A 56,732-nucleotide genomic window follows, 5' to 3' on the forward strand; every position below is an offset into this window, starting at 1 on the left:
CGGCGATCCGGGCCCCTTACCCTTCAGGGTGCCGGTATCAGGTCCAGCATGACACGGGCTGGACACGCGACAAGAGCGCGCAGGCCGATCGGGACATCGGCCATACGAACGCCGAGCAGGACGTTCGGCCGCGACTCCTTGCGTCTGCTGCGGCGGCGAGGTGCGGCGAAGAGGGGAAACGCCATGCCGCCGCGTTTCCCCTCCACTACCAAAACGGTCAGGCTCGGCGTGCCGGACCGATCAAACGTCCCGACCGATCAAACCGGAAGCTGGCGCATCGAGGCCACAGCGGTCATCACGCCGCGGATTTCCGCCAGACCGCGCAGGCGGCCGATCGCCGGGTAGCCGGGATGGGTCTTCTTGCCCACATCGTCCAGCAGCTCGTGGCCGTGGTCGGGGCGGAAGGGGATGCGCCAGTTCGGGTTGCCGGCGTCCTTGCGGCGCTTCTGCTCCTCCAGCAGCGTGGTGACGACCGACACCATGTCGACGTCGCCGCCCAGATGCTCGGCTTCCTGGAAGGAGCCGTCGGGGTCCTTCTTCACGTTGCGCAGATGGGCGAAGGTGACCTTCGGGGCAAAGCGCTTGATCATCGCCGGCACGTCGTTCTTCGCCCCGGCGCCGAGCGAGCCGGTGCAGAAGGTGATGCCGTTGGCCTCGGAATCGATGACGTTGACGATGAAGTCCAGGTCGTCCTCGTTGCTGACGATGCGCGGCAAACCCATCAGCGGACGCGGCGGGTCGTCGGGGTGGATGCACATGCGGATGCCCACCTCTTCCGCGGTCGGAATCACCTCGCGCAGGAAGCGGGCCAGCGTCTCGCGCAGCGCGCCGTGGCTCATGTCCTTGTAGCGGTCGAGCATCTTGCGCAGGCCCGGGATGTCGTAGCGGTCGAAGGCGCCCGGCAGGCCGGCCATGATGTTGGCGAGCAGCTTCTTCTTGTCGGCTTCCGACGCCTTGTCGAACCAAGCGCGGGCGCGGGCCAGCACCTCCGGCGCGTGGTCGTCCTCGGCGCCCGGACGCTCCAGCATGAAGACGTCAAAGGCGGCGTGCTCGAAGGCGTTGAAGCGCAGCGACGTGCCGCCGCCCGGCACCGGCGCGGCGAGGTCGGTGCGGGTCCAGTCGAGGATCGGCATGAAGTTGTAGCAGACCGTCGTCACCCCGCAGGCCGCGAGGTTGCGCAGCGACTGGCGGTAGTTGTCGAACAGCGGGGCCAGATCGCCCTCGCCGATCTTGATGGACTCATGGACCGGCAGGCTTTCCACCACGCTCCAGCGCAGGCCGAGCGAGGGGTCGGCGGCGATCATCGCTTTGCGCTCCTCGATCTCCTCGACCGACCAGACCACGCCGTAGGGGATCTGGTGCAGGGCGGTGACGATGCCGGTGGCGCCGGTCTGACGGATGTGGTTGAGCCGGATCACATCGTCCGGGCCGAACCAACGCCAAGTCTGTTCCATGGTCTGCTCCTTGAAGAAGAGTGCTGTGCCGAGTCCGGCGTGTCGCGATGGGATTTGTGGGACGAGGCGTGTCAGCCCGCCGCCGGCGCGACCGACTGCACGACGGCGCGGGCGCCCTCGGCGTAGAGGCGGCGCAGCGCGTCGGTCACGGCGGCGGTGAAGCGCGGGTCGCGCGGCAGGTCGTCGCCGAAGACGGCGCTCAGCCCGAACAGGGCGCGCGCCAGACGGTCGGCGTCCGGTCCGGCCTCCGCTGCCAGCTCGGCAAGCCGGGCGGCCATGGGGTCGCGCACGTCGATGGGACGGCCGGCCTCGTCGGTGCCGGAGACGTAGCGCATCCAGCCCGCCACCCCCAGCGCCAGCCGGTCGATCGGCGCCCCGGCGGCCAGCCGATCGCGGATGGTGCCGAGCAGCCGCTGCGGCAGCTTCTGCGTGCCGTCCATGGCGATCTGCCAGGTGCGGTGGCGCAGGGCCGGGTTGCGGAAGCGCTCGATCAGCGCGTCCTTGTAATGGCCGAGATCGGCGCCCGGCGGCATATGCAGCGTCGGGCCGGCCTCCTCGTCCATCAGGCCGCGGATCAGCCGGACGAAGGCCGGGTCGGCCATGGTGTCCGACACCGTCTCGTAGCCGGCGAGGTAGCCGAGATAGGCGAGCGTGGAGTGGCTGCCGTTCAGCAGGCGCAGCTTCATCGTCTCGTAGGGATGGACGTCGGGGACCAGCTCCGCCCCCTCCAGCTCCCAGGCCGGGCGCCCGGTGGGGAAGCGGTCCTCGATCACCCACTGGCTGAACGGCTCGGTCACCACCGGCCAGGCGTCGCGCAGGCCCAGCCCGTCCGACACGCGGTCGCGGTCGGCGTCGGTGGTGGCCGGCACGATGCGGTCCACCATGCTGTTCGGGCAGGCGACGTTCCCGGCAAACCAGGCGCCCAGCGTGGGGTCGCGCAGTTCGGCGTAGCGGCGCAGCAGGCCCGCCGCGGTGTCGCCGTTGCTCGGCAGGTTGTCGCAGCTCAGCACCGTGAAGGGCTCCACCCCGGCGGCGCGGCGGCGGATCAGAGCCTCCACCAGGAAGCCGGGCACGCTGCGCGGGCTCTCCGGGTTGGCGAGGTCATGGACGATGTCCGGATGGGCCTCGTTCAGCGCGCCGGTCGCCGGGTCGTGGCAATAGCCCTTTTCCGTGACGGTCAGGGTGACGATGCGGACGGACGGACGGGTCAGGAGATCCAGCACCGCGGCGGGGTCCTCCGGAGCGACCAGCAGCTGGGTGACCGAGCCGACCACCCGCAGCCGCTCGCCGGCGGCGTCGCGCACCGCGACGGTGTAGAGGCCGCCCTGCGGCTCCAGCGCGTCGCGCGTGTCGGGGCTGCGCAGGCTGACCCCGGCGATCCCCCAGGGGCCGAAGGAGCGGGCCAGGGCGGCGTCGGTGTAGACGGCCTGATGGGCGCGGTGGAAGGCGCCGATGCCCAGATGGACGATTCCGGTGGTCAGCGCGGCACGGTCATAGCCGGGACGCTGCACGCCGGGGCGCAGGGAGGGCAGCGTATCGGGGCTCAGGCGCATGGAACACTCCGCATGACGGCTTTCAGGTCTCGAAGAAGTGGCTGTTGGTTCGGGCGATCTCGTCCACCGCCGCGAAGACGGTGCGCAGATGGGCGCGCATGGCCTCCTCCGCGCCGTCGGGGTCGCGGGCGGCGACGCGGTCCACGATGCTCTGGTGCTCGCCGACGATCTTCGCCGCCCAGCCTTCGCTGTGCAGCGACAGGAAACGCACGCGGTCGAGCTGCGCCTTGACGGCGACCAGCAGGTCCCACACCGCCGGACGCCCGGCGATGCGAGCCAGCTCGGCGTGGGTGGCCTCGTCGAGGGCGAAGAACTCGGCGTGGCGGTCGGGCGCCATCACCGCGCGGTGCGAGTCGAGGAGCCGGGTGAGCGAGGCGACGTCCGCCGCCTCCGCCCGCTCGGCGGCCAGACGCACGGTCCGGCATTCCAGGGTCTCGCGGATGAACTGGCTGTCCGACACCGCGCTGAGCTGGATCGGCGCCACAAAGGTGCCGACCTGCGGCACGATGCGCAGGAACCCCTCGTCGGCCAGCCGGCGGAAGGCCTCGCGCACCGGGGTGCGGCTGACGCCGTAGCGGGCGGCCACGCGCGTCTCCGAAATCCCCTCGCCGGGCCGGATCTCCCCCGACAGCACGGCGGCGCGCAGGGCGTCGTACACCCCGTGCAGGCGGGGGCCGCGAATGTCGGTGGGGGCGGACGAGGTCGGCGTGTCGGTCATGGCGTCCATCGCGTCAACTTGCATACTAGTATGCCATTACGAACAGCGCCTGACAAGAGGCAGCGGCGGGGAGTGCGCGGACGAGAGTGGTTCAAGATCAATTATGGTTGGTTTGGCTGATTTTCCGCTAAACGGAATAAAGCGCGCATTCCTCTGACCGCCGGGATGACGCGGGACCTATGGTCATGAGCCCGCGGAGCACAGGCCGTCAAGGCAGCCCGCGGTCGGATCATTCATGGGAGGAATCGATGTCCAAACGCTTTTCCCTGCTGCTCTCCACCGCGGCGGTTCTGGCAACGCTCGGCGCCCTGCCGGCCTACGCCGCCGATCCCGCCCTGGAAGCCAGCGTCCGCAAGACGGTGAGCCCGCAGGTCCAGACCTGGCTGGCCGACCCGGCGGTCGTCGACGCCGTCAAGGCCCAGAACACCGCGCACAAGGGCCTCGACCAGGCCAAGATCGACGCCATGGACAACGACTGGAAGGCCGCGGCCAAGGCCAAGTCCGCCAACCCCACCTACGACACGATCGCCGCGAACGCCGTGACCAAGCGCCTGAAGGAGGTGACGGACAAGAGCAACGGCCGGATCGTGGAAATCCTGCTGATGGACAACCGCGGCCTGAACGTGGCGCAGACCGGCGGCACCTCCGACTATTGGCAGGGCGACGAGCCGAAATGGCAGAAGGTCTACAGCGGCGGCTCCGACCTCTACATGACCGACCCGGAGAAGGACGCCGAGACGAACGCCATGCTGACCGAGGTCAGCGTTCCCGTGCTCGATCCGGCCAACAAGGAAAAGATCGGTGTGGCGATGATCGTGCTCGACACCAACAAGCTCGGCAACTGACGAATCACCGATGCCATTCCCCTTCCCCAGGGGAGGGGGAATGTCCTGTGGCTGCGTTGACCGGACAGGGGCTTCGTCGGCCCGACGGCAGGGCCGACGCTGGGGCAAAGGCGGTGCCGACACCTTTCCGCGGGTGTTCCTCGGAACTTCACGGCATAACGGACGTCCCCGCGACCGCAACGCCAACCGCCATGCCGACACAGCACGACTCGCCCGTGACCGAGACCGAATGGACGATCCGCACCGCGGAGGGCAGCCTCTTTGCAAAGAGCTGGACCCCGGAAACCGGTCGCGCCGCGCCGATCATCCTGTTCCACGACTCCCTCGGCAGCGTGGATCTGTGGCGCGGTTTTCCGCAGCGGCTGGCGGCCGGGACGAACCGCCGCGTCATCGCCTACGACCGGCTCGGCTTCGGACGCTCCGATGCCCATGCGGGCCAACTCGGCCTGGATTTCGTCGCCGCTGAGGCGCGGGACAGCATCCCGCCGCTGTGCGACCAGCTCGGAGTGACCAAATTCATCGCCTGCGGACACAGCGTCGGGGGCGGCATGGCGGTCGAGACGGCGGCGCGTTTCCCGGAGCGCTGCCGCGCCCTCGTCACCATCGCCGCGCAGGCTTTCGTAGAAGAAAGAACCCTCGCCGGAATCCGCGACGCCAAGCGCGACTTCCAGGATCCCGCCAACGTTGCGCGTCTGGCGAAGTATCACGGCGACAAGGCCCGGTGGGTCCTCGACGCCTGGACGGAGACGTGGCTCTCGCCCGGTTTCGCCGGCTGGACGCTGGACCGAGCCCTCGCGGCGGTGCGCTGCCCGGTGCTGGCCCTGCACGGCGACCGCGACGAGTACGGCTCCAGCGCCCACCCCGAGCGCATCGCGGCCGGGCGGGGAGCCGCAAGGCTTCTCCCCGACACCGGCCATGTGCCGCACCGCGAACAGGAAGCGCTCGTCCTCGACGCGATCCGGAGTTTTCTGAGCGGGCTTTGAAGCGTCGGCTCAGGCCGCCAGGGGCGACAGCATCGCACTGTGCGCCAGGATGCCCAGCGTGTGGCTGGCGATCATCCGCTCCTCGTCGGTGGGGATGACGAAGACCGGGACGCGGCTGTCGGCGGCGGAGATGCGCGTGGCCCGGGCGCGGTTCGCCGCCCCGTCGAGATGGACGCCGAGCCAGCCCAGCTTCTCCGCCACCCGCGCCCGCACCGGGGCGGAGTTCTCGCCGACGCCGGCGGTGAAGACCACCGCGTCCAGCCCGCCCATGGAGGCGGCCAGCCCCGCCGCCTGCTTGGCGACCTGGAAGCAGAACAGCTCCACGGCCTCCGCCGCCTGCGGACTCTCGCTGTCCAGCAGGGCGCGCATGTCGTTGGAAACGCCGGACACGCCGAGCAGGCCGGACTTGTGGTAGAGCAGCCGCTCCAGCTCGTCCGGCCCCATGCCCTTCTCGCGCATCAGATAGATCAGCACGCCGGGATCGAGGACGCCGGGGCGCGTGCCCATGGGCAGGCCGTCCAGCGCGGTGAAGCCCATGGTGGTGTCGACGCTGCGGCCCGCGCGCATGCCGCACAGGCTGGAGCCGCTGCCGAGATGGCAGACGACCACGCGCGCCTCGGCCAGCTCCGGCGCGATCTGCGGCAGGCGCTGGGCGATGTACTCGTAGGACAGGCCGTGGAAACCGTAGCGGCGCACGCCCTCGTCGGTCAGCTCGCGCGGCAGGGCGAACATCTGGGCCTGCCAGGGCCGCGTGCTGTGGAAGGCGGTGTCGAAGCAGGCGACCTGCGGCAGCTCCGGATAAACCTCGGCCAGCGCGGTCATCGCCGCGATGTTGTGCGGCTGGTGCAGCGGGGCCAGCGGGACCAGGGCCTCCAGCTCGGCCAGCACCGCCGGGGTCAGCCGGACCGGCGCGTCGAAGCGGGTGCCGCCATGCACGACCCGGTGGCCGGCGGCGACCAGCCGCACGTCCCGCAGCTCGTGCCGCATCCAGGTCAGGAGGAAGCCGAGCAGCCCGGCGCGGTCGCCGGGGCCGACCTCGTCCAGGATGCCGTCGGCCAGGACGTGGCGGGCCGCGTCCTTGGCCTCGAAGCGCGGGGCGGTGCCGATGCCGGAGATCTGGCCGGTCAGGACCGCCTCCAGATCGTGCCTTCCGGCGCCGCAGAAGACAGAGAATTTCAGGCTGGAGGAGCCCGCGTTGATGACGAGACAGGCGTCACGGTGCGACATGGTGTGATCCTCACTCCGCAGCCAGGGGAGCGGCAGCGGCGTTGAGCGCGAGGGAAGGACGGCGCGCGGCGGCCACCAGCGCCGCCACGGCGCAGGAGGCGAGGCGGGTGCGGACGTTGTCGGCGCGGCTGGTCAGGATGACCGGCACCCGCGCACCGAGAACGATGCCCGCCGCGTCGGCGTTGGCGAGGAAGGAGAGCTGCTTGGCCAGCATGTTGCCGGCTTCCAGGTCGGGGACGAGCAGGATGTCGGCCTGTCCGGAGACGGGGGACGTGATGCCCTTGATGCGTGCGGCCTCGGCGCTGATGGCGTTGTCGAAGGCCAGCGGGCCGTCGAGGATGCCGCCGGTGATCTGGCCGCGGTCGGCCATCTTGCACAGCGCGGCCGCCTCCAGCGTGGTGGCGATCTTCGGGTTGAGCGTTTCCACCGCCGACAGGATGGCGACGCGCGGCGTCTCGACGCCCAGCACCTTGGCGAGGTCGATGGCGTTCTGGACGATGTGGACCTTGTCCTCCAGCGTCGGGTAGATGTTGATCGCCGCGTCGGTGATCAGCAACGCCCGCGGGTAGGTCGGCACGTTCATGACGAAGACGTGGCTGATGCGGCGGCTGGTGCGCAGGCCGGTCTCCTTGCGGACGACCTCGGCCATCAGCTCATCGGTGTGCAGGCTGCCCTTCATCACGGCCTCGGCCTCGCCGGTGCGGGCCAGCGCGACGGCGGCCGCGGCGGCGGCGTGGCTGTGCTCCACATCCACCAGACGGTAGCGGGCGATGTCCAGCCCATGGGCGGCGGCCAGCGCGCGGATCTTCGCCGCCGGACCGATCAGGATGGGGTCGATCAGGCCCGCTTCCGCCGCCTCGACCGCGCCCTTCAGCGAGCTTTCGTCGCAGGGATGGGCGACCGCCGTGGCGACCGGCTCCAGCCCGTCGCACTTGCGCAGCAGCGCATCGTGCTTGTCGTGGCGGATCATCTGGATCTGCGGCAGCGCGTGGGCGGCGCGGCGGACCTTGCGCGTCGGCGCCACCACCTCGGCGGTCCCGGTCACCACGACCTCACCGTCCTGATTGGTGCACAGGCAGTCGAAGACGACGATGTTCTTGTCGGCCTGCTTCTCGCGCACGGTGACGGTGGCGGTGATGACGTCGCCCAGCCCGACCGGGCGGCGGAAGCGCAGGTCCTGGCCGGCGTAGACGGTGCCGGCGCCGGGCAGCCGGGTCCCCAGCACGCCGGAAATCAGCGCGCCGGACCACATGCCGTGCCCAATCACCTTTTGAAAGCGGCTGTCGGCGGCGAATTTCGCGTCCAGATGAACCGGATCGATGTTGCCGGAGACGGTGGCGAACAGCTCGACGTCCATCACGGTCAGTTGCCGCGCGATGCTGGCAGACTGCCCGACCACGATCTCGTCGAAGGTGACGTTCTCGATCGGGGCCGCCTCAATCGGGGCCGCAGGGAGGTCGCCGCTGGTTTCACCATTGGCAGTCATTGCAGAACACTCCGGATAAGAGAAATAGGCATGATGCTGCCCGTTTCAGCCGATCCCTCCCGGCGCGCGCCTTGCTGAAAGGGGAAGCGCGTCTTGCCGTCTTCTTGTCTGAGCGTCTTTTGTGTACTGATATATTAGCGGAAAAGGCGGTGCGGCGCAGCAAATCCGGCATCACCGGACACTTTGCCGCAGGCCGCCTTCCGCGGGTCCGTTACGCCTTGAGGATGCCGCGGCCGGCGAAGCGGGATGCTGCGCCAAGCATCTCCTCGATGCGGATCAGCTGGTTGTACTTGGCCAGACGGTCGGAGCGCGACAGCGAGCCGGTCTTGATCTGGCCGCAGTTGGTGGCGACCGCCAGATCGGCGATGGTGCTGTCCTCGGTCTCGCCCGAACGGTGCGACAGCACCGCCGTGTAGCCGGCCTTGTGCGCCATGTCCACGGCCTCCAGCGTCTCCGACAGCGTGCCGATCTGGTTGACCTTGACCAGGATCGAGTTGCCCACGCCCTTCTTGATGCCGTCCGCCAGACGCGCCGGGTTGGTCACGAACAGGTCGTCGCCGACCAGCTGCACCTTGCCGCCGATGGCGTCGGTCAGCGCCTTCCAGCCTTCCCAGTCGTCCTCGGCCATGCCGTCCTCGATCGAGATGATCGGGTAGCGGCCGACCAGATCGGTCCAGTAGGAGACCATCTGCTCCGGCGCCAGCGACTTGCCCTCACCGGCCAGCTCGTACGTGCCGTTCTTGAAGAACTCGGTCGAGGCGGCGTCGATGGCCAGCATGACGTCGTCGCCCGGCTTGTAGCCGGCGGCCTCGATCGCCTTCATCACGAAGCCCAGCGCGTCCTCGGTCGAGGCGAGGTTGGGGGCGAAGCCGCCCTCGTCGCCGACGTTGGTGTTGTGCCCGGCGTCCTTGAGCTTCTTCTTGAGCGCCTGGAAGATCTCCGAGCCCATGCGGATGGCCTCGGCGCCGTTCTCGGCGCCGACCGGCATGACCATGAACTCCTGGATGTCGATCGGGTTGTCGGCGTGGGCGCCGCCGTTGATGATGTTCATCATCGGCACCGGCAGCAGGTTGGCAAAGGCGCCGCCGACGTAGCGGAACAGCGGCAGCGCGGCTTCCTCGGCCGAGGCCTTGGCGACAGCGAGCGAGACGCCGAGGATGGCGTTGGCGCCGAGGCGGCCCTTGTTGGGGGTGCCGTCCAGCTCGATCATGGCGAGGTCGAGGGCGCGCTGGTTGGAGGCGTCGAGGCCGGCGATGGCGTCGAAGATCTCGCCGTTGACCGACTCCACGGCCTTCAGCACGCCCTTGCCGCCGTAGCGGGACTTGTCGCCGTCGCGCAGTTCCACCGCCTCGTGCGCGCCGGTCGAGGCGCCCGACGGGACGGCGGCGCGGCCGAAGGCGCCGGATTCGAGCAGGACGTCCACCTCGACGGTCGGGTTCCCGCGGCTGTCGAGGATCTCGCGGGCGTGGATTTCGGTAATGGCGCTCATGGCGGGGTGTGGACCTTGATTGGAGGGGATAGGGGTTTTGGGGAGGTGGTCGCGGCGGGCCCCCACCCTTCCCACGGCTTCGCCGCGGGCCCCTTCCCTCCCCCGCTTCGCAAGGGAGGGAGCCAATCCCCTCCCCTGCGAAGCGGGGGAGGGTTAGGGAGGGGGCAAAACTCAGCCGATCGACAACGCCTCAATGCGCGCCGTGGAAGGTGCGGCTGATGACGTCCATCTGCTGCTCGCGGGTCAGCTTGATGAAGTTCACCGCGTAGCCCGACACCCGGATGGTCAGCTGCGGGTACAGCTCCGGATGGTCCATGGCGTGCAGCAGCGTCTCGCGGTCGAAGACGTTCACGTTGATGTGGTGGCCGCCCTGGCCGAAATAGCCGTCCAGCATGCCCACCAGATTGGCCACCCGCTCACCCTCGGTCGGGCCCAGCGCGCCGGGCACGATGGTGAAGGTGTAGCTGATGCCGTCCTGAGCGTGGGCGTAGGGCAGCTTGGCCACCGACGCCATCGAGGCGATCGCCCCCTTGCGGTCGCGCCCGTGCATCGGGTTGGCCCCCGGCGCGAAGGGCTGGCCGGCCTTGCGCCCGTCCGGCGTGTTGCCCGTCTTCTTGCCGTAGACCACGTTCGAGGTGATCGTCAGCACCGACTGCGTCGGCACCGCGTCGCGGTAGGCCTTCTGCTTGCGCAGCAGACCCATGAAGGTCTCGACCAGCCACACCGCGATGCCGTCCACCCGGTCGTCGTTGTTGCCGAAGGCCGGGTAGTCGCCCTCGATGACGAAGTCGGTGGCGAGGCCACGCTCGTCGCGCACCACTTTGACCGTGGCGTGCTTGATCGCCGACAGGCTGTCCGCGACGACGCTCAGGCCGGCGATGCCGCAGGCCATGGTGCGCAGCACGTCGCGGTCGTGCAGGGCCATCTCCAGCCGCTCGTACATGTACTTGTCATGCATGAAATGGATGGCGTTGAGCGTGTTCATGTAGGCGCGGGCCAGCCATTCCATCATCGGCAGCAGGCGGGCGACCACCGTGTCGTGGTCGAGCACGTCGCCGGTGATCGGGGCGAAGGCCGGGCCGACCTGCTCGCCCGACACCTCGTCACGGCCGCCGTTGATGGCGTAGAGCAGCGTCTTGGCAAGGTTGGCGCGGGCGCCGAAGAACTGCATCTGCTTGCCGATGCGCATGGCCGAGACGCAGCAGGCGATGCCGTAGTCGTCGCCCCAGTAGGGCCGCATCAGGTCGTCGTTCTCGTACTGCACCGAGCAGGTCTTGATCGACGTCTCCGCGCAGAACTTCTTGAAGCCCTCCGGCAGGCTTTCCGACCACAGCACGGTCAGGTTCGGCTCCGGCGCCGGTCCGAGGTTGTTCAGGGTCTGGAGCATGCGGAAGCTGTTCTTCGTCACCAGCGTGCGCCCGTCGAGCGCCATGCCGCCGATGCATTCCGTGACCCAGGTCGGGTCGCCGGAGAAGAGCTGGTCGTATTCCGGCGTGCGCAGGAAGCGGACGATGCGCAGCTTGGTCACGAACTGGTCGATCAGCTCCTGCGCCTCCTCCTCGCTCAGCAGGCCGTCGCGCAGGTCGCGCTCGACGTAGACGTCGAGGAAGCTGGAGACACGGCCGAGCGACATGGCCGCCCCGTTGGCCTCCTTCACCGCCGCCAGATAAGCCAGATAGGTCCACTGCACCGCCTCGCGGGCGTTGGCCGCCGGGCGCGACACGTCGAAGCCGTAGGACTTGGCCATGGCGGCCAGTTCCTTCAGCGCCTTGATCTGCTCGGTGATCTCCTCGCGCAGGCGCAGCGTGTGCTCGTCGACGCGGTCCAGCTCAAGGCTCTTGTACTGCGCCTTCTTGTCCTCGATCAGGAAGGTCGCGCCGTAGAGGGCCAGCCGGCGGTAGTCGCCGATGATGCGCCCGCGGCCGTAGGCGTCCGGCAGGCCGGTGATGACGCCGGATTTCCGGCAGCGCAGCATCTCCTCGGTGTAGACGTCGAAGACGCCGTCGTTGTGCGACTTGCGCAGGCCGGGGAAGACCTCCTCCAGCTTGGGCGAGGGTTTGAAGCCGTAGGCCTCCAGCCCGTTCTTGACCATCCGCCAGCCGCCGAAGGGCATGATCGCGCGCTTCAGCGGCTTGTCCGTCTGCAGGCCGACGACAAGTTCAAGTTCGCGGTCGATGTAGCCCGGCGCGTGAGCGGTGATCGAGCCGAAGACCTCCGTGTCGGCGTCGAGCACGCCGCCCTTGGCCGCGCGCTCCTCCTTCAGCAGGGCGGTGACCTTGTCCCACAGCGCCCGGGTCCGTCCGGTCGGGCCGGTCAGGAAGCGTGAATCCCCGGCATAGGGATGGACGTTGCGGACGATGAAGTCGCGGACGTTGACCTCTTGCTGCCAGACGCCCGGAACAAAGCGGCGCCAGGGGCGCTCGGCTTGCTGTTCCGGGGTCTCGACGAGTCCGTCTCTCAGCAGAGTGTCCATGATGTCTCCTCACGAAAAGGCGTCTGGGCGGCACGCGCCGCGTTGCTGATCGACCCTGGAGGCCCCCCAGTGGAGGGGTCGGAAAACCGCCGGACCCATTGCGGGGCGGGGGCGGCGAGGCGGCATCGGGCTGTGAAGCCGGCAGGGTCGGAAGTCGTTCTGTAGTTTTGCTACATAAACCGGAACCACGGGGCGCGCAAGGCAAAAGCGGTTGATTTTCCACGTTCTTCGATGAACTTACTGTGACGGAACGCCGCATCGTCGGCGGTCCCGGTATGTGGGACAGCGCAGCCGATAGCACCCTTCTATCAGATCATGTAGTTTTACTATCCGTGCTACAGTGGCGGACGGACGGAACGGGGGAACAGGTCGATGCTGGCGAGGATCATGGCGGTGCGCGACGGGCTCCGTCCTTCGGAACGAAAGCTGGCGGACTGCGTGCTGGCCCAGCCGGGCGAGGTCATCACCCTGTCGATGGCCGACATGGCGGAACGCGCCGGAGTCAGCGAGCCGACCATCGCCCGCTTCTGCGGGGCGCTGGGCTGCAGCGGCTTCCGCGAGTTCAAGATCAAGCTGGCCCAGGACATCGCCGCCGGCATGCCCTTCATCGACCAGGAGGTCAGCCCGGACGACCGCGCGGCGGGCATCGCGGGGAAGGTGTTCGACCGCACCCTGGCGACGCTCATGCAGGTGCGCAACAACCTGTCGGCGGAGGCGGTGGACCGCGCCGCCGACCTGCTGGCCGGAGCGCGGCGGATCGAGTTCTACGGCTCCGGCAACTCCGGCACGGTGGCGCAGGACATCCAGCGCCGCTTTTTCCGGCTGGGCATCCCCACGGTCGCCTACAGCGACGCCCACGTCTATTTCGTGTCGGCCCTGTCGCTCGCCCCCGGCGACGCGGTGGTCGCCGTGTCCAGTTCGGGCGGCACCCGCGACATGCTGGAGGCCGTGCAGAACGCGCTTTCGTCCGGAGCCTCGGTCGTCGCCATTACGCGCTCCGGCTCGCCGCTGGCGCAGCTCGCCACGGTCAGCCTGCTCGCCGACGTCGCCGAAGACTTCGACATCCACTCGCCCATGACGTCGCGCATCAGCCATCTGGTCCTCGGCGACATACTGTCGATTGCCGTGGCGCTGCGCAAAGGCGACGCCCTGCGGGAGCGGCTGGAACGCCACAAGCAGGCGCTCAGCCGCCACCCTCGGGAACAATAAATACTAGTATATTAGTTTGGAGACAAGCCGCTCCGCCCATCCTGTGCCGTTCTGCCGCAGACCCCAAAGCAAAAAGCCCGGCCCCGTTTCCGGGACCGGGCTTTCCACTTGCAGCCGCAGCCGAACCGTCAGTCGCCGGCGTGCACCGGCTCGGTGCCCGGCGGGAGGTGGGCACCGGCACGCTTGCTGCCGAACAGGCGGTAGACCGCGACGAAGAAGACCGGAACGAAGAGGACCGCCAGCACGGTGGCGGAGATCATGCCGCCCATCACACCGACGCCGATGGCGTTCTGGCTTTCCGAGCCGGCACCACTGCTGGTCGCCAGCGGCAGCACGCCCAGCACGAAGGCCAGCGAGGTCATGATGATCGGGCGCAGGCGCTGGCGGCACGCCTCGATGGCGGCGTCCTTCAGCTCCATGCCCTCGTCGTAGAGCGCCTTGGCGAACTCCACGATCAGGATGGCGTTCTTCGCCGACAGGCCGATGGTCGTCAGCAGGCCCACCTGGAAGTAGACGTCGCTCGGCAGACCGCGCAGCGTGGCGGCGAGCACGGCGCCGATGACGCCCAGCGGCACCACCAGGATGACCGACACCGGCACCGACCAGCTCTCGTAGAGCGCGGCCAGGCAGAGGAAGACGATCAGCATGGACAGGGCGTAGAGCGCCGGGGCCTGCGACCCGCTCAACCGCTCCTCGTAGGACAGGCCGGTCCATTCATAGCCGACGCCCGGCGGCAGCTTGGCCATCATCGCCTCCATCTCCTGCATCGCCTCGCCGGAGCTGATGCCCGGCGCCGCGGAGCCCTGGATGTTGAGCGACGACATGCCGTTGTACCGCTCCAGCTTCGGCGACCCGTAGGTCCACTGCGCCGTGGTGAAGGCGGAGAAGGGCACCATCTGTCCCATGGCGTTGCGCACGAACCAGCGGTCGACGTCGCTCGGCTGCATGCGGTAGGGGGCGTCGGCCTGGAGATAGACGCGCTTCACGCGCCCCCGGTCGATGAAGTCGTTGACGTAGGAGGAGCCCCAGGCCGCCGTCAGGGTCGTGTTGATGTCGGTCAGCGACAGGCCGAGCGCGCTGGCCTTCTCACGGTCGACGGTCAGCTTGAACTGCGGCGTGTCCTCCAGCCCGTTCGGGCGGACGCCGACCAGCTTGGGGTTCTGCGCCGCCTGGCCCAGAAGCTGGTTGCGCGCCTGCATCAGCCGGTCGTGCCCGACGCCGCCGCGGTCGACGAGCTGAAGGTCGAAGCCGGTGGCGTTGCCGAGCCCCGGAACCGAGGGCGGCATGAAGGCGAAGACCACCGCGTCCTTGGCCTTCGACAGGGCGCCCATGGCGCGGCCGGCGATGGCCGTCGGCTTGCGGTCGGCGGACTCGCGCTCGCTCCAGTCGCGCAGCCGGACGAAGGCCATGCCGGCGTTCTGGCCGCGGCCCGCGAAGTTGAAGCCGGCGATGGTGAACAGGCCCTCGACGCTGTCCTTCTCCTTCTCCAGGAAATAGGTCTCGACCTGCTTGGTGGTCTCCAGCGTGCGCTCGATGCTGGCGTTCGGCGGGGCCGACCACAGCACGAACATGGTCCCGCGGTCCTCCTGCGGCAGGAAGGACGACGGCATCTGGAGGAACAGGTAGGCCAAGCCGCCGACGATCAGCGCGTAGGCGATGCCGTAGCGCCCGAGCCGCGACACCGCCCCGCGCACGCCGCGCAGATAGACGCGGCTGCTGGCGTCGAAGCCGCGGTTGAACAGCCCGAAGAAGCCGCGCTTGGCGTGGCCGTGGCCCTTCGCCACCGGCTTCAGGATGGTGGCGCAGAGCGCCGGGGTCAGCACCAGGGCGACCAGCACCGACAGCGCCATCGCCGACACGATGGTCAGCGAGAACTGGCGGTAGATGGCGCCCGCCGAGCCGCCGAAGAAGGCCATGGGGACGAACACGGCGGACAGCACCAGCGCGATGCCGATCAGCGCGCCGGTGATCTGCCCCATAGACTTGCGGGTCGCCTCGCGCGGGGGCAGCCCGTCCTCGCTCATCACGCGCTCGACGTTCTCCACCACCACGATGGCGTCGTCCACCAGCAGGCCGATGGCCAGCACCATGCCGAACATGGTCAGCGTGTTGATCGAGAAGCCGAACAGCGACAGCACTCCGAAGGTGCCCAGAAGCACCACGGGAACCGCGATGGTCGGGATCAGCGTCGCCCGGAAGTTCTGCAGGAACAGGTACATCACGACGAAGACGAGGATGATCGCCTCGATCAGCGTCTTGACGACCTCGTGGATCGACAGCTCGACGAAGGGCGTCGTGTCGTAGGGGTAGATGACCTCCAGCCCTTCGGGGAAGAAGGCCGACAGCTCCGCGATGCGCGCCTTCACCGCCGCGGCGGTGTCCAGCGCGTTGGCCCCGGTCGCCAGCTTGACGCCCAGGCCGGCCGCCGGCTTGCCGTTGTAGCGGGCGGTGATCTCGTAGGTTTCCTGCCCGATCTCGATGCGCGCGACGTCGCGCAGCCGCACCTGCCCGCCGTCGGGATTGACGCGCAGCAGGATGGCGCCGAACTCCTCCGGCGTCTGCATGCGCGACTGCGCCATGATGGTGGCGTTGATGCGCTGGCCGGGCAGCGCCGGGGCGCCGCCGAGCTGGCCCGCCGACACCTGCGCGTTCTCCGCCTTGATGGCGTTGGTGACGTCGATGGTGGTCAGCTGGTGGCTGTTCAGCGCGTCGGGATCCAGCCAGATCCGCATGGCGTGCTGGGGACCGAACACGGTGATGTCGCCCACGCCCTCGACGCGGCTGATCGTGTCCTGGAGGTTGGAGGCCACATAGTCGGCGATGTCGCCCTGGGTCAGCCGCCCGTCGCTGGACACGAAGCCGGCGACCATCAGGAAGTCGTTGCCGGCCTTGGAGACCTGGAGGCCGCGCTGCTGCACCTCCTGCGGCAGGAGCGGCACGGCGAGCTGGAGCTTGTTCTGCACCTGGACCTGGGCGATGTCCGGGTTGGCCTCCGGCTCGAAGGTCAGGGTGATGGTGACGTTGCCCGACGAATCGCTGTTCGACGACATGTAGCGGAAGTGGTCGAGCCCGGTCATCTTCTGCTCGATGACCTGGGTGACCGTGTCCTCCAGCGTCTTCGCGGACGCGCCGGGGTAACTGGCGGTGATGGACACCGTCGGCGGGGCGATCTTCGGGTACTGCTCGACGGGCAGGCCCAGGATCGCCAGACCGCCCGCCAGCATGATGACGATGGCGATGACCCAGGCGAAGACGGGCCGGTCGATGAAGAATTTCGACATGGATCGGTCCTCGGTCTCAGCGCGCCTGCGGTCCGGGCAGGGCCGCCACGGCGCTCTGCGCCGCCACCGGCTTGACCTCGCCCCCCGGCTTCACCTTCTGAAGCCCCTCGACCACGATGCGCTCGCCGGCCTTCAGACCGTCGGAGACCAGCCAAGCGTTGTTGATCGCCCGCTCGGTCTTGATGGTGCGCGGGTTGACCTTGTTGTCGTCGCCGACGACCCAGACGCGGGCCGAGCCGTCCGGACCGCGCTGGACCGCCTCCTGCGGCACGGCGAGCGCGTTCACGGCCACCCCCTGCTCGACGCGGGCGCGCACGAACAGGCCGGGCAGCAGTTCCAGGTTCGGGTTCGGGAAGACCGCGCGGAGCTGGACGGAGCTGGTGCCCGGATCGACCGACACGTCGGAGAACTGAAGCTCGCCGCGCTGGGGATAGGGGGCCTCCGCCGCGTGCAGGAACAGCGAGACGGGGATCTTGCCGGGCTCGGCCGGGCGGATGCGCCCGCTCGCCATGTCCTGGCGGAGCTGCATGAGCTGCGAGGCCGTCTGGGTCACGTCCACGTAGATCGGGTCGAGCTGCTGGACGGTGGCGAGCGCCGTCGCCTGGTTGGCGGTGACCAGCGCGCCTTCCGTCACGGCGGACTTGCCGATGCGGCCGGAGATGGGAGCGAAGACCTTGGTGTAGTCCAGGTTGATGCGCGCCAGATTGTGGGCGGCCTTGGCGGCGGCGAGCTGCGCCTCGTTCTGCTTCAGCGAGGCCATGGCGTCGTCGTAGTCCTGCTTGCTGACGACGCTGTTCTTGACGAGGTCGTTGTAGCGGGCCGCCTTGTTGCGGGCAGCCTGCAGGTTGGCCTCCGCCTTCTGGATGTCGGCCTGGGCGACGGCGAGGTTGGCCTCGTAGGTGGCCGGGTCGATCTGGTAGAGCTGGTCGCCCGCCTTGACGTCGCTGCCCTCGGTGAAGAAGCGCTTCAGCACGATGCCGCTGACCTGCGGGCGGATTTCCGCGACGCGGAGAGCCGAGGTCCGGCCCGGCAGTTCGGTGGTGACGGACAGGCTCTGCGGCTGGATGGTGGCGACCGCCACCTCCGCCGGTCCGGGCGCCGGCTGGCCCCCGGCGGCGTGTTTCTTGTCCTGGCAGGCGCCCAGCACCACGGTCAGGGAGGCCGCCACGGCAAGAGACAGAAATGCGTTCCTGTTGAACATCCGTTCCTCGTGAAAACGCCGTGATGCGGCGATGAAATGTCCTAATGAGCCGGGGGTGCCCCGCATTCCGCCCGGCTTTCGCGACCGGCGGAAAAGGCCGGTGCGCGCGGACGGTGCGAAATGACCCCTTTATTCGTACTGTCTCATACAGTACACTGTACCGGACGATACATTCAGAACGACCGTTCGCGCAAGGGGGAACCGCAATGCCCGACAAGGGGGCATCCACACCGTTCCAAGGCGGAATCGCTGGGGGCGGAATTGCCGGGAGCAGCATCGCCGGGAGCGGCATTGCCGGCCTCGGCTCCGGCGTCTTCGACAAGCCCGGCTGCGGCCCGCGCGGCCAAGCGCGTTGCCGGGCGCTGCTCGACGCCGCGGCGGCGCTGTTCGTGGAGAAGGGATTCGCGCTCACCTCGCTGTCCGACATCCTGCGGCAGGCCGGCGGGTCGCGCACCACGCTCTACGAGCATTTCGGCGACAAGGAGGGGCTGTTCCGCGCGGTGATGGAACGCCACTGCGACCGCGTGCTGGAGGAGATGTCGTCCATGCGCGCCGCCGGCCCGGCCGCGATGGCCGAGGAGTTGGAGGAGAATCTCTACCGCGTCGGCCTGCACATCGCCGGCACGCTGACCATGCCGGAGACCACCGCGATCCTGCGCATCCTGGTGTCGGAGGGCGGGCGCATCCCCGACATCGCTCGGGCCTTCTTCCAGGTCGGCCCCGAGAAGACCATCGGCTGGCTCGCCGACTGCTTCCGCGAGTTGTCCGAGGCGGGGCGCCTGCGCGTCGACGATCCGGAGGGGGCCGCCCACGCCTTCATCGGCATGGTGGTCGGCGACCTTCTGACCAAACGGCTGATCCTTCCGGACGAGCCCGTCTCCATGGAGGAATTGGAACGCTACGTCCGCCAGTCCGTCCGGTTGTTCCTTGCGGGGACGCGTCCCTGACCAGGATCGAGAGCGGCGTATTGCCGTCTTGCCAGCGGGGGCGGCAAGGGTTCATAGCTCCCGCAACGATGCGCGCTGGAGGGGGCAGGGGCCGCCAGCGCCTAAGGAAAAAACCGATGGACCGGGGAAACGCCAGGGAATTGATCGACAGGACAACCGACAAGGACTCACCGACGGTCGGCCCGCGCGGCCGGGCGCGCCGGCAGGCCCTGCTCGACGCGGCGGCGGCGCTGTTCGTGGAGAAGGGCTTCGAGAAGACCACGCTGACCGACATCATCGGCCGGGCCGGCGGTTCCCGCGCCACCCTCTATGAGCATTTCGGCGACAAGGAGGGGCTGTTCCGCGCGATGATGGAGGAGAACAGCGCCCGCATCCAGGACGGGCTCGCCGCCATCCAGGCCGACGAGCGGGCCGCGCCGGAAGAGGGGCTGACCCGCTTCGCCCTGCACCTCGTCGCGGCGCTGTTCGACGATCGCACCATGGCCATCGTCCGCGTGCTGGTCTCGGAGGGCGGACGGATTCCCGACATCGCCGAAGCCTTCTTCCGCATCGGGCCGGAAACCGCCCAGCGGCGGCTCGCCGACTATCTGGCCCGGCAGACCGCCGCCGGCGCCCTGACGGTCGCGGAGCCGGAGGCCGCCGCCCGCGGCTTCATCGGCATGATCACCGGCAACATCCTGCTGCGCCGCCTGATCCTGCCGGAACAATCCTTCTCCAGGGAAGAGGTGGAGCATTACGTCGGACGGGCCGTCGCCCTCTTCCTGACGGGCGCCCGCCCGACAGCGGGGCACTGAGGCTTCACCAGGGCGAAGGAAAGCGTTAGGACCGAAGGACAGGCACCGCAACATACTTCGGTATGTTAGGGTTCACACGATCGTTGCATTCATTCCAACGGCCCGTGGGCCGGGACGGTCGATCGTGTCCATGGTCCGCTGGCTTCTGCTGCTCGTTTTCACCCTGGCCCCGCTGATCGGGTACGAGGTCTATTCCCACGCCCGGCTGCGGGCGGAACGGGAGGCCGAGATCGGACAGGAGGCGCTGCGCCTGCTCGACCTGATCCAGACCGAGCAGCAGCGGATCATCGGCGACGTCGAGCACATCCTCGTCACGCTGGCGGAGGCGGACATCGCCGGCCCAACCTGCCAGGAGACCATGGAACGGCTGAGGCTGCGCCTGCCGAGCTACCTGACGCTGGGCTTTGCGAACCGGTCCGGCGCCGTCCTGTGCGCCACCGACCGGCAAAGTCTGGGGACCGGCGTCGGCGACCGCTCCGAGGTTCGGCAAGCCATGTCCACCGGCCTGTTCTCGGTGGGGGAGTATGTCGTCGCGGAGGGGTTGCGCCGCCACGTCCTGCCTTTCGCCCTGCCCTACACACGCAGCGGCCCGGCAGCGGGTGACTCCGCCCCGGCGATCGTCACCGCCCAGCTCGACCTCGACTGGCTGCGGCAGTATCAGGCCCGCAAGCCTCTCCCGCCGAACGCGACGATCCTGCTGGCCGACCGCGCCGGCACCATCATTGTGCGCGTACCGGAAATGCCGGAGCTGATCGGCCAGACGCTCCCCGAACGGTTCGGCCCGCTTCTGAATGGCCGCGAGACGGCAACCGCACTGACCAAGGGAATGGACGGGGTGCTGCGCATCGCCGCCTATTCGCCGCCCAGCGCGAACGGCAGCGGAATCGCCATCGCCGTCGGCATCGACCGCGCCGCCGTGCTGCGCGCCGTCGACCTTGCCGCACTGCGCTCCTGGATTCCCTTCTCCGCCATCCTCCTGCTGTCCCTGATCGCGACCGCCTGGGCGATCGGGCGCCTGACCCGGCTTCGGGAAACCGAACGGTCCCTGCTCAAGGCCGTGCTGGAGCATCTCCCTTCCGGCGTCGTGGTGGCCGAGGCGCCGTCCGGCCGCGTCCTCCTGCACAACAGCGCGGCGGAACGGTTGATCGGCCAGCCATTGGACGGGATCGCCCGCATCGAGGAATACCCCCGCCCCTTCACGCGCATCCCGGACGGCCCGCCTGACAAGTCGCCGGATGGTTCGCCGGAACTTCCGCTGGTCCGCGCCCTGCGCGACGGCACGGTGGTGAAACAGGAGGAACTCCGCCGCGACACCCCCACCGGTCCCGTCACCTGTCTGGCCGATGCCGAGCCGGTGCGCGACCCCGACGGCTGCATCACCCTGGCCGTCGTCACCCTGACCGACATTTCCGAGCGCAAGGCCAGCGAGGAGGCCCTGCGGCGGAGCGAAACCCGCTTTCGCGAACTGGTCGAGAACACCCCGGTGATGATGTGGGTCAACCGCCCCGACGGCGCGCGGGAATTCTACAACGCCGCATGGCGGGCCTACACCGGGCGTGGGATGGAACAGGACGAACGCTGGTCGCATATCCACCCCGCCGATCATCCCATGATGCGCAGCGTCCGCGAGCGCGCCATCGCCGCGGGGGAGTCCTACGGCTTCGACCTGCGGATGCGGCGTCATGACGGGGCCTACCGCTGGCACGTCTGCCAGATCAACCCGATGCGGCAGAACGGTCAGGTCATCGCCTGGGTCGGCACCGCGGTGGACGTGCACGACAGCCGGATGGCCCGCGAGGCGGCGGAGCAGGCCGACCGCTCCAAGAGCCGATTCCTTGCCGCCGCCAGCCATGATCTGCGCCAGCCCATGCAGTCCATGTTCTTCTTCGCCGAGGCGCTGCACAGCCACGTCCATTCCCCGCGCGGGCGCGACGCCCTGGCGATGCTGGAGCGCGGGATGGAGACGCTGAAGGGCCTGCTCGACAGCCTGCTCGACGTCTCGCAGCTCGACGCCGGGGTGATCGAGCCGCGGATCGAGGACATTCCCGTCAAGCCGCTGCTCGACGACATCGGATCCGCCTATGCCCCGGTCGCCGCCGCCAAGGGGCTGGACCTCCAGGTGGTCAACCACCACGACCTGACCGTGCGCAGTGACCGCAACCTGCTGGGGCGCATGGTCCGCAATCTGGTGGAAAACGCCATCCGCTACACCGAGCGCGGGGTGATCCGCCTGGAATGCCACCCTCTGGACGGCCACGCCGGCATCCAGGTGCGCGACACCGGGATCGGCATCTCCAGCGAGCAGATGTCCTGGATCTTCGAAGAGTTCTATCAGGTCGGCAACCCCGAGCGGGACCGCAACCAGGGGCTCGGCCTCGGCCTCGCCATCGTGCAGAAGCTGTCGGCCCTGCTCGGCCACCCGGTGGAGGTGCGCTCCGAACTCGGCAAGGGGTCGGTGTTCCGCATCTCCGTGCCGCTCGGCGACGCCACGGAGAGCCCAGCCCCGGCTCTCCCGGTCCGCGAGCCGGAGCGCGGGCGGCTGGCCGTCCTGATCGACGACGACGCCATCGTCCTGATGGGGCTGCGCTCGATCTTCCAGGACTGGGGCTACGACACCATCATCGCCTCATCCACCGAGGAGGCGCTGGAGCGGCTGCGCACGGCGGGGCGGCGACCCGACGTGATGGTCGCCGACTACCGCCTGCGGGAGCACAAGGTGGGCACCGAGGCCATCCTGAAGATCCGCGAACTGGCCGGGGCGCCGGTCCCCGCCGTCCTGCTGACCGGCGATTCCGGCCCCGACGTGATGCAGGAGGCCGAACGGCACGGGATCGGCCTGATGTTCAAGCCGGTCACCGCCCGCCTGCTCCAGGAAGCCCTGACCCGCCAGACCGGCACCGCCGCGTGAGGACTCGACCCGATTGACCGTCTGGGCGCGGCAACCGAAGAGGGTGCTGCGTGTTGGATGACAACAGATTTTACACGGATTTCGCAGATTTAGGCACGGATTACACAGATACTTTAATATTGGCTTGCTCAGGAATCACTGCTCGAGGAGCCAATACTGAGCAAGCATTAAAGAAAATCCGTGTCATCCGTGTCTAAATCCGTGAAATCCGTGAAGACCCTGTTGCCCCCGAGAATCCCGAACGTCAGCGAGACGCGCTACTGCCCCCGCACCGTCTGGAGCCCCCGCCGCACCTGCTCCGAATCGTAGGGCTTGCGCAGGACCACGACGTCGCGGAACTCCTCCGGGAAGATCGCGGACTCGCCGTAGCCGGTGGCGAACAGGAAGGGGATGTTCAGCTCGCGCAGCCGCTCCGCCACCGGGAAGGAGGTCTCGGTCCCCAGATTGACGTCGAGAAGCGCCATGTCCGGCGGGTCGTCGGCGATGGCGACCAGCGCCTGACGGACGCTCGCCACCGTCTCCACCCGCTCGGCGCCCAGCTTCAGCAGCATGTCCTCCGCGCTCATGGCGATGATCATGTTGTCTTCCAGCAGCAGCACCGTCCCGCCCAGCGGGATGTCCGCCGCCGCGCAGGGTGTCACCGCCGATTCGACCACCGTCGCCGGGCGCTCCGGCGCCAGGCTGACATGGATCGCCGGAATGGTGAAGCGCGCCCGCAGCCCGGCCAGGGCGTAGGTCACCGTCGCCTCGCCCTTCAGCTCGTGCGGGATGGAGCGCTCGATGATGGTGGTGCCGAAGCCCTGGCGCGTCGGCGCCTGCACGGGCGGGCCGCCGCTTTCCTCCCAGCAGAGTTCCAGCGCGTCCCGGTCGTCCAGGCTCCAATGGATCTTCACCCGGCCGCCGCTGTCGGCGAAGGCGCCGTATTTGGCGGAGTTGGTCACCAGCTCGTGCATGATCAGCGCCATCACCGACAGGGCCGGCGGCGACAGCAGCACCTCCGGCCCCGACAGGACCACCCGCTCGGCCCGGCTGCCCAGATAGGCGTCGACCTCCGCCGCGATCAGGGGGCGCAGGGGGGAAGGCTTCCAGTTCTCCGCCGTCAGCTGGTCGTGCGCCCGCGCCAGCGCCTGGATGCGCCCGCCGACGATCTCCGCGAACTCCTCGACGCGGGTGACCCCGGCCCGGCTCTGGGCCAGCAGGGCGCGGACGAGGCTGAGGATGTTGCGGACCCGGTGGTTCAGCTCGGCGATCAGCAGCTCCTGGCGCTCGCGGGCCGTCCGGCGCTCCTCCTCCGCCTGGTCGGCCAGCCGCAGCACCACCTCCATCAGCGTGATCCGCAGGGAGTCGGCGATGCGCAGGTCGGCCTCCGTCCAGGGTTCGGACTGGCCGAGGACCGTTTCCTTCCAGGCCTCGAAGCTCTTGCGCGGGGTCAGGCGCTGCCCGTTGGGGCCGGGCTCCACGGGCTTGTCCGGGTTGCCGGCCCAGGTGACGGTGCGGACCGACTCCCGGCGGAAGAAGATGATGTAGTCGCGCGGCTTGCGCGACACCGGGATGGCCAGCATGCCGGCGGCGCGCTCGGCGAAATCCAGCGCCGGTGGGTGGACCTGCCCGATCTCGCCGATGGCGAAGACGCGGCTGGCGTGCGCGCGGTTGAGCATGCGCACCAGCCCGAGCAGTTCCTCCGGCGTCGGGGTGCTGCCGTCCACAAGGGTCTGCCCGCCCAGCACGATGGCGAAGCCGTCGCTGCGGATGTAATGGCCGACCTCGCCGCGCAGCCGCTCCAGATTTTCCATGGAGGAGGCCCCGTCGGCCATCACCGCCATGATGCGGGTGTGGAGCAGGCGCGCCTTGGCCTCGTAGGCCTCCTCCCGGTCGCGCTCGACGCTCTCCAGAAGGAAGGAGAACATCTGGCCGTACAGCTCCGCCGCCGTGCGCCGCTCCAGCGACAGCCGCCGCGGCACCATGTTGTGGCAGGCGAACAGGCCCCACAGCTTGCCGCGGCGCAGGATCGACACCGACAGCGAGGCCGCCACGCCCATGTTGCGCAGATACTCGCAATGGATGGGCGACACGCTGCGCAGGACGCTCATCGACAGGTCGAGCGGTTCGCCCTCCGGTCCGAAGGGCGGCAGGATGGCCGCGGACGGGGCGTCCACGTCGTTGATGCAGCGCAGCCAGTTCCGCTCGTACAGCGCGCGGGCCTGCTTCGGGATGTCCGACGCCGGGTAGCGTAGCCCCAGATAGGAGGGCATGCCGCGCACCGCGGATTCCGCGATCACCTCGCCCGCGCCGTCGCGGTCGAAGCGGTAGATCATCACCCGGTCGAAGCCGGTCAGCGACCGCAGCTGCCGCGCCGCTTCCCGGCAGCAGGAGTCGAAGTCGGGGGTGCGCTGAAGCCGTCCGATCATCGCGCGGACCATGGAACCGACGTCCAGCTCGCTGTCCGGCTCGCTCGGCTCCGCCTCGATGATGATCGACTGTCCGGACAGATGGACCGCGATGTCCAGCGGCAGCGCGCCGGCCGTCAGCGTCACCCGGAAGGCGCGCTCCACCGACCCGTTGATGAGGGAGAGCTGGAGCCGCCCGCGGATGGCGTGCAGCGCCTCCTCCTCCATCACCTCGCTCAGGGGAAGCCCCAGCAGAGCGTCGGGCTCCACCCCCAGCCACGCCCCGATGTTGGACGAGGCGTGCTTGACGATCCAGTCGGTCGACAGCGCGATCAGGAATCCGCTCGGTTGGATGGACCCGACGAGATGGATCGGCTCCCGGTCGCAGTTGCTCAAGTCTACGCCACCGATCATTGCCGCACCGCTCCCGTCATTCGGCCACCACCGTCATTGTTCCGGCGCTCCCCAAATCTGTTCCGTGCATCCGGACAGTCCGATGATTTGCCGATCCCTTGGCTTATTCCACGCCAACACACCGAAGCGGTCTTAAAGCACGTCGTGTCCCTAAAATAATCCAGAATCGAAAGGGGACCAATGCCGTCCCTCTCGGCGAAAAGCCTTACGCCCCCCGCCGTTCCGCCGGCCGTTCCACCCGCCGGTCCACCCGCCGGTCCTCTGCGGCATTTTGGCCGAAGGGCAGCCCCGCCCCGCGAAACGGGCTTGCCTTTCGATCTGATATACTAGTATTTTATTTTGCGAAGGACAGACGCGCAGCCCGGCCGGCCCAAGCCCGCCCGTGCCGCGAGCGCATCCCCCAGGACCGCACCGACCGCCGCGCGCCGCACCGTCACGCCGGCTTTGGCGCGGCGGTCTTGCCGATGAACGCCCGCGCGCCGCGCCCGCCGTCCCCGCCCTCTTTTGCGGAGCCCGTTTCGATATGACCGCCACCACCCCGATCCGCCGCTTCCGGCAGACGAAGATCGTCGCCACGCTGGGTCCGTCCTCCTCCTCCCCGGAAATGATCCGCTCGCTGTTCGAGGCGGGTGTCGACGTCTTCCGCCTGAACTTCAGCCACGGTTCGCACGACGACCACGGCGCCCGCGTGCGCGCCATCCGCGCCCTGGAGCGCGAGCTGGAGCGGCCCATCGCCATCATGGCCGACCTCCAGGGGCCGAAGCTGCGGCTCGGCCGCTTCGCCGACGGTTCGGTGGAACTGACGGTGGGCCAGCCCTTCCGCCTCGACCTCTCCACCGAGCCGGGCGACGCGACCCGCGTCGGCATGCCCCATCCGGAAATCTTCGCCGCCCTGCGCCCCGGCACCGACCTGCTGCTCGACGACGGCAAGGTGCGGCTGCGCATCGTCGCCTGCAGCCCGGACCACGCCGACACCCTCGTCGTGGCCGGCACGAAGCTGTCCGACCGCAAGGGCGTGAACGTCCCCGACGTGCTGCTGCCGCTGTCGCCGCTGACCGCGAAGGACCGCGCCGACCTCGTCTTCGCGCTCGATCAGGAGGTCGACTGGGTGGCGCTGTCCTTCGTGCAGCGGCCCGAGGATGTGGCGGAGGCGCGCAAGCTGATCGCCGGGCGCGCCGCCCTGATGTCCAAGCTGGAGAAGCCGTTGGCCATCCAGCACCTGGAGCGCATCGTCGAGCTGTCGGACGGCGTCATGGTCGCCCGCGGCGACCTCGGCGTGGAAATGCCGCCGGAGGACGTGCCGAGCATCCAGAAGCGCATCATCCGCGAGGCGCGCAAGGCCGGCAAGCCGGTGATCGTCGCCACGCAGATGCTGGAGTCGATGATCGGGGCCCCGGCCCCGACCCGCGCCGAGGCGTCGGACGTCGCCACCGCCGTCTTCGACGGCGCCGACGCGGTGATGCTGTCGGCGGAGACCGCGTCGGGCGCCTACCCGGTGGAGGCGGTGTCGATGATGGACCGCATCGCCCGCCGGGTGGAGCACGACGACCTCTACCGCACGATGATGGACGCCCAGCACGCCGACCCGCAGGAGACGGCCGCCGACGCCATCACCGCGGCGGCGCGGCAGGTCGCCCACACCATCCACGCGGCGGCCATCGTCACCTACACCACCAGCGGCTCGACCACTCTGCGCGCCGCCCGCGAGCGGCCGGAGGTGCCGATCCTCTGCCTGACCGCGACCGTCGCCGCCTCGCGCCGTCTGGTGCTGGCCTACGGCGTGCACAGCGTGCTGACCGAGGACATCCAGAACTTCTCCGACATGGTGCACAAGGCGACCCGCATCGCCTACGCCCACGGTCTGGCGGAGGATGGGCAGCGGCTGGTCATCACCGCGGGCGTGCCCTTCGGCATGCCGGGCTCGACCAACATCCTGCGCATCGCCTGGGTGGAGCGCCCCGTCCTTCCGGCGGGTGGCTACACGCAGTACGCGCAGGAGTCCCGGTCAGATCAATTGACCCCGGTCATGGCCGACGCCGGGGCGTGACCTAGGATGGCACACAGCGCCGGTGCCGCATGAAGCGGACACCGGCGCCTATTCACGAGGTGCCTCATGCTCAGCCCGATTACCCCCCACCCCGCGCACGCCGCCGGGACGGGCGCATCGGTCCGCGGCTGGGTCCATTCGGTGGAGACGGGCGGCACGGTCGATGGGCCGGGTTTGCGCTACGTCCTGTTCCTGGCCGGATGCCCGCTGCGCTGCCAGTACTGCCACAACCCCGACACCCGCCACATGCACGACGGGTCGCCGGCCCAGTCCTCGGACGTGCTGGCCGACATCGCCACCTACGCCGATTTCCTGCACCGCGCCCATGGCGGCCTGACCATCAGCGGCGGCGAGCCGCTGGTCCAGCCGGAATTCTGCGCGGCCATCTACCGCGGCGCCAAGCAGCTCGGCCTGCACACCGCGCTGGACACCTCGGGTTTCCTCGGCAGCCATGCCGACGACCATCTGCTCGCCGACGTCGATCTGGTGCTGCTGGATATCAAGGCGTTCAAGGAATCCACCTACCGCGCGGTGACCGGCGTGCCGCTGCGCCCGACCCTGGAATTCGCCGAGCGGCTGTCCGCGCTGCGCAAGCCGATCTGGCTGCGCTACGTGCTGGTGCCCGGCCTGACCGACCATCTGGACGAGATCGAGGGGCTGGCGGAATTCGCCGCCGGCCTGGAGGTGGTGGAGCGGGTGGACGTCCTGCCCTTCCACAAGATGGGCGAGTTCAAGTGGAAGCAGCTCGGCCTGCCCTACGCGCTGGCCAACACCGAGCCTCCCCCGCCGGAGCTGACCGAGCGGGTGCGCGGCATCTTCCGGACGCAGGGCCTCAAGGCCGTGTGAGACGCCGTCCGAGACGAGGAGCACCTTTATGGACACGCATTCCCTTCCGGAGGCTCCCGCACACGCCTCCCCCGCCGCCTCCCCCGCAACCCCGCCCGCGTCCTCCCTCGACGCGCTGATGCCCGACGCCATCGCGCTCGCGGCGGAGAATCTGGGCGTCAAGAAGGCCAACTACGACGGTGCGACGCTGTTCGCCCTGGCGGTGCTGGCCGGCGCCTTCATCGCGCTGGGCGGGCTGTTCGCCACCGTCGCCATGTCGGGGGCGGAGGGCATGCTGCCCTACGGGGTGACCCGGCTGCTCGGCGGTCTGGTCTTCTCGCTCGGGCTGATCCTGGTCATCGTCGGTGGCGCGCAGCTCTTCACCGGCGACGCGCTGATGGTCATGGCCTGGGCCAGCGGACGGGTGAGGACCGGGCGGATGCTCCGGGTCTGGACCATGGTGTGGCTCGGCAACTTCGTCGGCGCCGCCGGCACGGCGTTGCTGGTCTTCCTGTCCGGGCAATACGCCTTCGGCCACGGGGCGGTGGGCGCCTCGGCGCTCTACTTCGCCACGGCCAAGGCCGGGCTGCCCGCCGGACAGGCCTTTTTCCTGGGCATCCTGTGCAACGTGCTGGTCTGCCTCGCGGTGTGGCTGGCGCTCGGCGCGCGCAGCGTGACCGACAAGATCATGGCCATCGTCTTTCCGGTCAGCGCCTTCGTCGCCGCCGGTTTCGAGCACTGCGTCGCCAACATGTATTTCGTGCCGCTGGGCCTGCTGATCGAATGGGGCGCCCCCGCCTCCTTCTGGGCCGACCTGGGCCGCGCCGCGCCGGTGATCCCGGTCGGGCAGTTCCTGCTGAACCTCGCCGCGGTGACGCTGGGCAACTGGTTCGGCGGCGCGGTGCTGGTCGGCGCCGTCTATTGGTTCATCTACCGCCGCCCGAGCCGCCGCACGGCGCATTAGACGCCGGGCCTTGCCCCCTCCCTAACCCTCCCCCGCTTCGCAGGGGAGGGGACTGCCGCCGCTTCGCGACAAACTCCCTCCCCTGCGTCAGCGGGGGAGGGCCGGGGTGGGGGCAAGGTCAACCCATTCCTTCACCCCCCGGGGCACCCATGGCCCAGCCCATCCCCAGCCATCTCCAGGCGCGCAGCGGCATCGTCTCCATGCTGCTGGCGGTGTTCCTCTACGCGGTGCTGAACGCGCTGGCGAAGCATCTCGCGGCGGACTATCCGCTGGCCGAGGTGACCTTCTTCCGCAACGCCTTCGCCCTGCTGCCCGCCACCGCCATGCTGGCCCGCGCCGGCGGCTGGCGCGGCCTGCGGACGGAGCATCTCGGCGGCCATTTCTGGCGGGCGGCGATCGGCCTGACCTCGATGGTCCTGCTGTTCCTGTCCTACCACCTGATGCCGATGGCCGACGCGGTGGCGCTGTCCTTCTCCGCCCCGCTGTTCCTGACCGCGCTGTCCGTGCCGGTGCTGGGGGAGCGGGTCGGCCCCTACCGCTGGGGGGCGGTGGCGGTGGGCTTCGCCGGGGTGCTGGTCATCGTGCAGCCGGGAAGCGGCATGCTGAACACCGGCGCGCTGGTCGGGCTGTGCGCCGCCGTCGCCTACGCCTTCGCCATGATGGCGATGCGGCAGTTGGGGCGGACGGAGGCGCCGGTCACCACCGTCTTCTACTTCACCGCTTTCTCCACGCTGCTCAGCGCCGCCGCCCTGCCCTTCGTCTGGACGATGCCAACGGCGGAGGGCTTCGTGCTGATGGCGGCGATGGGGCTGGTCGGCGGCGGCGCGCAGTATTTCGCTACCCGCGCCTACGCGATGGCCCCGGCGGCGGTCATCAGTCCCTTCAACTACGCCGGCATCCTCTGGGCCTGCCTCTTCGGCTGGCTGTTCTGGGGCGACTGGCCGGGAACCCATGTGCTGGCCGGCGCCGCCATCGTCATCGCCAGCGGTCTGCTGATCCTGATCCGCGAGACGCGCCGCCGGACCGAAACCGAGACCTGCGACACTTCGCCCGGCGTGTCCCACAGTTTGCCCCTCAGCACCGGGCGCAAACACTAATATATTAGCTTTGATGATTTTCTGCGGGACGCCGGCCCACGCCCGCGCGACCCGCCTGTCTGACGAGGTGGCTCATGCCATCGGATTCCCTCACCGCCGCCCCTCCGCGGCAGCGCCGGCTTGCCACGGTGCGGCCCGCGCCGCGCTCCGCCTCCCCCATCTACCGCGACCTGCGCAACGACATCCTGGGAATGCGCCGACGACCCGGCGAGCCCATCGCCGAGGCCCGCATCGCCCAGGCCTACGGCGTCAGCCGCACCCCCGTGCACGAAGCGGTGCTGCGGCTGGCCGACGAGGGGCTGATCGACGTCTTTCCGCAGTCGGGCACCTATGTCTCGCTGATCCCGGTCGCCGCCCTGCCGGAGGCCGGGGTGATCCGCAAGGCGCTGGAGGAGGCCGCCGTGCGGATGGCCGCCGTCCGCGCCACCCCCGGCGACATCGCGCGGCTGCGCGCGGCGCTGGCGGCGCAGCGCGACCTCTGCGCCGCCGGCGACCGCGACGGCTTCCACGAAGCCGATGAAAGCTTCCACGCCCTGCTCGCCGACATCGCCGGATTCCCCGGTTTCTGGGCGCTGGTGGAACAGGTGAAGGTGCAGGTCGACCGCTGCCGGCGCCTGACCCTGCCCGTCCCCGGCCAGATGGCGAAAGCCATCGCCGAGCACGACGCCATCGTCGAGGCCGTCGCCGCCCACGACCGCGAGGCGAGCGTCCTGGCGCTCGGCGCCCATCTCGACGGATTGCGTCTGGCCATCGACGAACTGCGCACCGCAGCACCGCTGTATTTCACCGACGCGCCCACCGCCGCAGGGCGTCAGACCCCGCCCCGGCTCTAATCCCCACCCGGCTTGCGACATTTTGGCGTCGCGCGCTCCGCCCACCGTTTTCTGCTTGCCTCGAAAGCTGATATATTAATATAACTAGCTCAGCGGGACGCGGCGCGGACGTGAACAACCGGCGCCTCCGCTCCTCACACAACAAACGGAACGCCGCGCGGAAGAACACCGCGGGCGCTTCGGAACAAAGGACAAGAACCGCCCAGCTTCACCCCCGTCGGCACGCGCCGATGGCGCCGGGATTTTGCGCCCTCATCCCCTTCGGGATTATTTTTTGCCCCCGCCTTCGCAGCGCTGTTATTCGAAGCGCGCCGCCGAGCAGCCGGGGCTTCTTCCGAACGCAGGGACTTTTCGTTTGTCCATTTCCGGCGGGCCGACGCCCCGCCTCCGCTCCAACAGACACTTCTCCTAAGGCAGGAGTACGGTCCATGAAGAACACTTTCCGCCGCCTCGGCATGGCGCTGCTGGCCGCCTGCGCCGCGGGCGCGCTGCTCGCCGCCCCGGTCTCGGCCCGCGACTTCCGGTCGGCCGACATCCACCCCGGCGACTACCCGACCGTCGAGGCGGTCAAATACATGGGCAAGCTGCTGAGCGAGCGCAGCAACGGCAAGCTCGGCGTGAAGGTCTACCCGAACGGCGCGCTGGGCAACGAGCGCGACACGATCGAGCAGATCAAGATCGGCGGGCTCGACATGATGCGCATCAACGTCGCGCCGCTGAACAACGTCGTCCCGGAGACGATGGTCGTCGCCCTGCCCTTCATCTTCCGCGACACCGAGCACATGCACGCCGTGCTGGACGGCCCGATCGGCGACGAGATCCTCGCCGCCATGGAAAGCCAGGGGCTGATCGGTCTGGCCTTCTACGACAGCGGCTCGCGCTCGCTCTATTCCAAGAAGCCGGTGTCGTCGCTGGCCGACCTGAAGGGCATGAAGATCCGCGTCCAGCAGTCGGACCTGTTCGTGTCGATGATCGAGGCGCTGGGCGCCAACCCGACGCCGATGCCCATGGGCGAGGTCTACACCGGCCTGAAGACCGGCATCATCGACGCGGCGGAGAACAACTACCCCTCCTACGAATCCTCGCGCCACTTCGAGGCCGCCAAGTATTTCACCCGCACCGAGCACGCCATGGCGCCGGAGGTGCTGGTCTTCTCCAAGGTCACCTGGGACCGCCTGTCGAAGGACGATCAGGCCGCCATCCGCAAGGCCGCCAAGGACTCCGTCCCCTACATGCGCAAGCTGTGGACGGAGCGCGAGGAGGCCTCCCGCGCCATCGTCGAGAAGGCCGGCTCCCAGATCAGCGACGTGAAGAACAAGCAGGAATTCATCGACGCGATGAAGCCCGTGTTCGCCAAGTTCGCCAACACGCCGAAGCTGCAGGGCCTCGTCCAGCGCATCCAGGACACGAAGTAAGGCACACGCGGGGGGCGGCGCCGGCCATTCCCGGCCGGCGCCGCCCCTCCGCGGGAAGGACGGCATCATGAGCATCGAACTTGAATTGGAAGAGGTCCGCCCCCTCGCCGCCCCACGCTTGTTGACGCGGGTGAACGCGCGTCTGGCGTGGTCGGGGATGTGCGTGGCGATGGTCGGCCTGATGGCCATCGTCTGCGTGGTGTTCTATCAGGTCTTCGGCCGCTACGTGCTGAACGACTCGCCGACCTGGGCGGAGAGCCTGGCCATCGTGCTGGTTCTCTACGTCACCCTCATCGGCGCCGCCGTCGGGGTCCGCGACGCCGGACACATCGGCCTGGAATCCTTCCTCGTCATGCTCCCCGACGCCATCCGCCGCAAGGTCGAGATCGTCATCTACGCCCTCGTCGGCGTCTTCGGCGCCTGCATGGCCTACAACGGCTGGGTGCTCGGCACCTCCGTCGCCGCCTATTACATCCCCAACCTGCACGTCTCCGAAGCCGTCCGCTACATCCCGCTCGTGCTCTCCGGCGTCCTGATCGTGCTTTTCGCCATCGAACACGTCGTCGCCATCATCCGCGGCGAGGAGGTCGCACCATCATGGAACTGACCATCCTTTCCATCAGCTTCTTCGGCTTCCTCGTCCTGGGCATCCCGGTCGCCTTCGCCATCGGCCTGTCGGCGCTCTGCACCATCCTCTACGAGGGCCTCCCCGTCGCCGTCATCTTCCAGCAGATGATGTCCGGCATGAACGTCTTCTCCTTCCTCGCCATCCCCTTCTTCGTCTTCTCCGGCGAGCTGATGCTCCACGGCGGCGTCGCCGACAAGATCGTCGCCACCGCCAAGAACATGGTCGGCCACATCCGCGGCGGCCTCGGCATGTCCAACGTCGTCGCCTGCACGCTGTTCGGCGGCGTCGCCGGCTCCCCCGTCGCCGACGTCTCGGCCATGGGTGCGGTGATGATCCCGATGATGAAGCGCGAGGGCTACCACGCCGACTACGCCGTCAACGTCACCACCCACGCCGCCCTCGTCGGCGCGCTGATGCCGACCAGCCACAACATGATCATCTACGCGCTGGCCGCCGGCGGCAAAGCCTCCATCGGCGCGCTGATCGCCGCGGGCATCGTCCCGGCCCTGCTGCTGATGGTCTGCAACCTGGGGGCCGCCTACTACGTCGCGGTCAAGCGCGGCTACCCCGCCGGCACCTTCCCCGGCTGGGCCATCCTGGGCCGCTCCTTCGCCGCCTCGGCACCCGGCCTGCTCATCGTCGTGATCATCCTGGCCGGCATCACGTCCGGCGTATTCACCGCCACCGAGTCCGCCTCCATCGCGGTGATCTACGCGCTGCTGCTCACCACCTTCGTCTACCGCACGCTGACCTGGGACCACTTCCTGGCGGCCGCCGCCAAGACGGTGAAGACGACCGGCGTGGTGCTGCTGCTGATCGGCGTCTCCACGATGTTCCAGTACATCATGGGGCTCTATCAGGTGGCCGAGATCACCGGCGAGCTGATGGCGGGCATCTCGACCAACCCGCTGGTCATCTTCCTGCTGATCAACATCATCCTGTTCCTGCTCGGCACCTTCATGGACATGGCGAGCACGATCCTGATCTGCACGCCGATCTTCCTGCCGATTGCCATGCAGTACGGCATGGACCCGGTGCAGTTCGGCATCGTCATGCTGATCAACTGCGCGCTCGGCCTCAACACCCCGCCGGTCGGCACCACCCAGTTCATCGGCTGCGCCATCGGCGAGGTCTCGGTCGGCCAGGTCATGCGCTCCATCACCCCCTTCTACGGCGCCCTCTTCGTCACCCTCCTCCTCGTCACCTACGTCCCGACCTTCTCCCTCTGGCTCCCCCACATGCTCATGCGCTGACCCGGCGCCCCCGACCGCACACACAGGACATCGCGGGGCGCTCCGATCACCGGGCGCCCCGCTGCAATGGAGACGACTCATGATGACCGCCGAACTCTGGCCGCAACTCGTCGCTTTCGGGCAGGTGGTCGCCATCGACCTCGTGCTGGCCGGCGACAACGCCATCGTCGTCGGCATGGCCGCCGCCGCCGTCCCGGCGGAGCAGCGGCGCCGGGTCATCCTGTGGGGCATCAGCGCCGCCATCGTGCTTCGCATCATCTTCGCGCTGATGACCACGCAGCTTCTCGCCATCATCGGGCTGACCCTGGCCGGCGGCGTGCTGCTGCTCTGGGTCTGCTGGAAGATGTTCCGCGAACTGCGCTCCCAGGGCGCCGACGAGGTGACGCCGGAGGAGGCTCTGGAGGCCCCCGACGTGCTGCCCGCAACGGCCTCCTTCAGCAGCAACGCGGCGGTGGCCGCCGCTGGCACCGTCTCCGTCGGCGCTGCCGTCTGGCAGATCGTGGTGGCCGACGTGTCGATGTCGCTTGACAATGTGCTGGCGGTGGCCGGTGCTGCCAAGGAGCATCCGACCGTGCTTGTGCTCGGCCTGCTGCTCTCGGTGGCGTTGATGGGCGCCGCCGCGAACGTAATTGCACGTGTTCTGCACAAACATCGCTGGATTGGTTGGATCGGTCTTGCGATCATCACTTATGTTGCGCTCGACATGGTCTGGCGGGGCTCGAACGAGGTTCTGGCCCACACGGCCTGGCTCGGCTGACGGGAAGACAGGGATAAGGCCCGCTGCGGACGGCGTGCGGCGGCGCCAACGAGAAGCAAGACCGCCGTTGGGGAAGAGATGACATGTCCAAACCGTTAGGAATTGCCCAGGATAGGGTGGTGCGCCCAAGCCGGCTGGGGGGCGTTCAGGGGCGCCTGTTCACCGGTGTCGGCGCCGTGATGTGCTGCGCGCTCGTCGCCATCGGGGTGGCGCTGACCGGGTACGCCGGCTTCGGCCGGACGCTGCAGGTCATCACCGCCGAGGCCGTGCCGTCCGCGCTCGGCGCCCTGCGGGCGGCCCAGCACGCGGGCCGCATCGACGCGCTGGCCCCGGCCTTCCGCTCCGTCACCAGCAAGGAGGAGAAGGCGGATCTGGCGGCGCGCATCGCCATGGAGCGGCACGACTTCGAGCGCGAGCTGCGCGATCTGGCCGAGTTGGAGAAGAACAGCGCCAACGCCGCGTCCCACGCCGGCGGTCCGTCGGAAACCGCCGCCGCCAGCAACGCCGCCCAGGCCCTGCTCGCCAACGTCGCTCTGCTCGACCAGGCGGCGGACAAGCGGATCGGCCTGAGCGACCGCCGCTCGGAACTGCTGGAGCAGGTGGTCATCGCCACGCGGCGCCTGTCCCAGCTCGTGGCGCCCTGGAAATCGATCCACGGCAGCGGCGTGGACATGCAGCGCGCCGCCTTCCGGGACGACACCCGCCCGGCGGAGGAGCGGCTGAAGGCCGGCGAGGAGTATCTCCAGACCGAGGAGCAGCTCGCCATCGTCCGCGGCATCGACGACGGCGCCACCACCGTCCGCGGCCTGCTGACCGAAGCCGCCGCCAGCTTCGACGAGAACCGCCTGTCGATCATCGAGGCGCAGACGCGCATCCTCGTGACCACGATGACCGCCAACTCCGGACAGCTGCCCGAGGCCTCGCGCGAGGCGATGGCCGAGCCGCTGAAGGCGATCGAAACCCTGTCGATCGAGCCGAACGGGCTGATCCCCACCCGTCTGGCCGAGCTGGAGATCCTGAAGGCGCAGCGGGACCTGCTGACCAACAACCTCAGCCTGTCCGAAACGCTGTCCATGGCGGTGGTGAACCTCGTGCACACGCAGGAGGGGGCCATCACCACCGCCGCCGAAGACAGCGAGAAGGCCCTGTCCAACGGCACGATCCTGCAGATCGCGGTCGGCGTGGTCAGCCTGCTGCTGTCGGCGCTGGTCGTTCTGGTCTTCGTGCGCCGCATGGTGGTGCGCCGCCTGCTCACCCTCCAGGGCGGGATGGAGAAGATCGCCGCCGGCGACCTCGACGTGACGGTTCCCGCCGGCGGCCGCGACGAGATCTCCGCCATGGCCCGCACGGTGGAGGTCTTCCGCGAGAACGCCCTCGCCAAGCGCCGGCTGGAGGCCGAGCAGATCGAATCCGCCCGCCGCGCCGAGGAGGACCGCAAGCGCTCCTTGGAGGAGATCGCCAGCAGCTTCGAGGGGGCCGTCGGCAGCGTCGTCAGCCGCTTCGTGGCGGAATCCACCGAAATGGAGGAAAGCGCCCGCAGCATGTCGGCCACGGCGGAGGAGACCAACCGTCTCGCCACCAGCGTCGCCGCCGCGACCGAGCAGACCTCGGCCAACGTGGAGACGGTCGCCGCCGCGTCGGAGCAGCTCACCAGCTCCATCGAGGAGATCACCCGCCAGATCACCGAATCCACCAACATCGTCCGCGAGGCGATGACGCTGGCCGAGCGCGCCAACGGGCAGATCGGCGGACTGGCGGACTCCGTGCAGAGCATCGGGCGCGTCGTCGACCTCATCAACGACATCGCCAGCCAGACCAACCTGCTGGCGCTCAACGCCACCATCGAGGCCGCCCGCGCCGGTGAGGCCGGCAAGGGCTTCGCCGTCGTCGCCAACGAGGTGAAGGCGCTGGCCGCCCAGACCGCCCGCGCCACCGGCGAGATCGCCGCCCAGGCCGCCGGCATCCAGAGCGCGACCGGCGAGGCCGTGCAGGAGATCCAGGCGGTCGTCCAGGTGGTCACCCGCGTCGGCACCATCGGCGCCACCGTCGCCGCGGCGGTGGAGCAGCAGAGCGCGGCCACCAAGGAGATCGCCCGCAACGTCCATCAGGCGGCGCTGGGCACCACCGAGGTCACGCAGACCATCGCCGGCGTCAACGCCGCCGCCGACCGCAGCGGCACCGCCGCCCGCACGCTCCTCGACAAGGCCCACGACCTCGCCGACGGCGCCAACGCGCTCAACCGCGAGCTGTCCGGCTTCCTCCAGCGCGTCCGCGCGAGCTGACGGAAACGCCCTTCCCCGCGGCGGTGCGCGGGGAAGGGCGTCCTTCCTTTATTCAGAAATCACGATCTGGCGTTCGCGCCCGCTCTTGCCGATGATCTTCAGCACGCGGCGGCCGCGCTCGTCGCGGCTGGATTCGTCCAGCACGACCCGCCCGAGCGCGGCGAGCAGGTGCAGAAGCTCACTGTTCGAGGCCACGCCGAAGCCCTTGCGAAGCTCCGCCAGCAGGACCTCGGTCTCATCGCGCGTCGTCACGGGCCCTGCCCTCCGGCTTTTGATTGCGGCCCCCAGCCTGCCGCAGGACGGATGCCGCTGTCGAGTGCCCTGAAAGCGCAAGACAACGGCTTGACGGGCGGCTTGACGGGTGGCTTGACGGGCGGCTTGCCAGCGCGCCCTCCGGCCACTACGGTCACTGCCCGTATCGTCACCCCCGCGCCCGACGGCGCCGGCGGACCAGTCAGGAGAGGCAGCATGGCAAAGACAGGCAACGGGCGGAACGGCGCGGGCAAGCCGACCACCGGAACCTTCACGGGCACGCCGGCGGACCGCCTGGTCCGCTATTGGCGCAACAGCGACCGCCGCTTCGACGAGCTGCTCGACGAGACGCTGGACGCCGGCCGCCAGGCGGTGCTGGAAGCCGCGCTGGACAAGCTGCGCGAGGAGGAACAGCCGGAATTCCTCGACGAGGTGGAGACCATCGCCGAATCCGTCCGGCGCACCGATGCCCAGGGCGACGACATGATCGCCACCCTCTTCTGGCTGGCGGTGGAGGTGTCCGGCGACCTGTCGCAGCCGCCGGCCGCCGCGGCCATCGAGGAGGCGCTGGATTCCACCGGCCTGCTGGAAACCGCCGCCGACACCCGCCTGCTGCCGGTGTGGCTGGAGCCGGAGGCGCTGGTCTATCTGGAGGCCGCCGACCGCCGCACCCTGCTGCTGCGCCTGCTGGACTCGACGGACGCGGCGCTGCGCTTCGTCCGCGAGGCCGACCTGCTGGCCGATCCGGCGGACGCCGGCACCCGTCTGGTCGGCGTCGTCGGGCTGATCGAGGAGGAGGCGGAAGCCGTCGAGGCGGCCGGCGAGGACGCGGTTCCCGATTTCCTCGGGCTGGCCCGCATCGGCGAGGATGGCGAACCCGAACTCGACCCCGCCGAGGAAACCCGCATCCGCGAGGCGCTTGGCCGCTTCACGGCGGCCATCCAGGGCGCCGACCCGCGCGTCCAGCGCTGCGAGCCGGCCGGCGGGCTGAACGATCTGCTGGATCTGATCGCCGAGGCCGACTGGACGGACGGCGGCGAGTTGTCGGAACTCGCCTCCTTCATCGACGTGGCGAGCGACGAGACGGCGGACGCCGTGGTGGACGCGGTGGTGACCAGCACCGCGCACGGCCTGTTCGTCCGCGCCTTCAACGCCGACGGGCGGCTGCTGGACGAGCGGGCCTTCACGCTGCAGGGCGACGAGGCCGCCCAGGCCGTCGCCCTGCTCCAGCAGCGCTGCCGGAGCGTGACCAAGGAGTAAAAAGAGGCGCATCCCGGGCGTCTTGTGGCGGGACGCCCCTTCGCCACCCTGTTGTTCGGCGCGGAAATCGGGTACACCCCTATTGGCAACCCGGTTTCCTGTCCCCACCCCAGTCTTGGAGCTTCTTCGATGCGCGACCAGTCACTCTCCATCGCCGAGGCGGCGGCCTGGCTGAAGTGCTCGGAAGCCGAGGTGGAGGAACTTGTGCAGGCGGGCCGGCTGCGCGCCGACCGGATGGAGCCGGCGATCGACAGGATCTCGCTCAACACCGTCATCGTCCTGGCGGAAAGCCTGCCGGTCGAACGCCGCATCTTCGAGGTGCGCGAGGCCGCCGGGCGGATCGAATCCTCCGAATCCCGCGGCCACTACCCGTCCCGCCCCTCCGGCGGCATGGACCAGCGCCCGCCGGTGGTGGTGGAGCGCCGTCCCTCGCGGTCCTTCACCCCTCGCTGATCGGGTCAGCCAAGGCTCCGGCCTGAACCAGGCGCCGCCGGGCGTAGGCCCCGACGGCGCCCGAATTCTATTGGCTCACACCAGTTCGACGCGCAGCGCGGTCGGGCCGCCGTCGCCCGGCACGGCGACGAAACGCACGTCCTCGCCGTCGGCCACCACTTCCAGCCCGGACTGGCGCAGGATCGCGCGGTCGAAATAGACGCCGATGCCCGTCTCGTCGTCCCACGGATCGATCAGGCCGGACTGGCTGTCCAGATTGTACCAGCGCACGGTGCCGTAGATCATCTCACCGGTGGGCACCGGCATCAGGGCCGGTGCCGTCCGCTCGCGCCGCGGCTTGGGCTCGCGGACGGCGGCCGGGGCGGGGCGGGGCGCCTGGAGATCGCCGGCCTCGGCTTGGCGCTGGCGGCGCTGCTTCGGCGCGCGGGCCGGCTTGGCCTCCGCCGGATCGGCCGGGGTGATGGAATGGATGGCCACGACCTGCGGCCCCTTCGGGGTTTCGGCGATGTCGCAGACGAGGCCGGTGCCCTCGGTCAGCGACACCTCGCCCAGCGAGGCGAGAACCCGGGAATGCAGAAACGCCTCACCGCTTCCGTCGGCGAAGCGGACGAAGCCGAAGCCCTTGTCGGCCTTGTACCATTTGACGACCGCCGTAACCTGCTGCTTTTGCTCTTCGCTCACTCTGGACACTCGATGCATGGAGGACAACCGGTCCAACAGTGACCGGATTTATCGATCCGCGCAATGCGGCATCCGTTCGCCGCCCCCGCAATCGCGCTTCGGTTCCATCCTTTTCCCTCAGGATGAGGCGGGCGCCCGGCCGCCAGTCAAGCGGGCAACCACTAAAAAAGAGCGGAAAATTTTAAGTAAACGCCTGAAAACGCTCTTTAAATCCGCTTTAAAAGCCGCCCTGTACTCTCCCTTCCGAAGTCCATCGCGGAGAATCCCGTGGCTCGCTTCCGGCCCAACCGATTTAGGATGAGGATCTCCCGATGAGCCTGTTCAGCGCCATGCGGTCCGGTGTGAGCGGCATGTCCGCGCAAAGCTCGCGGATGGCCGCCATTTCGGACAACATCAGCAACTCCGCCACCATCGGCTACAAGCGCGCCGCGGTCGACTTCTCGACGCTGATGACCTCCTCCGGCTCGACGAGCAACTACTCCGCGGGCGGCGTCCGCTCCAACGTGCATTATCAGGTGTTGAAGGACGGGACCATCCAGGGCACCCAGTCCGCCACCGACATGGCCATCGAGGGGCGCGGCTTCTTCGTCGTCGCCGACAACGCCGGCACCACCGGAACCTCGCCCGGCTACGCGCTGACCCGCGCCGGCAGTTTCCTGCCCGATGACCAGGGCTTCCTGCGCAACAGCGCCGGCCAGTATCTCCAGGCCTGGAAGCTGGGACCGGACGGCAGCCTGCCCGCGGTGAACCGCAGCAGCTTCGACGGGCTGAGCGCCGTCTCCATCGCCGGACTGGCCTATGGCGGCAGCAAGACGACGCAGATGAGCTTCGCCGGCAACCTGCCGGCGCAGGCCACGAACGGCACCAGCTTCGAAACCTCGACCAGTCTTTATGACGGCGTCGGCACACCGCACGACGTCGCCCTGAAATGGACGAAGCAGACCAACCTGCCCGATTCGGTCAACCAGACCTGGACGGTGGACGTAACCCCCCGGCCAGCCCGCCGCCCGGCTATACGGTGACGCCGGCGACTCTGACGGTGACCTTCGACGGTCAGGGTCTGCCGACAGCGGCCATTCCGACCGTCACGATGACCTCACCCGCCGGCGACACGATCGCGCTTGATTTCAACAACCTGACGCAGCTCAACGGCGATTACGTGCCGCAGTTCATGGGCGACGGCGCCCGCGCCGGCCGCGTCAGCACCGTGGACATCGACAAGGCGGGCACGCTGTGGGCCGTCTACGACAACGGCGCCCGCCAGCCGCTCTATCAGGTGCCGGTCGCCGACGTGGTCAACCCCGGCGGGCTGGTCCCGCAGGACGGCAACACCTACACGCTGGGCATCGACAGCGGCACGATGACGCTGAGCAACGGCAACAGCGGCACCGCCGGCTCGGTCGCCGGCTACGCGCTGGAGCAGTCGAACGTGGACATCGCGGAGGAGCTGGTGTCGCTGATCGAGACGCAGCGCGCCTACTCCTCCAACGCCACGCTGGTGCGCACCGCCGACGAGATGGTGGACGAGACCACCCGCCTGAAGCGCTGACGGACGGGAAAGGGGATAGCCCGCCATGAGCCTCCAACTGGCCCTCAGCGCCGCCCTGTCCGGGCTGCGCGCGACCCAGCAGCAAGCAGCGCTGGTCTCGCACAACATCACCAACGCCACCACCGCGGGCTTCGTCCGCAAGGATCTGGCCGTCTCCACCGCGATCAGCGGCGGGCGCGGCCAGGGCGTGCGCGTCGACGGCGTGCTGCGCAGCGTGGACGAGTTCCTGATCCGCGACGCCCGGTTCGAGCAGAGCCGCTACACCGCGCAGGAAACCCGCGCCTCGGCGCTGGCTGACTACGCCACGGCGCTGGGCCAGCCGCAGGACGAACGGTCCGTCTCCACCGCCCTGGCAAAGCTCCAGCAATCCTTCAGCCAGCTCCGCAACCAGGCGGACAACGAGGCGGCGCGCACGGCCGTGGTGGATTCCGCGGAATCCCTGGTGCGCCGCCTGCACGACACTGCCGCCGCCGCCATCACCGTGCAGAACGACGCCAAGGCGCGGCTCCAGTCCTCCGTCGACGAGGTCAACCGCTCGCTCGTCCGCATCGGGGAGCTGAACAGCGCCATCGCCACCCAGAAGGCCAAGGGCGCCGAGACCGGCGACCTGATGGACGAGCGCGACCGGCTGCTCGATCAGGTGTCGGAGGAGATCGGCATCCGCACCCACACCCGCGAGAGCGGGGAGGTGGTGGTGATGACCCGCAATGGCCAGACGCTGCTCGACCGTGAGCTGCCGGTGGGCGCCCAGCCGCTTCAGCTCGTCGGCGGCGATCTGGTGGCCGGCGGCAAGATCATCTCCGACAACCCGGACCAGGACATCCAGAGCGGGCGCATCATGGGCTATGTCCAGACCGCCCACCAGGACATGCCGCGGGCGCTGGCCCAGCTCGACGAGCTGGCGGCGGGCATCGTGCAGCAGTTCCAGGCGGCGGAGGCCGACCCCACCCAGCCCGGCCTGTTCACCGACGCCGGCGCCGCCTACGGCACGACGGAAGGTCTGGCCTCGCGCATCGCCGTCAACGGCAGCGTGCGAAGCAACCCCTGGATGGTGCAGAGCGGCGTCCAGGCGGGCGCTCCGCTGGCGTCGGGCGACACCACGCAGATCGACCGCTTCCTGAACGCCTTCTCGGCCACCCGCAGCTTCGCCGCGGCGGACCTGCCTTCCTCGGCCACGCTGGGCGATTACGCCACCGGCATGGTCTCCACCCAGCAGGGCTACCGCACCACCGCCGAGTCCGAGATGAAGACCCGCAAGATCAGCGCCGACGCGCTGCAATCGGCGCGTCTCAACCGCGACGGCGTGAACGTCGACGACGAAATGCAGAAGCTGCTGCTGATCGAGCAGAGCTACGGCGCCAGCGCCCAGGTGCTCCAGGCCGCCGGGCGGATGCTCGACACGCTGCTCCAGATCCGGAACTGACGCCATGCTCTACAACGCCGTCTCCACCCTCGGCCTTTCCAAGCGCCTGCAGACCGCCAACACCGAGCTTCAGCTCGAACGGCTGCGCAACAACGACGAGATCGCCAGCGGCAAGCATTTCGACGTCGCCAAGGCGCTGGGTGCGCGCACCGGCCAGGCGATCGCGCTGCGCAACCTGTATGACGAGACCGACCAGACCCTGAAATCCACCGCCCTGCTGCAGGGGCGGCTGGGCACCATGGACAGCGCGCTGACCAACATCCTGTCCGCCGGGCAGGACGTTCTGGCCGCCGCCTCGGTCGGGCTGGGCCAGCCCTCGCCCACCGGCAGTTCGCTCCAGGTGCGGGCCCGCGCCATGCTGGAGCAGGTGGTGGGCATGCTCAACGCCTCCTCAGGCAACGGCTACCTGTTCGGCGGGGTGGAGGTGAAGGCCGCCCCCATGCGCGCCGTGCAGGGCGACGAGTCCGGCCTGCCCTCCCCCATCCAGATCGTGCAGGACACCATCGCCGCGGCCACCGGGGGCACCGCGTCGCCGCAGACTCCCGCCGAGACCGCCGCCGCCGTGGCGGCTCTGGACGACCTGTTCGCCGCACCCTCGGCCTCGCCGCTCGGCTTCGAGGGCGGGTTCTACCTTGGGGCGCCCTCGACCGCGCCGCGCCTCAGCGCCCGGCTCGACCGCACGACCGAGATCCCCTACGGCATCCAGGGCAACGACCCGGCCATGCGGGACCTGCTCCAGGGCCTCTACATGCTGGCCAGCGTCGACACCAGCCAGCTGCCGCTGGACGCCTACAAGCCCTACATGGAGGCGGCGGTCGCCAAGGTGTCGGGCGGCATCGAGGGGGTGCGCGACGCCACGGCGCAGCTGGGCATCCACCGCGCGCAGCTCGACGATATCGCGGCGATGAACACGACGCAGCTCCGCATCCTCAACGACCAGCTCGACGCGATGGAAAGCGTCGATCCGGCGGAGGCCAGCCTGCGCATGAACCAGCTCGAGGTGCAGATCGAGGCGACCGCGGCGGCCACCGCCCGCATCGCCCGGATGAGCCTCGCCAATTACCTGTAGGACGGCACGGCCTGCCTGCGGGATGATGAAAGACGGTCTGATGAAGCATGGTCCGATCCGCCGAGCCCTCCGCGTGGCCGCGCTGGCCGCGGCCTGCCTGCTGGGCGCCGCCGCCCTGGCGGGCGAAGGGCTGGCCCAGACGCGGGTGAAGGATCTCGTCACCTTCGACGGGGTGCGCCGCAACCAGCTCATCGGCTACGGCCTCGTGGTCGGGCTGAACGGCTCGGGCGACCGGCTGATCAACACGCCTTTCACCGAGCAGAGCCTGAAGGGCATGCTGGAGCGGCTGGGCATCAACACCCGCGACGAGGTGCTGCGCACCCGCAACGCCGCGGCGGTGATGGTCACGGCCTCGCTGCCGCCCTTCGCCCGCCAGGGCACGACCATCGACATCACCGTGTCGGCGCTGGGCGATGCCACCAGCCTGCTCGGCGGCACGCTGCTGGTCACGCCGCTGCTGGGCGCCGACGGACAGGCCTACGCCGTGGCCCAGGGATCGCTGTCGGTCAGTGGCTTCTCCGCCGGCGGGGTGGCCGCCAACGTGACCAAGGGCGTGCCGACCAGCGCCCGCATCGCCAACGGCGCCATCGTCGAGCGCGAGCTGAAATTCGCGCTGGACGAGACGACCGCCGTTCGCATGGCCCTGCGCAACCCCGACTTCACCACCGCCAACCGGATCGCCGACGCGGTGGCGGTGCGGCTGGGCAACAGCGCCGTCCATGTGCTGGACGCCACCACCGTCGACGTCCGCATCCCGCCCCGCTACAGCGGCGCGGTGGCCCGGCTGATCGGCGACATCGAGCAGCTCACCGTGCGCCCGGACGGCATCGCGCGGGTGGTGGTGGACGAGCGCAGCGGCACCGTGGTCATCGGCGACGACGTGCGCATCAGCCGCGTCGCCATCACCCAGGGCAACCTGACCGTCCGCGTGGTGGAGACGCCGCAGGTGTCGCAGCCGCAGCCCTTCTCCGACGGGCAGACGGTGGTGGTGCCGCGCACCGACGTGCAGGTGCAGGAGGGCAACGGGCGCCAGTTCGTCACCATCGGCGGCAACGTCAGCCTGCAGCAGCTCGTCAACGGGCTGAACGCGCTGGGCGTCGGGCCGCGCGACATGGTCGCCATCCTCCAGGCGATCAAGGCGGCGGGCGCGCTGCACGCCGATCTGGAAATCATCTGACCCCTCCGGCTGGACGACAAAGCGATGGACATCTCCCCCCTTTCCCCGACCGCCCAAACCGCGAAACCCACCACCCAAAACCACTCAGCCGAGAAGGCCGGGCAGGAGTTCGAGGCGCTGATGGTCGGGCAGATGCTGGAGTCCATGTTCGCCGGCGTGGAGACCGGCAGCGCCTTCGGCGGCGGCCAGGGCGAGCGGACGTGGCGCAGCTTCATGCTCCAGGAATACGGCAAGGCCATCGCCGAGGCCGGCACGCTGGGGATCGGCCGCATGGTCGAGGCCGACGTGGCCCGCCTCTACGGCCAGACGAGCGAAGGAACCAAGGGATGAGCCGCCGTTTCAAGGACCTGATCCGCGAATTCGCCCCCGACGCCAAGCCGGAGGCGGACGCCGCCCCCGTCGCCGCTCCGGAACCTGAGATCCCGGCGCTGGCCGATGGGCCGACCGCTGTGGTGATGACGGAGTTCCTCGACACGGTGGCCGAACTGAGCGTCCTGCTCGACGAGGAGACCGCGGCGCTCGCCGCCGGCGACTTGGAGGGGCTGGAGGTCTACGCCCGGCGCAAGCAGGCGATGGCCGACCGTCTGGGCGGCATCATGACTCAGGCGCAGTCGGGCACGCTGCGGCTGAACGACGATCTGCGCGCGATGATCCTGGAGCGGGTGGAGCGGCTGGACCGCGCCATCAACGACAACGCGGCCGGGCTGGTCGCCATGCGCAAGGCGGTGCTGTCGATCAACCGCAGCCTTCTGGTGGCCCTGGAGAAGGCGGCCAGCGACGGCCTCTACGCCCCCTCCGGCCACGCCGTGCGCCCGGTCGAGCTGTCGGCGTCGGGCCTGAACGCGGAGCTGTAGGCCCAGCCGAATTAGAGTTCCCTCTCCCGCTCCGGGAGAGGGTGGCGCCATAGGCGCCGGGTGAGGGTCGTCCAAGGATCAAGGGGCCGATTCTCGGCAGCACCCTCACCCTTCCCACGCTTCCGCGTGGGCCCCTTCCCTCTCCCGGGGCGGGAAAGGGGATTGAAAGACGGCAGCTTTGCGGAGGGTTCCGCCGCCGGATGCGGGCCGTTATAGTCCAGCGTCCGCGTCCTCCTGAGGCTTCCGCATGCCCGCAACCGACCGCGCCGGCTCCCCGTCGCTCGCCGTCTTCACCCATGGCGAGCTGATCGGCGACGCGCTCATCAAGATTCCTTTCGTGCGCGCCCTGCGGGGGCTGTTCCCGGACCACCGGATCACCTGGATCACCACCGAGGGCACCCATCTGGCGACCACGCTGCGCCCGATGATGGACGGGCTGATCGACGAGTTCCGCCCCGACACCGGCATCGGGCGCAGCCCGCTCGGCCTGCTGAAGCCCATGCCCATCAAGGATCGCTTCTCCCTGGTGCTGGACACCCAGGCGCTGCCCTGGCGGACGCTGCTGGCGCGGCGGCTGAAGCACGACCTGTTCGTCTCGGCCTGCGCCGGCTACCGCCTGTCGGACCGCCGCCCACCCCCCGGCTACGAGGAGCCGCGGCACGTGCTGGACCGCCTGTTCGACCTGCTGGAGGTCGCCGGCGGGCGCCGCCCCCCGCTGGACATGGCCGTGCCCATCCCGGCCGAGGCCGAGGCCGAGGCGCGCGCCGTCCTGCCCGACGGGCCGGGCTACGTCGCCATCGCGCCGGGGGCGGGCAAGCGGGTGAAATGCTGGCCGCTGGACCGCTTCGTGGAGCTGGCCCGCGCCCAGGTCGCCGATGGGAGGGTGCCGGTCTTCATCCTCGGCCCGGCGGAGCTGGACTGGCTGCCCGAACTGCGCGCCGCCGTGCCGCAGGCGCTGTTCCCGCTCCAGGACGCCGATCTGGCCGAGCCGCGCTATTCCCCGATCCGCACCATCGCGCTGACCCGGCGCTGCGCGGCGGCGGTCGCCAACGACAGCGGGACCAGCCACCTGTTCGGCCTCGCCGACGTGCCGCTGCTGACCCTCTACGGCCCGACCATCGCGGAGAAGCTGCGCCCCAAGGTGACGCGGGGCGCCGTTCTGACCGCCTCCGCCTTCGGCGGCCGCGAGATGGAACGCATTCCCGCCGATGCGGCGATCAAAGAGGTCGAGGCACTGGTCCGTTCGTGACCACGGTTATCTATCGCCACCGGCCGTCATAACCCTCTCCCCTCCGGGGAGAGGGTGGCCCGAAGGGCCGGTGAGGGGGATGCGCTTTTGCCGGACGATCCGCCACGCGCATCCCCCTCACCCTAACCCTCTCCCCAGGGGGGAGAGGGGATTATAGAGGGTAGCGGTCCGGCTCTCGGATCACCGCTTCACGGCGGGCGTGATTTCCCCCGCCTCCTCCAGCCGCCGCAGGCAGGCGACCAGGCCGCGCTGGAAGTTGCGGCCCTCGGAGGGCAGGTTGACACCCTGGCCGGTCGTCCAGAACTCCACGAAGGCGCAATCGGCCGCGCGATCCGCGGTCGGCCATTCGACGGCCACGCCCAGCCCGATCTCCGCCGTGCGGCGGCGGCTGTCGGTGACCAGGATCTTCGCTTCCCAATGCATCCCGCCGCTGCCGGCCTCGGCACGGCGGTGGCTCCACAGGCGCAGATAATCGCGGAAGCTCTCGGAGGAGCGGTCGTGCTGGACGTAGGCGCTGCGGTCCACCACCGACGGGGCGAGGCGCAGCGTGTAGCGCGCCTGGGCCAGCGCCTGGGTCACCTCCGCGATCAGCCGGTCCATCTCGGCGAAGCTGCGCCGCACGTTGTCGGCCAGCGCGCTGGCCAGCGCCTCCCCTTTCAGCGCGCCGGAGGCGGCGCGGTCGGAGCGGTACATCTCGAACAGGTCGTCGCTGTCACTCATTGCCGTGATGCGCCGCGGAAGGTGGTGAGTTCCTTCGTCTACCGCCAAACCCGTTGAGAAGACATTAAGCGAAATTCCAAACCATCCGGCTCCCGCCCCGTCACGCCCGTTGCGCCGGTTGCGCGGTCCCTCCGTTCTTCAGGCGCAGCACATACATCATCACCTCGGCCACCGCCTGGTAATGCTGAAGCGGAATCACCGCATCGACCTCCGACGCGGCGTAGAGGGCGCGGGCGAGCGGCGGGTTCTCGATCACCGGCACGCCGTTCTCCTCGGCCACCGCGCGGATGCGCAGCGCCACGAGGTCGGCCCCCTTGGCGAGGCAGACCGGCGCCGGCATCTTCGCGCGGTCGTACTCCAGGGCCACAGCGAAGTGGGTCGGGTTGGCGATGACCACCGTGGCGCGCGGCACGTTCGCCATCATGCGGCGCTTCGAGCGGTCGCGCCGGATCTCGCGCAGCTTCGCCTTTAGATGAGGGTCGCCCTCGGTCTGCTTGAACTCGTCCTTCAGCTCCTGGAAGGTCATGCGCAGGCGGCGCCGCCATTCCAGCCGGTTCCACAGCACGTCCACGGCGGCCATCACCACCGTCGCCAGGAGGACGGCCAACAGCAGCCGCAGGGTCAGGTCCCGCAGCAGGTCGGGAAGCGCCGCAACGTCCATGCCCACGATCCCCTCCGTCCAATCGATGTAGGGCGCCACGGCGAACCAGACGGCGCAGGCGATGATCGCCAGTTTCACGAGACTCTTCACGAATTCGACCAGCGCGTGACGCGAGAAGATGCGGCGCCAGCCGCTGAGCGGCGACAGGTGCGACAGCTTGGGCTGGATGCGGTCGCTCGCCGCCAGCAGCGGCCCCTGCCCCACCGCCGACACCACCGCCCCGCCGACCAGCAGGCCCAGCACCGGCAGCATCGCCACCGCGACCCCGCCGATCAGCCAGCGCAGGCTGTTCATCACGTCGTAGGGACCGCCGTCGAGCCGGATGTCGTTCGGATTCTCGATCAACGGCAGCAGCACCTCGGCGATGCGGGAGGCGGCGAGCGGCCCGCCGGCCGCGGCGATCAGCCAGGCCGCCGCCATGGTGGCGGCCAGACCGACGTCGCGGGCGCGGGGGACGTCGCCCTTCTCCATCGCCTCGCGCAGCCGTTTCTCGGTCGGCTCCTCGGTTTTCTGTTCCTCGTCCTGGGTGTTGTCGGACATCGCCGCCCCCTTCTCATCGCCCGCCGAGCCAGCCGGCCAGCGCCGCCAGCGTGGCGGTGACCATCGCCCCCGCCGTCACCAGGAAGACCAGCATCCCGCCGCCGACCATCGCCGGGGTGGCGACGAAATAGACGGGCATCGAGGGCATCACCCGGTTGACCAGGGCCAGCGCCATGTTGGCGATCATGCCGAAGACCAGGAAGGGGGCGGCCATCTGCACGCCCAGCCGGAAGGTGACGCCGACGAGCTGGGCGTAGCGCCCCGCCACCATGCCGGGATCGGGCAGCGTCGCCGCCGGCCAGCTTCCGTAGGAGCGCACCAGCGCGTCGATCATCAGGTAATGCAGGTCGAGCGCGAACAGCAGCGCCAGCCCGGCGATGACCAGCGTCCCCGACAGGATGGACCCGCTCTCGAACCCCGCCGCATCGGTCCCAAAAGGGTTGCTGAGCCCCATCGCCTGCGCGGCGATGTTGCCGGCGACCTGGAGCGACGCCAGGAACAGCTTGGCCCCCAGCCCGAGGAAGGCGCCGGCCACCGTCTCCGCGAAGATCTGCTCCAGCATCACCGCGGCGTCCGGCGGCAGCCGGTCGGGCAGGCCGGGCACCGTTGGGGTCAGCGCCAGCGCCACCGGGATCGCGATGCACAGCCGCACCCGCGGCGGCACCGCCAGCTCCCCGAAGCCCGGCAGCAGGCTGACCGCCGCGGCGACGCGGGCGAAGACCAGGAAGGCGCGGTAGACCTCCAGGCTGAGCAGGTCGGCGAGCGTGTCCATCACCGCTCCTTCAGACTTGGTCGATCGTCTTGACGGACACCTTGCGGTGCAGCTCGGCGTGGCTGATCACCGGGGTCATCGGGCTGACCCGCTCCAGCAGGGAGCGGACGAAGGGCCGCACCTCCGCCCCGACCAGCAGCGCCGGCCAGACCTGCGGCGTGGCGTGCTTCTGGATGGTGATGCGCAGCGCGGTCAGGAACTCCTGCACCTGGGTCGGCGGCATGGCGAAGCGGCGATCCTCGCCCTCCGCGATGACACTCTGCTGGAGCGCCTGCTCCCAGCGCGGGGTCAGGACGATGACCGGGACGAAGCCGTCGGGTGCCGTCAGCGACTGGCAGATCTGCTGGCCCAGCCGCGCGCGCACATGCTCGGTGACCAGCGTGATGTTGCGCGTCCAGTTCACCGCTTCGGCGATAGCCTCGACGATGGCCGGCAGGTTGCGGATCGACACCCGCTCCGCCAGCAGCGCCTGGAGCACGCGCTGCACCACCACCAGCGTGATGCGCGACGGCACCATGTCGGAAATCAGCTTCTGGTACTCCCGCCCCAGCCCGTCGAGCAGCTTCTGCATGGCCGCGAAGGTCAGCAGGGTCGAGAGATGGTCCTTGATGACCTCGGTCAGGTGGGTGGTGATGACGCTTTCCGGGTCGACCACCGTGTAGCCCTTGGCGATGGCCTCCTCGTGGCGCGCCGGGTCGATCCAGCGGGCCTGGAGGTTGAAGGTCGGCTCCCGCGTCGCCTCGCCGGGCAGGTCGGGGGCCGCCCCGCCGGACGGGTCGATGGCGAGAAGCTGCTTGGGCCGCACCTCGCCGCTCGCCACCTCGACGCCCATGACGCTGACGACGTAGCCCTTGGGCGGCAGGAAGCTGCTGTCCTTGATGCGCACCGACGGCAGGATGAAGCCGAACTCCTTGGCGAAGCGCTTGCGCAGCGTCTTCACCTTGCCGGTCAGCGGACCGTTCTTGTTGAGGATCAGCGGGACGAGGTGGTTGCCGACCTCCACCTTGACCTCGTCCACCTTCAGCATGTCCTCCACCGCCTCCTCGGCGGGGGCGGTCGGGGCCTTGCGGCTTTCCTCCAGCCGGGCGAGTGCGGCGCGGCGCATCTTGCCGCGCATCGCGTACCAGCCCGCCGCGCCGAAGCCCCCGCCCAGCAGGACGAAGGGGGCGGCGGGCAGGCCCGGCGTGACGCCCAGCGTGCAGAGCAGCCCGCCCGCCACCATCAGCGCCTTGGGATAACCGCCGAGCTGGGCGAGCACCGCCTGATCGGCGGAACCGACGTTGCCGCCCTTGGTCACCAGCAGGCCGGCGGCCAGCGAGACGACCAGCGCCGGGATCTGCGTCGCCAGACCGTCGCCCACTGTCAGGATGGTGTAGACCGACGCCGCGGATTCGAAGGACATGCCCTGTTGCGCCATGCCGATGGCCATGCCGCCCAGCACGTTGATGGCGGTGATGACCAGCCCGGCCACCGCGTCGCCGCGCACGAACTTCGACGCGCCGTCCATGGCGCCGAAGAAGGTGCTCTCGTCCTCCAGCTCCTTGCGGCGGCGGCGGGCCTCGACGTCGTCGATCATGCCGGCGGAGAGGTCGGCGTCGATGGCCATCTGCTTGCCGGGAATGGCGTCCAGCGTGAAGCGCGCCCCGACCTCGGCGATGCGGGTGGCGCCCTTGGTGATGACCACGAAGTTGATGACGATCAGGATCGCGAAGATCACCACGCCGATCACGAAGTTGCCGCCCATGATGAACTGGCTGAAGCCCTCGATCACATGGCCGGCGGCGGACGGGCCGGTGTGCCCGTGGCTGAGGATCAGGCGGGTGGACGCGATGTTCAGCGCCAGCCGCAGCACCGTGACGACGAGCAGCACGGTCGGGAAGGAGGAAAAGTCCAGCGGCTTGCTGATCCACAGCGAGACCATCAGGATCAGCACGCTGACCGCCAGCGACAGCGTCAGCCCGAGGTCGAGGAACCAGGTCGGCACCGGCAGGAACAGCACGGCCAGCACCAGCAGGATGCCCAGCGCGAACAGCACGTCGCGGTTCGCCAGCCCGGCATCGCCGAGGCTGGTCATCCGGTTCCGAAGGGTGTCCGTGAAAGCCATGCGGGAACTCCAGGGTGCGGCACCGTTGGTACGCTAGCGCCCCGCGGTAAAACCGGCTTTTACGTCGGGGTCAGTCCGCGCCCGGCAGAAGGGGTTTCACCGCCGCGTTGGCGTAGAGGCTGGACAGGAAGGACAGGCGGCCAAGCTCGGCCTTGCCCCAGGCGGGCAGCGCGCCGGGAACGGCCTGGGACGCGGCGGCCTGGGGGCCGGCGGCCAGCGCCTTCAGGTAATCCATAGCGCCGGCCACCCAGCGCCGGTTGCCGCCGACCCGCTCGCGATAGGCCGCCCCGCGCTCCGACTGGGCGGAGTGGTAGCGGGCGATGGCGGCGTCCAGCGATCCCTGCGCGCGGTGCAGGTCGCCCAGGAAGCGCGCGGCGTAGCGGGCGTTGGCGCGCGGGTCGAAGGCGGTCTCCAGGTCGGGGAAGGCGTCGGGGTGCCATTTCAGATTGACTTGGAGACAGCCGACGTCGATGGAGCGCGTGCCCCGCGCCTGCGCGGCCCGCACGAAGGCGATGGCCTCATCCCGCGTCGGGAAGTAGTGGGAGGAGCCTTCGGTGTTGACGGTCCAGGGCCAGACGGTGAACAGCCGGTCGGCGGTCATCCGCCCGGCCTCGGTGAAGCCCATGGCGAGCAGCATGTGGTCGGTCACCCCGGCCTCGCGCTCCGCCGCCAGGATGGCGTCGATGCAGGCGGCTTCCGGCGGCAGACTGCGCGCGGGCAGGACGCGCGGCGCGTAGAGGGCGGTTGACCATGTGCCGATCTGCGCGGCCGGCGGCTTCACCTCCGCGGCGGTCGTGGTCCCGGCCAGGAGCAGCGCCGCCAGTCCGGCCAGCCGCCGCATGTCACCGCACCGAGACGATCAGGCTGCCCAACCGGTCGGCGTAGGTGGTCAGCGCGCCGTACATGAAGGGCAGCGCCAGCACGGTGGTGACCAGGATGGCGACGATCTTCGGGACGAAGGTCAAAGTCATCTCCTGCACCTGGGTCAGCGCCTGGACCAGCGAGATCGCCACGCCGACCAGCACCGCGACGACCAGCGGCGGCGCGGCGATCAGCAGCATCGTCCAGATGCCCGTGCGCAGGACTTCCAGCACGTCGGCTTCGTTCATGGGGGTTCTCCTGGGGGAACGTGTTGCCCCCACCCTTCCCACGGCTTCGCCGCGGGCCCCTTCCCTCCCCCGCTTCGCAAGGGAGGGAGGTCATCCCCTCCCCTGCGTTAGCGGGGGAGGGTCAGGGTGGGGGCAATGCGTCCCAACACACGCGCTCAAATCGCCATCCGCATGACGTCCTGATAGGCCTGCACCATGCGATCGCGGATCGACACCACCGTCTGCACGGTCATCTCGGCGGCGAGCACGGAGCGCACGACCTCGTGCGTGCCGGCCTTGCCGGTGACGGCGGCGACGGACATGCGCTCGCCCTCGTTCAGCGTCTCCACCGCCTGCGACACCTGACGGTCGAGGAAGGCGCCGAAGCTGCTCTCCGCCGCCGACGACGCTGACGCCGCCGTCTCGGCGGACGGCGAAGACGCGGAAGCCGCCGCGGCGGGCGGCGTGGCGAGCGAGGCGGCGGGCGCCGGCTGGGCCAGGGGCGCGCGGTGGAGGCCGTAGGCGGCGGCGGCGCGGCCGATGGGTTCGATCATGCTCTTGGGTCTCCTCAGCCGCGCAGAAGGTCGATCATGCGGCTCATCATGCTGCGCGACTGCTCGATGACGTTGACGCTCGCCTCGAAGGACCGGCTGGCCTCGCGCATGTCCATCATCTCGATCAGCGGCTGGACGTTCGGGCGCTTGACGTAGCCCTTCTCGTCGGCGGCGGGGTGCGAGGGCTCGTAGACAAGCTGGAAGTCGCTGCGGTCGCGCCCGATCTGCTTGACCTTCACAAGCTCCGACCCGGCGGCACGGTCCATCGCGGTGGCGAAGGAGACGGTCTTGCGGCGGTAGGGATCGCCGCCCGCCGTCATGGCGGTGGAATCGGCGTTGGCGATGTTCTCGGCGACCACGCGCAGCCGGGTGCCCTGCGCCTGCAGGCCCGAACTGGCGATCCGCATCGTCGCGGCCAGGGGATCGGTGAGCATGGGAAGGACTCCGGATATCGTCAGCCGGCGCGCCAGGCGGCGCGCAGGATCTGCAGGTTGCGCTGGAACAGGCCGGCGGTCAGGGCGAAGGCGTCGCGCGTCTCGCTGCCCTTGTTCATCTCCTGCTCAAGCGATACGGCGTTGCCGTCCGGCGTGGTTTCCCACTGCTCGGGCTTGCGCGCCTCCTGCACCGCGCCGGACGGGTTGAAGCCCGTCAGGTGCATCGGCGAAGTGAGCGCGGGCGCCACCGTCTGCGGGCCGTCCATCAGCGCCGCGAAGGGCTTCAGGTCCTTCGGCTGATAGCCGGGCGTGTTGGCGTTCACGACGTTGGCGGCGATCAGCTTCTGCCGCTCCGCCAAGTAATCGAGGCGCGCGCCGGTCAGCCGAAACACCGAAATATTGCTAAAATCCATTGGAACGGCCCTATCGCGAAGCCGGAAAGCAAGGCAGGGCCAAGATGACTCCCGGCGTTTAAAACCGGATTTAAAATCCTCGTGTCAGGATCGAGCCGTTCCGACACGGCGGAGACGTCCCGGCAATGCGCGTGCTTTCCAACCTTCTGTCCGAGATCGAGCGGATGCCGACCCGATCCTGGCGCGGCGAGATCCGCAGCGCCGCCGGCATGACGCTGGAGGTGGAGGGACTGCGCCGCGTCCTGGCGGTGGGCGACAAATGCTGGGCCGAGACGGCGCGCGGCCAGCGCCTGCTGTGCGAGACGATCGGCTTCCGCCAGGGCCGCACGCTGCTGATGGCCTTCGACAATCTGGACGGCGTGGCGGAGGGCTGCGCCGCCGTCACCGACGACACCGCCTTCACGCTGCGCCCCGGCCCCGGCTGGCTGGGCCGCGTCGTCAACGCGCTGGGGGAGCCGATCGATGGGCGCGGCCCCTTGCGCAACGGCCACCACGCCCGTCCGCTGCGCGCCGCCCCGCCGCCGGCCTACGCGCGCCGCCGGGTCGGGGCGAAGATGGACACCGGCGTGCGCGCCATCGACGTCTTCACGCCGATCTGCCGCGGCCAGCGCATGGGTGTCTTCGCCGGGTCGGGCGTCGGCAAATCGACGCTGCTGTCGATGGTCGCCCGCCACGCCGGAGCCGACGCCATCGTGATCGGGCTGGTCGGGGAGCGTGGGCGCGAGGTGCAGGAGTTCATCCAGGACGACCTGGGCGCCGACGGCCTCGCCCGCTCCGTCGTCGTGGTCGCCACCTCGGACGAGCCGCCGCTGATGCGCCGGCAGGCCGCCCATCTCTGCCTGACCGTGGCGGAGGAGTTGCGCGACCGCGGTCTGCATGTCCTCTGCCTGATCGACAGCGTGACGCGCTTCGCCATGGCCCAGCGCGAGATCGGGCTGGCAGCCGGGGAGCCGCCGACCGCCAAGAGCTACCCGCCCAGCGTCTTCGCCGAGCTGCCCAAGCTGATGGAGCGCGCCGGACCGGGTTCGGAGGGCCAGGGCGACATCACCGGCATCTTCACCGTGCTGGTCGACGGCGACGACCACGACGAGCCCATCGCCGACGCGGTGCGCGGCATCCTCGACGGCCACATCGTGCTGGACCGCCGCATCGCCGAGCAGGGCCGCTACCCCGCCGTCAACGTGCTGCGCAGCGTGTCGCGCCTGCTGCCCGGCTGCCACACGGCGGAGCAGAACGCCCTGCTGCACCGCGCGCGGAGCCTCGCCGCCACCTACGACAACATGCGGGAGCTGGTGCGCATCGGCGCTTACAAGCAGGGCACCGACGCGGAGGTGGACGGCGCCGTCGCGCTGAACCCGGCGCTGGAGGAGTTCCTGCGCCAGGGCAAGGACGACGCCACGCCGTCCCCCGAGTCCTTCCGAATCCTCGACCGCATCCTCGCCGTTCCCGCCGGAGCCACGCCATGACCAACGCCACCGCACTCGCCACCCGCGCGCTTGCCCCGACCACCGCCGCACGGGACGCCGTGAAAGCTCCGGCAAAGCAGGAGGGGACGGACCTCGGCCTGGGTTTCGGCGACCTGCTGGACGCGGTGAACCCGCTGCAACATCTGCCGGGGGTGTCGCAGGTCTACCGCCACGCCACCGGCGACGAGATCGGCCTGCCGGCGCGGCTGGCCGGCGGCTTCCTGTTCGGCGGCCCCATCGGCCTGCTGGGCAGCGCCGCCATGGCCGCCTTCGAGGCGGTGACCGGCGACGACCCGCTCGGCCACCTCGTCACGCTGGCCGAGGGCGGCGCAGAAGAGACGAAGGCCCCGGCGAAGGACGTGCCGTCCAACGCCCCGCCCCTGCCCTTCCTCGCCGGCGCGGCGCAGGAGCCGCCGGCGGACCATCGCCCGTCCCCGGCCGTGCTGGCGGAGGCGCTCGCCCGCAAGACGCCGGGCACCGACGACGCCGCGGATAAGGCGGACAAGGCGGCGCCCAAGGCGGAGCAGCCCGCCCCGCAAATCC

49 protein-coding genes (1 of these 49 cut by a window edge) are annotated in these 56,732 nt (G+C 69.5%); 28 read left to right on the forward strand and 21 right to left on the reverse strand.

Translation table 11 applies throughout. The features are described 5' to 3' along the window. Positions 1-257 precede the first annotated feature (257 nt). From uxuA to D3869_RS28415, 3 genes are all read right to left on the reverse strand, one after another. On the reverse strand, positions 258-1,454 hold the full coding sequence (uxuA, locus tag D3869_RS28405) for a mannonate dehydratase (protein WP_137143018.1): 1,197 nt from the start codon (positions 1,452-1,454) through the stop codon (positions 258-260). 71 nt (positions 1,455-1,525) lie between these two features. Next, positions 1,526-3,007: a mannitol dehydrogenase family protein gene (locus D3869_RS28410; protein WP_137143019.1), complete on the reverse strand. Its 1,482-nt coding sequence runs from the start codon at positions 3,005-3,007 to the stop codon at positions 1,526-1,528. A gap of 22 nt (positions 3,008-3,029) precedes the next feature. Continuing rightward, on the reverse strand, positions 3,030-3,725 hold the full coding sequence (locus D3869_RS28415) for a GntR family transcriptional regulator (RefSeq protein ID WP_247896032.1): 696 nt from the start codon (positions 3,723-3,725) through the stop codon (positions 3,030-3,032). A 248-nt stretch (positions 3,726-3,973) separates the two neighbouring features. Here D3869_RS28415 and D3869_RS28425 point away from each other — a divergent pair, with 248 nt between their 5' ends. Both D3869_RS28425 and D3869_RS28430 read left to right on the forward strand, forming a co-directional pair. After that, positions 3,974-4,570 carry a PDC sensor domain-containing protein gene (locus D3869_RS28425; protein WP_137143022.1) on the forward strand — a complete coding sequence of 199 codons (597 nt, stop codon included), beginning with the start codon at positions 3,974-3,976 and terminating at the stop codon, positions 4,568-4,570. A gap of 191 nt (positions 4,571-4,761) precedes the next feature. Continuing rightward, positions 4,762-5,553, forward strand: a complete 792-nt coding sequence (locus tag D3869_RS28430) for an alpha/beta fold hydrolase (RefSeq protein WP_137143023.1) — start codon at positions 4,762-4,764, stop codon at positions 5,551-5,553. 9 nt (positions 5,554-5,562) lie between these two features. Here the strand turns inward: D3869_RS28430 and D3869_RS28435 are convergent, their stop codons facing one another. The 4 genes from D3869_RS28435 to pflB form a co-directional block, all read right to left on the reverse strand. Then, the gene (locus tag D3869_RS28435) at positions 5,563-6,780 is read right to left on the reverse strand and encodes an acetate/propionate family kinase (RefSeq protein ID WP_137143024.1); all 1,218 of its coding nucleotides are present in this window, start codon (positions 6,778-6,780) and stop codon (positions 5,563-5,565) included. Positions 6,781-6,790: 10 nt separating this feature from the next. Beyond that, positions 6,791-8,266 (reverse strand): bifunctional enoyl-CoA hydratase/phosphate acetyltransferase, encoded by a 1,476-nt coding sequence (locus D3869_RS28440; RefSeq protein WP_137143025.1) that lies wholly within the window; start codon positions 8,264-8,266, stop codon positions 6,791-6,793. A gap of 211 nt (positions 8,267-8,477) precedes the next feature. Continuing rightward, a complete protein-coding gene (gene eno, locus D3869_RS28445; protein ID WP_137143026.1) occupies positions 8,478-9,755 on the reverse strand; it encodes a phosphopyruvate hydratase in 1,278 nt (425 codons plus the stop codon). Positions 9,756-9,945: 190 nt separating this feature from the next. Further along, complete coding sequence (pflB, locus tag D3869_RS28450) at positions 9,946-12,228, reverse strand: formate C-acetyltransferase (protein ID WP_137143027.1); 2,283 nt, start codon at positions 12,226-12,228, stop codon at positions 9,946-9,948. Between the two features lie 372 nt (positions 12,229-12,600). On the opposite strand from pflB, the gene D3869_RS28455 reads away from it, so the two are divergent. Beyond that, positions 12,601-13,437 (forward strand): MurR/RpiR family transcriptional regulator, encoded by an 837-nt coding sequence (locus tag D3869_RS28455; RefSeq protein WP_137143028.1) that lies wholly within the window; start codon positions 12,601-12,603, stop codon positions 13,435-13,437. Between the two features lie 128 nt (positions 13,438-13,565). Here D3869_RS28455 and D3869_RS28460 read toward each other — a convergent pair whose 3' ends face one another. Continuing rightward, positions 13,566-16,718, reverse strand: a complete 3,153-nt coding sequence (locus tag D3869_RS28460) for an efflux RND transporter permease subunit (RefSeq protein ID WP_137143029.1) — start codon at positions 16,716-16,718, stop codon at positions 13,566-13,568. A 16-nt stretch (positions 16,719-16,734) separates the two neighbouring features. Next, positions 16,735-17,919 (reverse strand): efflux RND transporter periplasmic adaptor subunit, encoded by a 1,185-nt coding sequence (locus tag D3869_RS28465; protein ID WP_137143030.1) that lies wholly within the window; start codon positions 17,917-17,919, stop codon positions 16,735-16,737. A gap of 206 nt (positions 17,920-18,125) precedes the next feature. Here D3869_RS28465 and D3869_RS28470 point away from each other — a divergent pair, with 206 nt between their 5' ends. The 3 genes from D3869_RS28470 to D3869_RS28480 all read left to right on the forward strand — a co-directional run bounded on the left by D3869_RS28470 (position 18,126) and on the right by D3869_RS28480 (position 22,568). After that, entirely contained in the window at positions 18,126-18,866 is a 741-nt protein-coding gene (locus tag D3869_RS28470; protein ID WP_137143031.1) for a TetR/AcrR family transcriptional regulator, read from the forward strand. A 116-nt stretch (positions 18,867-18,982) separates the two neighbouring features. Continuing rightward, on the forward strand, positions 18,983-19,660 hold the full coding sequence (locus D3869_RS28475) for a TetR/AcrR family transcriptional regulator (protein WP_137143032.1): 678 nt from the start codon (positions 18,983-18,985) through the stop codon (positions 19,658-19,660). A gap of 130 nt (positions 19,661-19,790) precedes the next feature. Next, entirely contained in the window at positions 19,791-22,568 is a 2,778-nt protein-coding gene (locus tag D3869_RS28480; RefSeq protein ID WP_137143154.1) for an ATP-binding protein, read from the forward strand. A 257-nt stretch (positions 22,569-22,825) separates the two neighbouring features. On the opposite strand, the gene D3869_RS28485 is transcribed toward D3869_RS28480, so the two are convergent. Further along, a complete protein-coding gene (locus D3869_RS28485; protein WP_137143033.1) occupies positions 22,826-25,369 on the reverse strand; it encodes an HWE histidine kinase domain-containing protein in 2,544 nt (847 codons plus the stop codon). 523 nt (positions 25,370-25,892) lie between these two features. Between D3869_RS28485 and pyk the strand changes: the two genes are divergently transcribed. The 10 genes from pyk to D3869_RS28535 all read left to right on the forward strand — a co-directional run bounded on the left by pyk (position 25,893) and on the right by D3869_RS28535 (position 37,470). Then, positions 25,893-27,416: a pyruvate kinase gene (gene pyk / locus D3869_RS28490; RefSeq protein WP_137143034.1), complete on the forward strand. Its 1,524-nt coding sequence runs from the start codon at positions 25,893-25,895 to the stop codon at positions 27,414-27,416. Positions 27,417-27,482: 66 nt separating this feature from the next. Further along, positions 27,483-28,262 carry a pyruvate formate-lyase-activating protein gene (gene pflA, locus D3869_RS28495; RefSeq protein ID WP_137143035.1) on the forward strand — a complete coding sequence of 260 codons (780 nt, stop codon included), beginning with the start codon at positions 27,483-27,485 and terminating at the stop codon, positions 28,260-28,262. 28 nt (positions 28,263-28,290) lie between these two features. Further along, a complete protein-coding gene (locus tag D3869_RS28500) occupies positions 28,291-29,205 on the forward strand; it encodes a formate/nitrite transporter family protein (RefSeq protein ID WP_137143036.1) in 915 nt (304 codons plus the stop codon). Positions 29,206-29,354: 149 nt separating this feature from the next. Beyond that, positions 29,355-30,302, forward strand: coding sequence for a DMT family transporter (locus D3869_RS28505; RefSeq protein ID WP_137143037.1), 948 nt, complete (start codon positions 29,355-29,357; stop codon positions 30,300-30,302). Positions 30,303-30,376: 74 nt separating this feature from the next. Then, positions 30,377-31,135, forward strand: a complete 759-nt coding sequence (locus D3869_RS28510; protein ID WP_137143038.1) for a GntR family transcriptional regulator — start codon at positions 30,377-30,379, stop codon at positions 31,133-31,135. A 428-nt stretch (positions 31,136-31,563) separates the two neighbouring features. Continuing rightward, complete coding sequence (locus D3869_RS28515; RefSeq protein ID WP_137143039.1) at positions 31,564-32,550, forward strand: TRAP transporter substrate-binding protein; 987 nt, start codon at positions 31,564-31,566, stop codon at positions 32,548-32,550. 67 nt (positions 32,551-32,617) lie between these two features. Further along, positions 32,618-33,157, forward strand: coding sequence for a TRAP transporter small permease (locus D3869_RS28520; protein WP_137143040.1), 540 nt, complete (start codon positions 32,618-32,620; stop codon positions 33,155-33,157). After that, the gene (locus tag D3869_RS28525; protein WP_137143041.1) at positions 33,148-34,431 is read left to right on the forward strand and encodes a TRAP transporter large permease; all 1,284 of its coding nucleotides are present in this window, start codon (positions 33,148-33,150) and stop codon (positions 34,429-34,431) included. The genes D3869_RS28520 and D3869_RS28525 overlap by 10 nt, the downstream gene beginning before the upstream one ends. A gap of 79 nt (positions 34,432-34,510) precedes the next feature. Further along, on the forward strand, positions 34,511-35,188 hold the full coding sequence (locus D3869_RS28530) for a TerC family protein (RefSeq protein ID WP_137143042.1): 678 nt from the start codon (positions 34,511-34,513) through the stop codon (positions 35,186-35,188). An 83-nt stretch (positions 35,189-35,271) separates the two neighbouring features. Continuing rightward, positions 35,272-37,470 carry a methyl-accepting chemotaxis protein gene (locus D3869_RS28535; RefSeq protein WP_137143043.1) on the forward strand — a complete coding sequence of 733 codons (2,199 nt, stop codon included), beginning with the start codon at positions 35,272-35,274 and terminating at the stop codon, positions 37,468-37,470. A 48-nt stretch (positions 37,471-37,518) separates the two neighbouring features. Here D3869_RS28535 and D3869_RS28540 read toward each other — a convergent pair whose 3' ends face one another. Continuing rightward, a complete protein-coding gene (locus tag D3869_RS28540; RefSeq protein ID WP_137143044.1) occupies positions 37,519-37,722 on the reverse strand; it encodes a hypothetical protein in 204 nt (67 codons plus the stop codon). A gap of 216 nt (positions 37,723-37,938) precedes the next feature. Here D3869_RS28540 and D3869_RS28545 point away from each other — a divergent pair, with 216 nt between their 5' ends. Then, positions 37,939-38,982, forward strand: a complete 1,044-nt coding sequence (locus D3869_RS28545; protein WP_137143045.1) for a hypothetical protein — start codon at positions 37,939-37,941, stop codon at positions 38,980-38,982. A 129-nt stretch (positions 38,983-39,111) separates the two neighbouring features. Then, on the forward strand, positions 39,112-39,435 hold the full coding sequence (locus tag D3869_RS28550) for a hypothetical protein (protein ID WP_109072425.1): 324 nt from the start codon (positions 39,112-39,114) through the stop codon (positions 39,433-39,435). A gap of 75 nt (positions 39,436-39,510) precedes the next feature. Here the strand turns inward: D3869_RS28550 and D3869_RS28555 are convergent, their stop codons facing one another. Continuing rightward, positions 39,511-40,116, reverse strand: a complete 606-nt coding sequence (locus D3869_RS28555; RefSeq protein WP_137143046.1) for a cold-shock protein — start codon at positions 40,114-40,116, stop codon at positions 39,511-39,513. 311 nt (positions 40,117-40,427) lie between these two features. Between D3869_RS28555 and D3869_RS34565 the strand changes: the two genes are divergently transcribed. The 8 genes from D3869_RS34565 (at position 40,428) to D3869_RS28590 (ending at position 47,437) form a co-directional block, all read left to right on the forward strand. Further along, positions 40,428-41,138, forward strand: coding sequence for a flagellar hook-basal body complex protein (locus tag D3869_RS34565; protein ID WP_282190192.1), 711 nt, complete (start codon positions 40,428-40,430; stop codon positions 41,136-41,138). Continuing rightward, entirely contained in the window at positions 41,135-41,665 is a 531-nt protein-coding gene (locus D3869_RS34570) for a flagellar hook-basal body complex protein (protein WP_282190193.1), read from the forward strand. Before D3869_RS34565 ends, D3869_RS34570 begins: the two co-directional genes overlap by 4 nt. 25 nt (positions 41,666-41,690) lie before the next feature. Then, positions 41,691-43,088 (forward strand): flagellar hook-associated protein FlgK, encoded by a 1,398-nt coding sequence (flgK, locus tag D3869_RS28565; protein ID WP_137143047.1) that lies wholly within the window; start codon positions 41,691-41,693, stop codon positions 43,086-43,088. Between the two features lie 4 nt (positions 43,089-43,092). Beyond that, complete coding sequence (locus tag D3869_RS28570; protein ID WP_137143048.1) at positions 43,093-44,157, forward strand: flagellin; 1,065 nt, start codon at positions 43,093-43,095, stop codon at positions 44,155-44,157. A 40-nt stretch (positions 44,158-44,197) separates the two neighbouring features. Next, a complete protein-coding gene (locus tag D3869_RS28575; protein ID WP_175426650.1) occupies positions 44,198-45,334 on the forward strand; it encodes a flagellar basal body P-ring protein FlgI in 1,137 nt (378 codons plus the stop codon). 24 nt (positions 45,335-45,358) lie between these two features. After that, positions 45,359-45,664 carry a rod-binding protein gene (locus D3869_RS28580; RefSeq protein WP_137143050.1) on the forward strand — a complete coding sequence of 102 codons (306 nt, stop codon included), beginning with the start codon at positions 45,359-45,361 and terminating at the stop codon, positions 45,662-45,664. After that, positions 45,661-46,188 (forward strand): flagellar protein FlgN, encoded by a 528-nt coding sequence (locus D3869_RS28585; RefSeq protein WP_137143051.1) that lies wholly within the window; start codon positions 45,661-45,663, stop codon positions 46,186-46,188. Before D3869_RS28580 ends, D3869_RS28585 begins: the two co-directional genes overlap by 4 nt. Before the next feature lie 247 nt (positions 46,189-46,435). Continuing rightward, on the forward strand, positions 46,436-47,437 hold the full coding sequence (locus tag D3869_RS28590; protein ID WP_137143052.1) for a glycosyltransferase family 9 protein: 1,002 nt from the start codon (positions 46,436-46,438) through the stop codon (positions 47,435-47,437). Between the two features lie 180 nt (positions 47,438-47,617). On the opposite strand, the gene D3869_RS28595 is transcribed toward D3869_RS28590, so the two are convergent. The 9 genes from D3869_RS28595 to D3869_RS28635 all read right to left on the reverse strand — a co-directional run bounded on the left by D3869_RS28595 (position 47,618) and on the right by D3869_RS28635 (position 54,702). Beyond that, on the reverse strand, positions 47,618-48,157 hold the full coding sequence (locus tag D3869_RS28595; protein ID WP_137143053.1) for a hypothetical protein: 540 nt from the start codon (positions 48,155-48,157) through the stop codon (positions 47,618-47,620). 100 nt (positions 48,158-48,257) lie between these two features. Further along, a complete protein-coding gene (gene flhB, locus D3869_RS28600; protein WP_137143054.1) occupies positions 48,258-49,358 on the reverse strand; it encodes a flagellar biosynthesis protein FlhB in 1,101 nt (366 codons plus the stop codon). A gap of 13 nt (positions 49,359-49,371) precedes the next feature. After that, on the reverse strand, positions 49,372-50,130 hold the full coding sequence (locus D3869_RS28605; RefSeq protein ID WP_094306581.1) for a flagellar biosynthetic protein FliR: 759 nt from the start codon (positions 50,128-50,130) through the stop codon (positions 49,372-49,374). A 10-nt stretch (positions 50,131-50,140) separates the two neighbouring features. Next, positions 50,141-52,234: a flagellar biosynthesis protein FlhA gene (flhA, locus tag D3869_RS28610; RefSeq protein ID WP_137143055.1), complete on the reverse strand. Its 2,094-nt coding sequence runs from the start codon at positions 52,232-52,234 to the stop codon at positions 50,141-50,143. 70 nt (positions 52,235-52,304) lie between these two features. After that, positions 52,305-53,075 carry a lytic transglycosylase domain-containing protein gene (locus tag D3869_RS28615; RefSeq protein ID WP_137143056.1) on the reverse strand — a complete coding sequence of 257 codons (771 nt, stop codon included), beginning with the start codon at positions 53,073-53,075 and terminating at the stop codon, positions 52,305-52,307. A 1-nt stretch (position 53,076) separates the two neighbouring features. Beyond that, positions 53,077-53,343: a flagellar biosynthesis protein FliQ gene (gene fliQ / locus D3869_RS28620; protein ID WP_035682228.1), complete on the reverse strand. Its 267-nt coding sequence runs from the start codon at positions 53,341-53,343 to the stop codon at positions 53,077-53,079. Positions 53,344-53,498: 155 nt separating this feature from the next. Then, positions 53,499-53,876, reverse strand: coding sequence for a flagellar hook-basal body complex protein FliE (locus tag D3869_RS28625; RefSeq protein WP_137143057.1), 378 nt, complete (start codon positions 53,874-53,876; stop codon positions 53,499-53,501). A 14-nt stretch (positions 53,877-53,890) separates the two neighbouring features. Then, entirely contained in the window at positions 53,891-54,310 is a 420-nt protein-coding gene (gene flgC, locus D3869_RS28630; protein ID WP_137143058.1) for a flagellar basal body rod protein FlgC, read from the reverse strand. Positions 54,311-54,330: 20 nt separating this feature from the next. Continuing rightward, positions 54,331-54,702 (reverse strand): flagellar basal body protein, encoded by a 372-nt coding sequence (locus tag D3869_RS28635; RefSeq protein WP_081863486.1) that lies wholly within the window; start codon positions 54,700-54,702, stop codon positions 54,331-54,333. A 146-nt stretch (positions 54,703-54,848) separates the two neighbouring features. Between D3869_RS28635 and fliI the strand changes: the two genes are divergently transcribed. Together fliI and D3869_RS28645 are read left to right on the forward strand one after the other, a co-directional pair. Continuing rightward, positions 54,849-56,189 (forward strand): flagellar protein export ATPase FliI, encoded by a 1,341-nt coding sequence (fliI, locus tag D3869_RS28640; RefSeq protein WP_137143059.1) that lies wholly within the window; start codon positions 54,849-54,851, stop codon positions 56,187-56,189. After that, on the forward strand, positions 56,186-56,732 hold the 5' portion of the coding sequence (locus D3869_RS28645) for a hypothetical protein (RefSeq protein ID WP_137143060.1). 62 nt of this gene lie beyond the right edge of the window; only the first 547 of its 609 coding nucleotides appear in the window; it begins with the start codon at positions 56,186-56,188; its stop codon lies beyond the right edge, outside the window. The genes fliI and D3869_RS28645 overlap by 4 nt, the downstream gene beginning before the upstream one ends.

It is taken from the genome of Azospirillum brasilense (assembly GCF_005222205.1).
Lineage (GTDB): Bacteria > Pseudomonadota > Alphaproteobacteria > Azospirillales > Azospirillaceae > Azospirillum > Azospirillum brasilense_G.

What these genes read in the sequence shown, in the direction of transcription:
- eno (WP_137143026.1), bottom strand. Translation starts at nt 9,755, where the DNA reads ATGAGCGCCATTACCGAAATCCACGCCCGCGAGATCCTCGACAGCCGC.
- D3869_RS28545 (WP_137143045.1), top strand. Translation starts at nt 37,939, where the DNA reads ATGGCAAAGACAGGCAACGGGCGGAACGGCGCGGGCAAGCCGACCACC.
- pyk (WP_137143034.1), top strand. Translation starts at nt 25,893, where the DNA reads ATGACCGCCACCACCCCGATCCGCCGCTTCCGGCAGACGAAGATCGTC.
- D3869_RS28615 (WP_137143056.1), bottom strand. Translation starts at nt 53,075, where the DNA reads ATGCGGCGGCTGGCCGGACTGGCGGCGCTGCTCCTGGCCGGGACCACG.
- fliI (WP_137143059.1), top strand. Translation starts at nt 54,849, where the DNA reads ATGCGCGTGCTTTCCAACCTTCTGTCCGAGATCGAGCGGATGCCGACC.
- D3869_RS28570 (WP_137143048.1), top strand. Translation starts at nt 43,093, where the DNA reads ATGCTCTACAACGCCGTCTCCACCCTCGGCCTTTCCAAGCGCCTGCAG.
- D3869_RS28470 (WP_137143031.1), top strand. Translation starts at nt 18,126, where the DNA reads ATGCCCGACAAGGGGGCATCCACACCGTTCCAAGGCGGAATCGCTGGG.
- D3869_RS28475 (WP_137143032.1), top strand. Translation starts at nt 18,983, where the DNA reads ATGGACCGGGGAAACGCCAGGGAATTGATCGACAGGACAACCGACAAG.
- D3869_RS34565 (WP_282190192.1), top strand. Translation starts at nt 40,428, where the DNA reads ATGAGCCTGTTCAGCGCCATGCGGTCCGGTGTGAGCGGCATGTCCGCG.
- flhA (WP_137143055.1), bottom strand. Translation starts at nt 52,234, where the DNA reads ATGGCTTTCACGGACACCCTTCGGAACCGGATGACCAGCCTCGGCGAT.
- pflB (WP_137143027.1), bottom strand. Translation starts at nt 12,228, where the DNA reads ATGGACACTCTGCTGAGAGACGGACTCGTCGAGACCCCGGAACAGCAA.
- D3869_RS28425 (WP_137143022.1), top strand. Translation starts at nt 3,974, where the DNA reads ATGTCCAAACGCTTTTCCCTGCTGCTCTCCACCGCGGCGGTTCTGGCA.
- D3869_RS28500 (WP_137143036.1), top strand. Translation starts at nt 28,291, where the DNA reads ATGGACACGCATTCCCTTCCGGAGGCTCCCGCACACGCCTCCCCCGCC.
- uxuA (WP_137143018.1), bottom strand. Translation starts at nt 1,454, where the DNA reads ATGGAACAGACTTGGCGTTGGTTCGGCCCGGACGATGTGATCCGGCTC.
- D3869_RS28465 (WP_137143030.1), bottom strand. Translation starts at nt 17,919, where the DNA reads ATGTTCAACAGGAACGCATTTCTGTCTCTTGCCGTGGCGGCCTCCCTG.
- D3869_RS28605 (WP_094306581.1), bottom strand. Translation starts at nt 50,130, where the DNA reads ATGGACACGCTCGCCGACCTGCTCAGCCTGGAGGTCTACCGCGCCTTC.
- D3869_RS28430 (WP_137143023.1), top strand. Translation starts at nt 4,762, where the DNA reads ATGCCGACACAGCACGACTCGCCCGTGACCGAGACCGAATGGACGATC.
- D3869_RS28535 (WP_137143043.1), top strand. Translation starts at nt 35,272, where the DNA reads ATGTCCAAACCGTTAGGAATTGCCCAGGATAGGGTGGTGCGCCCAAGC.
- D3869_RS28520 (WP_137143040.1), top strand. Translation starts at nt 32,618, where the DNA reads ATGAGCATCGAACTTGAATTGGAAGAGGTCCGCCCCCTCGCCGCCCCA.
- D3869_RS28525 (WP_137143041.1), top strand. Translation starts at nt 33,148, where the DNA reads ATGGAACTGACCATCCTTTCCATCAGCTTCTTCGGCTTCCTCGTCCTG.
- D3869_RS28415 (WP_247896032.1), bottom strand. Translation starts at nt 3,725, where the DNA reads ATGACCGACACGCCGACCTCGTCCGCCCCCACCGACATTCGCGGCCCC.
- flhB (WP_137143054.1), bottom strand. Translation starts at nt 49,358, where the DNA reads ATGTCCGACAACACCCAGGACGAGGAACAGAAAACCGAGGAGCCGACC.
- D3869_RS28480 (WP_137143154.1), top strand. Translation starts at nt 19,791, where the DNA reads ATGGTCCGCTGGCTTCTGCTGCTCGTTTTCACCCTGGCCCCGCTGATC.
- D3869_RS28550 (WP_109072425.1), top strand. Translation starts at nt 39,112, where the DNA reads ATGCGCGACCAGTCACTCTCCATCGCCGAGGCGGCGGCCTGGCTGAAG.
- D3869_RS28410 (WP_137143019.1), bottom strand. Translation starts at nt 3,007, where the DNA reads ATGCGCCTGAGCCCCGATACGCTGCCCTCCCTGCGCCCCGGCGTGCAG.
- D3869_RS28590 (WP_137143052.1), top strand. Translation starts at nt 46,436, where the DNA reads ATGCCCGCAACCGACCGCGCCGGCTCCCCGTCGCTCGCCGTCTTCACC.
- D3869_RS28585 (WP_137143051.1), top strand. Translation starts at nt 45,661, where the DNA reads ATGAGCCGCCGTTTCAAGGACCTGATCCGCGAATTCGCCCCCGACGCC.
- D3869_RS28625 (WP_137143057.1), bottom strand. Translation starts at nt 53,876, where the DNA reads ATGATCGAACCCATCGGCCGCGCCGCCGCCGCCTACGGCCTCCACCGC.
- D3869_RS28505 (WP_137143037.1), top strand. Translation starts at nt 29,355, where the DNA reads ATGGCCCAGCCCATCCCCAGCCATCTCCAGGCGCGCAGCGGCATCGTC.
- D3869_RS28530 (WP_137143042.1), top strand. Translation starts at nt 34,511, where the DNA reads ATGATGACCGCCGAACTCTGGCCGCAACTCGTCGCTTTCGGGCAGGTG.
- D3869_RS28575 (WP_175426650.1), top strand. Translation starts at nt 44,198, where the DNA reads ATGAAGCATGGTCCGATCCGCCGAGCCCTCCGCGTGGCCGCGCTGGCC.
- D3869_RS28440 (WP_137143025.1), bottom strand. Translation starts at nt 8,266, where the DNA reads ATGACTGCCAATGGTGAAACCAGCGGCGACCTCCCTGCGGCCCCGATT.
- flgC (WP_137143058.1), bottom strand. Translation starts at nt 54,310, where the DNA reads ATGCTCACCGATCCCCTGGCCGCGACGATGCGGATCGCCAGTTCGGGC.
- fliQ (WP_035682228.1), bottom strand. Translation starts at nt 53,343, where the DNA reads ATGAACGAAGCCGACGTGCTGGAAGTCCTGCGCACGGGCATCTGGACG.
- D3869_RS28580 (WP_137143050.1), top strand. Translation starts at nt 45,359, where the DNA reads ATGGACATCTCCCCCCTTTCCCCGACCGCCCAAACCGCGAAACCCACC.
- D3869_RS28460 (WP_137143029.1), bottom strand. Translation starts at nt 16,718, where the DNA reads ATGTCGAAATTCTTCATCGACCGGCCCGTCTTCGCCTGGGTCATCGCC.
- pflA (WP_137143035.1), top strand. Translation starts at nt 27,483, where the DNA reads ATGCTCAGCCCGATTACCCCCCACCCCGCGCACGCCGCCGGGACGGGC.
- flgK (WP_137143047.1), top strand. Translation starts at nt 41,691, where the DNA reads ATGAGCCTCCAACTGGCCCTCAGCGCCGCCCTGTCCGGGCTGCGCGCG.
- D3869_RS28515 (WP_137143039.1), top strand. Translation starts at nt 31,564, where the DNA reads ATGAAGAACACTTTCCGCCGCCTCGGCATGGCGCTGCTGGCCGCCTGC.
- D3869_RS28455 (WP_137143028.1), top strand. Translation starts at nt 12,601, where the DNA reads ATGCTGGCGAGGATCATGGCGGTGCGCGACGGGCTCCGTCCTTCGGAA.
- D3869_RS28485 (WP_137143033.1), bottom strand. Translation starts at nt 25,369, where the DNA reads ATGATCGGTGGCGTAGACTTGAGCAACTGCGACCGGGAGCCGATCCAT.
- D3869_RS28510 (WP_137143038.1), top strand. Translation starts at nt 30,377, where the DNA reads ATGCCATCGGATTCCCTCACCGCCGCCCCTCCGCGGCAGCGCCGGCTT.
- D3869_RS28595 (WP_137143053.1), bottom strand. Translation starts at nt 48,157, where the DNA reads ATGAGTGACAGCGACGACCTGTTCGAGATGTACCGCTCCGACCGCGCC.
- D3869_RS28435 (WP_137143024.1), bottom strand. Translation starts at nt 6,780, where the DNA reads ATGTCGCACCGTGACGCCTGTCTCGTCATCAACGCGGGCTCCTCCAGC.